The sequence below is a fragment of the Pedobacter xixiisoli genome (genome assembly GCF_900215335.1).
GTDB lineage: Bacteria > Bacteroidota > Bacteroidia > Sphingobacteriales > Sphingobacteriaceae > Pedobacter > Pedobacter xixiisoli.
Genome location: NZ_OCMT01000003.1, coordinates 749,729 through 807,399 on the forward strand (window position 1 = coordinate 749,729; position 57,671 = coordinate 807,399).

Sequence of the window (57,671 nt, forward strand, 5' to 3'; positions counted from 1 at the left end):
AGAGTATGATTTAACTAAGGGTAGCAAAGGTTCTAAGTCTTTATATTTCACGGCTAATCCAAACGGTGAAGCTGAGGTGATTTCTGTACAATTAAAGCCTCATTCAAAATTAAAGAAGCTAGCTATTGATATTGATTTCGCAAATATTGCCATTAAGGGACGTAGTTCTATGGGAAATATCGTTGTGAAATTCCCAATTAAAAAGGTGCTTTTAAAAACTAAAGGTATTTCTACTTTAGCTGGGATCAAAATTTGGTACGATGATATACTGAAACGTTTAAACGTAGATGGAAGAGGAAAATACCTTGGTGAGTTTGATGGCGACGATAAGATATTACAGGTTTATGAGAATGGAACTTATGAGTTAAGTACTTTCGAGTTGAGCAATCACTTTGACCCTGGTATTGTGTTGATGCAAAAGTTTAATCCTGAGCATGTGTACGGCGTAGTACATTATGATGGCAAAGCAAAAAATTACTTCGTTAAACGATTTGTGTTTGAGGTACAGCCTGTGGGGAAAGTGGTAAGCTTCATCAGTGAAGAAAATGGTTCTAAAATGGTTTTCATTACCGGTAAGCAAGATGCCAAACTAACAGTTGATGTAGAAAAAGGCAAGACCAAAACTCCAGAGACTTTAGAGCTTGAATTGTCAAGTTTGATTGATGTGAAAGGTTGGAAAGCTAATGGTAATAGAGTTACGCCACATGTAGTGAAACAAATTGCTATGGTAGATGCAGAACTGGAAATAGGTCTGGAAAACTTGGAAGAATCACACTTTGAAGTTACCGAGGTACATACAGACCCGTCAAGTGGAGATGAGGGAATAGAAAGTGACGATGACGCAGAAACTGTGAACCAAATTCAGGTAGGTGAGGTTTCGCCAGAGGCAAATGAAGAAAGCCCAACGTTCGAAGCGAAAAAAGTGGTAGAAGAACCTAAGAAAGCTAAACCTTCGTTTAAATCTTCAGCTAAGCCATTGGTTACAGAAGAGCCTACAAAAGAAGTTAAACAGGAAGAGCCATCATCTACAGAAGAAGGTGTGGTTTCTGAACCTCCTGTTCAAAAACGAAAGATATCATTTGAGATTACCAATCCTGGAGATGTGAAGATAGACGATAAAGGACAGGGTTCTTTGTTTTAAAATAAGGAAAGCCTTGCTATTTAGAATTTAGCAAGGCTTTTTCGTATCTATAAAGTTTTGTTTTTCATTTTCTTTAAGCTATCCTCAAATGCTTTGGTGCCCATTTTTTTTGTCTTAGCTATAGCAATTGCCTCTTCCTGAGTTTTAATTGCCTCTGCCTGATAGTTCATTTTGTATAACAGATGTGCTAAAGTATGATAATTGATTGGAGAGGGATTAAGTTCAATTGATCTCCTAGACCATATCATGGCCTTTGTAAGATAGTTGATGTTCGTTGTGCCAGTTCTATAAAACTCCCAAGCTCCGTAGTTTAAACTATTAGCATAATAATTAGTGGGGCTTACACTAGAACTAATCATTGAGAATTCCTTACTCTTTGTTATTTTGCCACCAGCGCTAATTAAACTATCTATTTTTTCTTTGGATACAAATTTTTTATCGCCAAATAATTTCTGTCTGTTGCTCTCGGAAAGATTTTTTCTATATTTTTCTTCTAGTTTTTTTACAGAATCAGCACTGATCGTCATAAACGTTTGGTCATAATATCCAACTGCATTTTTTAGATAATTTGAGGTGTCTTTTACTGCTTTGTAATACCTGAGCATGGTATGGTTATACATTTGATAAGATCTTGGGTAATTACTCTGAGCACTAGATCTAGCTGTGTTGGCAGCTGCCTGTGCCCTAGCAATATTTTTAGATTTGATAGCGCTCATCATGGTATTGTCTATGATAGCCCTGTTAATTTCCGATCTCAACTGGATTGGCTCTGATTTGTAAATGCTATCAATAATTTTCCTGTTGGTGTATGCCATTTTTAAAGCAGTGCCATCCGAATATGGTCCGGCTTGTAAAATAAAAAGCACTGTTTGATAATCGTTAAGATCACTCAGCTTTAGATTTTGTACATAGGTTTCAATTAAATCAGCATTATCCTTTAAACCATTTTTGATTTTAGCATCAATATATTCTTTCAACGTTTGCATATTCGTTTTATCTGCCAGATAAGACGCTTCGTACATAGCAATTGACTTATTTTTACTTAAGGCAATGGCCTTGTCTAGCATAGTAAAGTACTTATTGTTGGCAGAACTATAACCATAATCCTTAAAAAATAAATCGTCTTTGCCATGCATGAAAAGGAAGGAAGGAAAACTCGTAATTTTAAAAGTTGCCAGAATAGGCCGTATTTCATTGTTTGTTCTTAGTGTTTCGAACACAACGAAGTTTTCTTTCATTTTTTGTATTACAGTTGCATCTTTTATTTCATATTGAGCTGCCTTGCTATTCGGATTAGCAGGGAGTTTTACAATAAGTAATACCGGCTTGTTTCTTTTTTTGGCGATATCAAAAGCTTGTTCGATGGTGCTGGCTTCGGATAATTTCTGACTAAAAACAGAAATTGGAAAGATAAACAGGAAGAGAACGTATGTTAGTTTTTTCATTATCAAGATTAATTTTGATAAAAATAAAGATTCTCTGTTGTTTTTTTTTAACTGTTTCTTCTTTATTCTTACCTTTAGCGGACTCAAAGGGGTGCTTGTTAAATACCCAATATTTAGCAGGCTGAGATTATACCCATTTTGGAGGCGTAAGCTGCAAGGCTTAAGGCGTAGGGTTTTACCTTAAGCCTTATACCTAAAACCTTACACCTTGCAAAAGCACCTGATGCGGATAATACCGACGTAGGGATTTAATAAGAGGTTTAAGCCAATTACTGTTTCGCCCTGAAAACAGTTTTCAATTATTTTATTTATCGCCGTAATGGCTTAATGTATTTGAGAATGGAAATTCAGGATTACCTGCGTCTTTTTATAGAGCAAGTAAGGGAAACTACTTATTTAGAATGGCTTGCAGTAGCTTTTGGTGTAACCGAAGTGTTGTTGGCAAAACGCAACAACATCTGGCTCTATCCGGCAGGGATTATTGGTATTTTACTCTCGCTATATTTGAAGCTTAATGCCAGGTTATATGCCGAAAGTTTGTTGAGCATGTACTATTTGGTGATGAGCTTTTATGGTTGGATCATTTGGTCAAAGCGCAAGGCGAAAAACGAAACTTTACCGGTAAGCTGGACCACTAAAAATGAGCTCATAATTGCATTTGCCATTTCTATTGGAGGTTATTTTGTGTTGTATTTTGCCTTGGTTAACTTCACCAATTCAGACGTTCCAATTCTAGATGCTTTTGTTTCTTCGGTAGCTTGGGCTGGAATGTGGCTTTTAGCACGACGTAAAATAGAGAACTGGATTTTTCTTAATGTTTCAAACATTGTAGCCATCCCACTCATGTGGCATAAGAATTTTGTGATGTTTGCGCTACTCACCTTGTTTTTATTTATTGTAGCCATTTTTGGTTATTTCGATTGGAAAAAGATTTATAAAAAGCAATCGGCAGTTAATTAAAGCACAAAAGATACAAAGACACATACAACTGGTTTGAGTTTGGCAGTCTTACATCTCATATCTCGATACTCATATCTAATTAAACATGGAACAACTTACACAAACTTGGCAAGCAGCCATTTTGAATTTAGCACCGCAATCTGAGAAACTGGGAGAATTACATCCTGATATTTTGGAAATTGCTTATCAAGAAGAATGGTTTAAGCTTTATGTGCCTGTAGCTTATGGTGGTCCAGGTAAAAAGTTACCAGAGATTTTGCGAATAGAAGAAGATTTAGCCTACGTAGATGGTAGTACGGCTTGGACGGTTACGCTTTGCAGCGGTGCGGGTTGGTTTGCCGGTTTTTTAGACCCAGTATTAGCTAGCGAAATTTTTGCTGACAGAAAAGCTTGTTTTGCCGGTAGCGGTGCTGTAGGCGGAACAGCTCATAAAACAGCTAATGGATTTCGCATTAACGGACATTGGAAATATGCGAGTGGAGCACTACACGCTACTATTTTTACAGCAAATTGTGTGCTTCAGGATGAAAATGGAGAGGATCTTTTAGATGGTGAAGGAAATCAAGTCATCAGGTCCTTTATCCTTAAAAAAGAAGAAGTAGAAATTCAATCGGGCTGGTCATACTTTGGATTGGTAGCTACAGGTAGCCATGCATTTGATGTACACAACATAGAAGTTCCAGAAAATCGTTCTTTCAAAATCAATGAACCCGTGGTAGCCGATGAAGGTTTTGATTATCCGTTTTTGCAATTGGCAGAAACTACATTGGCCGTAAACAGTTTGGGGATGGCTAAACGTTTTCTAGATTTAGTGAACGATAGTTTCTTTGGCCGTTCTGGATTTAAAAGATATACAACAGAACAAGTTTCATTTTTTGAAGATGAACTGGCTAAATGCAAACATACACTAACTACTATTCGGGAACATTTTTATGAAGCTTTCGATACTTCTTGGCATCAATTAATTAATGATGGAACTATCAAAGAATCGGTATTGAAAGATGTGAGTAGATTAAGTAGAGCGTTAGCACATCAATCTATAAAAGTAGTAGATATCTTATATCCATATGCTGGTTTAGAAGCCGCCAAACAAGAAACAGAATTAAATAGAGTTTGGCGAGATTTACATACCGCTAGCCAACATGCTTTATTGACTTTTTAGCATCAGTGAAATTTATACAGACCTTTATGTCCGGCTGAGCGTGTCGAAGCCTCTTGATGATTGGTATGACACTTCGACGGGCTCAGTGTGACAACGTTAGTGGTATTATAAAAAAAAGGTGTCGGAAAATATTTTCCGACACCCTTTCCGTAAACAATTTCTACTGCTTATTGATATTGAATGTAGATTGGTCTTGGTTTTAACTTCACTAATTCTTCTGGTGTCATTAATCTGTTAGGCGCTTTTTTCAAATCATTTTTATAAAATAATTTAAATCCAGTGAACTGTACTGGTTCGCCGTAAATGAAGTGACGGTAAGTACCCAATTTCAAATCTGGTTCGCCCCATCCATCCATGTGCATTACTACTTGTACCTCTGGACGCAATTTGATATTCTGCGAATTGGTTACCATTTTCTTAGTGAAACGGTGTACAACAAATACTTTTGGAGGTAAATTGTGTTTCTTTACCAAGTCAGCTAAGTAACCAGAAACATAGTTGATTTCGCTAGCATCATAAGTTCCAATTTTTCTGCCTGGCAATACGCCACCTTTCATCGAAAACTCTGGGTCAATTCCTAAGTGAACATTAGGCATCATCAAATATTTTTCCAATAAAGGTAATTCTGCTTGTATAGTACTCAAAGCTACTTGGATATCTAAAAACACAATCATGTTTTTACGCATCTTAGCAATGTTTAAAACCGAGTCAATGTGTTTAAATGGCATACGGTTACGGTATTTTCCATCTTTACCAGGATCACCAGCAGCTACTACAGCAATGTAATGTAATGCAGGTTGTACTGGAGTAGTAGGATCGGCTTTGTTCCATTTGGCAACTTCCTTATCTAACATGCTAAGCATGGTTTTAGGTTCGTACTCACCTAAAGCGCCCATTTTTTTAGAATATAGATTTCCGTAATAACAAACAATACGTTTAAATGGTAGTATAGCACCATCGAGAGGAATTGGATGATTTTTTACGGGCCATTTTCCTGTAGTATCGCCATTTGCGTTGGCTTTTACTAGCTCATTGTATTTGGCAGTATCTACTGGAGTTCTCAGATTAACTTCTTCCTCTACTACTTTTTCGGTAGAGTCAGCATTTTTTGTTCCTTTTTCACCTTTTTTTTCCTTTGCGTCAGAGTTACAACTCGTAAGTGAACTGATAGAAATACCAGCCAACAAAGCTACTCTTACAATCTTCGTTAATCTCATATCGATGTTTTACAATTTAGTTTTTAGCAATATTTCAAAAATACATTATTTAAATGATGTGTCAAGTTGCCATTAATAATAAAGTTACCTGACGAAGAATTGTTTCGAAAATAGATGTTTTTCAGCGAATTAAAATAAGATGAGAAAAAATCTTTCTAATTATTTGTAATTAGTCTAAATAAATAGCTAATATTGCGATATTATTTGAAATCATTCTAAATAAGGTGAAAAAACAACTACTATCCATCCTAATATTTGTTCTAAGTATAAAAATTGCAGTAGCCCAAACTGGAACTGTTAACCTTCGTGGTAAAATTCTAACAGCCGATGGCCAGCCAGCTTGGGGCCTAACGCTATCTATAAAAAACAGTAAAAATGTAGCTTATACTGACCGCGAAGGAACTTTCAGGATTTCAGCACCGGCAGGTAATTCCGTTCTAGTAATTAAATCAGGAGTTTCGAGCCAAGGGAAAGAAGTTGCCATTAATGCTAATGCCGACAAAGAGTTGGAGGAAATCACCATTAAAGAGAAGTCTTACGAACTGAATGAGGTAGTAGTTACTGGACAGTATGGTCCGCAATCAATGAAAGATGCTGTTTACAAAGTAAGATCAATAAGCGCAGAAAAGATAAAACTTCGTGCTCCCACAAATATTCAGCAGATATTAAATACAGAGTTTGGTTTTAGGTTTACTAACGATTTAACGCTAGGAGTCTCTAATGTAGAAATGATGGGGATGTCTGGCAGAAATGTGAAAATATTATTGGACGGCGTGCCTTTAGTAGATAGATCTGATCTGAAAGAAGGATTAAACCAAATTGATATCAATACTGTAGAGCGAATAGAAATTGTAGAAGGTCCGATGTCCGTAGTTTACGGTACAGATGCGCTAGCAGGTGTGATTAACATCATTACCAAGGGAAAAACTGGCTATAAGTTTCGTGTTACTGCTCGCATGCAGGAAGAAACAGCAGGCGATGAATATGAAGCCTTAGACGGGTTGGGTAGCCATAATAAAAACATCAGTGTCAACTGGCAAAACAATGGATGGAGTGCCATGGCAGGTTTCTCGAACAATACTTTCGGTGGTTGGAATTTGCCTGATAAAACAGCAACTAGTGCCGAAGTAGGAAATCCTAATTACATTTTTTGGAAGCCTAAAGATCAATATTTGGGAAATGTTAGAGTAGGTTATGGAAATAACAAATTCAATATTTGGTATCGAGCAGATTATGTGAATGAAGATATCATCTCTCGAGGAGGCATTAATCCGAACTACACCGTTGTAACACAAAAGTATACTACCGATAGGCTGAATAACCAACTACATGCAGATTGGACTCTAAATAATAAGCTGAGCATAACAATGGTAGGTGGATATACTGATTTGCGTAGAAAGACTACTACTACTTTGTATGACTTTGCTACCGCTAAAGAGTCTTTAACTACTGGAGCTGGTGAGCAAGACATTGCTAAATTTAATGCAGCATTGTTCAGAGGAACACTACAATATAAATTATCTAATAAAGTATCAGTTCAGCCTGGTGTAGAAATTAATAGAGAAGGAGCTTCTGGTCAACGTATCAAAGGTTCGCCTGTAATTAATGATTACGCGGTTTTTGCATCAGCGGAGATTATACCTTTAAGTGGTTTGAAACTTCGTCCGGGTGTTAGGTTTATCAATAACTCTGTTTACGATGCTCCTGTTGCAGTTCCCTCGTTAAATGCAATGATCAATTTAGACAGTGATTTAGATTTGAGATTAGGTTACGGACGTGGATTTAGAGCGCCTGCATTAAGAGAGCTTTATTTTGATTTCTTTGATGCAAGTCACTCCATTATGGGGAACGAAAATTTGAAGGCTGAAAAGTCTAATAGTTTTGATGCATCATTAACTTGGAATGCAATACGAAGAGAAGGATTTCAGTTAAACTCAACATTATCAGGTTTCTATAATAGTTTTTTTGATAGAATTGAATACGGACAATATGCAGATGATGCATCTGTAACTACACTGATTAATGTGAGCAGATATAAAACAACTGGACTGTCATTGGACAATACATTAAACTATAAAAATTTACAAGTGAATTTTGGTCTTTCGTACATCGGAAGGTTCAATCAACTAACCGAAGACGAGTTTCAAGAACAAGTACCTGAGTTTTCTTGGACCCCTGAATTTTTTGGTAACCTAATTTATACCGTTACTAAGTTGAAAGGCTCCGTTAGCTTAGCGTTTAAGCATACTGGGAGTAGGCCAAGTTATCAATTAAGCTCTACTAACCCTCAGCCTCAGTTAGTAAAAATAGGCAGTTTTACTTGGACAGATTTGCTTTTCAATAAAACCATCAATAAATATTTAACCCTAAACGCAGGTGTTAAAAACCTGTTTGACGTAACGCAATTGACCAATACATCTGTGGCAAGTGGCGGGGCACACAGCTCCGGAGGTGGAACCGTTCCTTATAGCTATGGCCGCTCTTATGTATTGGGACTAGCTTTTAACTGGAATAAATTATAAGCACATTATATATTAACTAAAAATAACTTAAGAAGAAAAAGATGAATAAATTAAACTCAATGATGGCGATAGCCTTATTCGCATTGACATTTACCGCTTGTAAAAAAGATGATAAAGAGCCTGAAATCGTAGTGCCAGTTTCTGATGGTAGCACTTTGACGTTAGAAGGTAAAACAACAGAATCTAATTATGCAAATGTAGTATATGCAGATTTAAGCGCAGATAAGACAACAAAGTCTGATAGAAAAAGTTGGAATGTAGCGTTTGCATCTGATTCAAAATTTAGGGTTGTATTAAATCCTTCTTATCAAACGACAGCTGTTGCTACTAGTAAGACCGATATTGCTACTGTTACGGTTGCAGATCCTGGAACTACTACTAATTTAAATCACGATATCTTAGATCCTGCTACAATTAGTTTAGTAGATGCTTGGGATGGAGACATTACTAAAACTGCGTTTGCAGAAGTAAGCGCTACTGATAGCGAAAACAAAGTTTACCTTTTAAGTTATGAAGGTAATAAGGAAAAAGAAAAGTGGTTTAAAATAAAAGTAACTCGTTCAGGTAACGGTTATAAAGTTCAATATGCTAGGCTAAATGAAACTACTATCAAAACTTTAGATGTTCCGAAGTCTGCTTGCTTACAATTTGACTTTCGTTTCACTAGAAAATAGTAAAGTAATAACTGCTGAGCCAGAAAAAGCAAACTGGGATATTTCTTGGAGTTATACAACTTATAACTCGGGTTTAGGATCTCCTTACTGGGTTCAAGACTTTATTTCATTAAATACTTTAACAGGAGTATCGGCAGTTCAAGTTTCTACTTCTGTTAAATCATATGCAGCATTCGCAGAAGGCGATTTAACAGGCTTGAACTTTTCAGCGGCTAAAGATGTTATTGGTACAAAATGGAGAACTGCACCAAATACTTCAGGTGTTGGTGGTGGAGTTAAAACAGATTTATTCTACGTTATAAAAGATGGTTCAGGTAACGTTTACAAATTGAAGTTCAATAGTTACATCTCTGGAGATGGTGGAGAAAGAGGTAAACCAGTTATCGAATATAAATTAATTAAAAAAGGATAGTTAGTGTATCTCAATTATTAATAGTTTGTTTTGTTTAGGGAAGGCCTCCATGGATTTGGAGGCTTCTCTTTTTTATAGACTTTCGTCATTGCGAGGCACGAAGCAATCCTAAAGCGAATGATATAAATAAAAGTTATTGACACAAAGATTGCTTCGTGCCTCGCAATGACGTTACGGTGAAAAGACTAAGAAGTAGTTCTAAACTTCCCAAATACACCCAGCGGTAACTTAATACCTGAAGTAGCTTGTAAAAATAACTCTCCAGTTTCTAAGTTTTTTACCTTCGGAAAGGAAGTTGTAATCAAGTTCTCTACAATTACAGAAGAAAACCCCATTGAGTAAGTATTTAGAATTAAGAAATGCTCTTCTGGATCTAGTAACTGCACTACATCTTGCATCATTTCTTGGATATGGTCTTCTAGTTTCCATTTCTCACCGTTTGGCCCGTGACCATAAGCAGGTGGATCTAGAATAATACCATTGTATTTTTTACCGCGTTTCAACTCTCTTTTCACAAACTTCAAGGCATCTTCTACTACCCAACGCACATCTTTCAATTTAGAAAGCTCTTGGTTTTCGTTAGCCCAGTTGACCACTTGTTTAATCGAATCTACGTGAGTAGTGTCAGCACCTGCCGCTTTAGCAACTAAAGAAGCTGCGCCTGTGTAAGCGAAAAGGTTCAGCACTTTAGGTACTGGTGTTTTAAAACTTTTGACAGAAGAAGTAATATAATCCCAGTTTACAGCCTGCTCAGGGAAAACACCAACGTGCTTAAAAGAAGTTAAACCTAAACGTAGATTAATGCTCACCTCATCATTTTGGTAGTTTACATTCCAACGGTCGGGCACACTTTTGTTGTGTTTAACCCATTCGCCACTGGTAGCCGAACGACCTTTAAAAGTAATATGTGCTTTCTTTTTCCATTCCTCTGCAGACAATACTTTTTTCCAAACTGCCTGTGGTTCTGGTCTAGATAAAACTAAATTGCCGAAGCGCTCTAGTTTTTCGAAATCGCCGCAATCAATTAATTCGTAATCTTTCCAGTGGGTTGGTGTAAGCAGTTGTATCATGTACTATATTAACTTTAAATTTGGGTAATTCTTGATGAACTGGTCATCTGTTATTAATGTTAAGTCTTCGGTAATAGCTTGAGAAATAATCAGTCTATCGAAAGGATCTCTATGAATAAGCGATAGTTGCAGGTAGTGTTTAAGATGAATTTCAGCTATTTGTAAAATCGTGATATCATTATCTTTCAAAATACTGTAAATGTCTGAAATGCTATGCTTTAATTTTAATTTTCCAATATTAATTTTAATCACAATTTTCCAAATACTAACCACGCTAATGAACTTCTTAGATGTACGTGAATTTATTATAGTCCGCGTGTTTTCAGAAATAGATGAACTTCCGTTTATTAAAAAAAGAAATATATGGGTGTCTAATATAAAACGCATTACATATAGTCTTTCATTTCATCTAACGGTTCGTTAAAATCATCTGATATGTATAGGATTGTTCCTTTTGCAGCACCGTATAAACTTTTAGGTTCTTCTAGTTGATTTGTTTGCTCTGGAACCTTGGCATGTTTGGCTTGTAAAAAATCAATAAAATCTTCTACCTCTCCCAATAATTCTGTAGGAAGGTCTTGAAGTTTTTTAATGATATTTTTCTTGTCGTATGCCCCAATCATACACAAAGGTAAGAATTTTAAAACTTATCTTTCGCAGCCTTCATGAAACGGCTGGCAAAAACGAAATCGTTTAACTCTTGTATATCCGTTTTTGCAATCTCTTTATTAGAACCTTCCCAGAATTTTTTTCCTTCGTGTAAGAACATGATGTAATCGCCAATGCCCATTACCGAGTTCATATCGTGGGTTACCACCACTGTAGTCGTGTTATATTCTTCGGTAATTTCCTTAATTAGCTCATCAATAACGATAGACGTTTTTGGGTCCAAACCAGAGTTGGGTTCATCGCAGAATAGATATTTTGGATTCATTGCGATAGCACGGGCAATACCCACACGTTTTTTCATCCCACCAGAAAGCTCTGCAGGAAATAATTTGTTCTTGCCATCCAGATTTACCCTGTCTAAACAGAAATTAACGCGATCTAGTTTCTCACTTCTAGATTGGTCGGTAAACATATTTAAAGGAAACATAATATTTTCCTCTACAGTCATCGAATCGAATAACGCAGAACCTTGAAAAAGCATTCCAATTTCTTTTCTGATTTCGATACGCTCTTCGGTATTTAATTGCGTAAAATCTCTCCCATCGTATGCTACACTTCCCTTTTCAGGATGATGTAGACCAATCATACATTTTAAAAGCGTAGTTTTTCCAGAACCTGATCCACCAATAATTAAGTTAGTAATGCCGGGATTGAATTTACCAGAAATGCCTTTTAAAACGTCGTTATCTCCGAACGATTTGTGTATATCCTTGATCTCGATCATAACATTAATTGGGTTACAATGTAATCGCAAGCTAAAATGCTGATACAGCTTACTACTACCGCTCTGGTACTTGCTTGTGCTACTTCTAAAGCACCGCCTTTAACGTAGAAACCTTCGTAAGCCGGCACAGAGGTAATGATGAAACCAAAAACAAATGCCTTAACTAAAGCTACTGCAATGGTGAAAGGATTAAAATCGGTAGTGATACCTTGGATATATTCTGCAGGAGAAACAGCACCAGATAAGGTACCACCTAAATATCCGCCAGTAATACTTAATACCATAGAAATGATAACCAAAATTGGTACCATAGTAATACCTGCAATAATTTTCGGTAGAATTAAGTAGCCAGGTGCGTTGATACCCATGATTTCTAAAGCATCAATTTGTTCTGTTACTCTCATGGTACCAATTTCCGAAGAAATGGCCGAGCCAATTTTACCTGCCAATACGATGGCACTGATTGTTGGACTAAGCTCTAAAATGGAAGAGTCGCGGTTTACAGAACCGATAATAGTTTTAGGTATGAAATCGCTAACTAATTGAAAAGCAATTTGTAAAGTCATTACCGCTCCAATAAAAGTAGAAATGATGCTGATTAATCCGAGTGAGCCTACGCCAATGAAATCCATTTGTTGAAAAATGGCTTTGATGTAAATTTTCCATTTTTCGGGCCTTTTAAAAGCAGCTTTTAAAAGTAATATGTATCGGCCAAAATTGGTAAAGTTCATTTAATAAACAATTTGTTTAAGTTAACTCAATAATATACAAAGAAACAACAAAAATGTTCTGACAGGTTCTATTTATTGAAAAAATATTCGTGATTGAAATATTATTGCCTTTTTTGCATTCACAAAATTGATTGACATGAAAGCGGTTATTACAGGGGTTACCAAAGGAATAGGCAAAGCAACAGCAGTAGCATTGGCAAAAAGTGGTTATGATATTATCGGTTGTGCCAGAAATGAAGCTGAGTTGGCAAGTTTCGAATCAGAAATCAGCAGCTATGGCGTAAATGTAATGGCCATAAAGGCAGATTGTAGTAAAAAAGAAGAAGTTTTAACCTTCATAAAAAAAGCAATATCCTTCGCTACCGAAATCAATGTTTTGGTGAACAATGTGGGTGTATTTTATCCGGGTAGTTTGTTAGACGAAGAGGATGATGTTTTCGAAACACAGCAGCAAATTAATATAAATGCTACTTATTACATCGCTAAAAGGATTGGTAAATTAATGCGCACACAGGGTTTTGGGCATATTTTCAATGTCTGCTCTGTAGCAAGTAAAGCTCCTGTAGAAAATGCTGGAAGTTACAGTGTAACAAAAGCAGCGATGCTAAGTCTTAATTATGTATTGCGAAGGGAATTGACACCATACCACGTAAAGGTTACGGCAATTATTCCAGGTTCTACATTTACTGCTTCTTGGGAAGGAACAACGCTAGAGCAGACAAAATTTGTACAACCAGAAGATATAGCCAAATCTATTACAACCATACTTAGTTTAAGTGATGGCGCTAATGTGGATGAAGTAACCATTACCCCTTCCAATTTTTAAAAAAGGAGTACAAAATGGAAAAGAAATTATATAGAAACGAACACGATAAAACAGTAGCAGGAGTTGCATCTGGCTTAGCCGATTACATGCAAATTGATGTGACTATTGTGAGGTTATTGTTTGTGTTGGCTACCATCTTTTTAGCAGGTAGCGGTGTAATAGCCTATATTATTTTATGGATTGTGGCACCAGTAAACAACGACCCATCGGTGAAATACCAGAAGTTTAAAAACTACTATCAACAGTTTCCTCAAGGTGGTTCTGTGTTTAACTCGCCGGAAGCTGTGAGCGAAACAGCACAACAAACGCAACAAACCAAGTGGAATACGCAAAACACAGATAGTTTTACAAAGTTTAATGCGCCGCCAGTAAAAAATAATGATACAGGCAAGACCGTAGTGGGTTTGATATTATTGGTACTAGGTGTTTATTTCTTGCTAAGACAATTGGATTTAGTTCCTTATTGGTTCAATATCTTTAAAATATACAAATTATGGCCCTTAGCTATAGTAGCCTTGGGGGTGAGCCTGATTTTCAAAAATCGACGTAAGAGCGAGTGGGAGAACTTTAAGAAAACTACCGAAGAAGCCCAACGTAAAGCAGAAAGTACAGAAAGTTTCACTGAACCAACAAAGGAAACGCCTCCGTCATCTGCCGACACAGACGAAGAGAGGAACAGTTAGTCCTCTTTACCATTCAACAATTAATCATTTTTTAGAATTAACCTGACATGAAATACGAAAGAATAATATGGGGAGTAGTCCTGCTTTTTGTAGGTAGCGTACTTTTACTAGAGAACTTAAATGTAATAGAATTTTACTGGAGAAATGTTTGGGGTTTTTGGCCAATATTTTTGATAATCGGCGGTGTAAACCTACTTTTAAATAGAAATGGGTCGCAAACGGGCAGCATTGTTTCGCTAGCTATTCTCATCATCACCTTAGCATTCCTTTTTGTTAAGGGACAAGAAAAACCGCAAGGAAGAGGTTGGTTAGGCTTTTGGAAAGATAAAAATATCGATGTAGACTGGGACCACAAGGATATCGAGGATGGCAAGTTAGAAGGTGTACAATTTTCTGAAGCTTATAACTCTTTAGATTCTGCAAAGAAAACCGTCTTAAATTTATCTGGTGGAGGTACTTCTTTCAGATTGAATGAAGCAACAGATAGCTTGTTTGAAGCAAGTGTAAAACATAAGCGAGGAAATTTCTCACTAACTAAAACGGCCGGCGATACCACTAATACCTTAACGTTTAAAATGAGCGATAAACGTAGAAATGGTAAAAACAATTGGTCGTTTAATTCTGGCGGTAACGAAGTTGATGTTCGAATTAACAGCAGGCCTACTTGGACCATGAATTTAAGCATGGGTGCTGGCGAAATGGATTTCGATTTGACTAAGTTTAAAATTAGAGAATTGAATTTTGACGGTGGTGCTGCGGATTTGAAAATCAAAATTGGAGATTTGTTGCCTATTGCTGACGTGAATGTAAAAACAGGCGTAGCTAATGTAGAAATCAAAGTGCCACAAGAATCAGGTTGTAGAATTAAAACCCACACGGGGCTAGCTTCTAAGGATTTCAGAGGCTTCGTGAAAAAAGACGACGGTTATTACGAAACTCCTAATTACAATACTTCTAAAAATAAAGTATTCATCAAGTTAGACGGTGGGCTAAGTAATTTCGAAGTAGACACTTACTAAGTTAAAAATGTAAAGTAAAGAGTTTAAGGCCTCAATAGTATATACTGTTGGGGCTTTTGACTTTTTCAGTTAGAACATATCTTTTACTAAGAAATACAGCCTAATTGATGTTTTTAATTTTTAATTTTGACTTTTAACTTATCAAATTTTGTATACCATAGTCGTTAAAGGCAAACCTCAAGGTCCTTATACTTTAGAAGAACTAAAGAAAATGGAAATCTTTCCAGATACTTTCGTGAGAAAGCCTGGGATGGACGACTATAAAGAAGCGCATGAAATAGCAGAACTTCGTGAGCTTTTGGGATTTATTGCACCTAGACATACGCCTCAGTATTTTGCTAGTTTCGACCAACGTTTAATGGCTTGGGCAATAGATTATTTTATCATTACGGTAATTTATGCAGTAATTACCGCCGTTGCAATCCTCTTTGTAGAAGAGAAAGAGACAATCTTAAGTATAGTGGTAGTAGCCGCGTTCCTCATTCCTTTTACCAAATTTTTATACACGGTAATTGGCGATGCTTCTAAAACGCAAGGCACCATCGGTAAAAAATTAATGGATATCAAGGTGACTGATGAATACGGTGGTAAACTAACCTTCGGAACATCATTCATTAGAAATGCTTCTAAACTCATATCTAATATTGCCTTCGGGTTTGGATATCTTTACATGTTCCTCAACAAAAAACAACAATGCTTACATGATGCAATTGCTGGAACTCTGGTGATAAAAGATAGATTGCTTTAAGATACTGAACGATCGAATTTTAATCTTTGGTCTTTGCTCCTTAGTCTTTTTTACTTTTGACTTTCAACTTTTGACTTATCTTTGTGAACGATGCAAAAAGAAGCGATTTTGTTAGACGGAGGTTATTGTAACAACTTAACCCAATATTCTAGGTTTGTGACACGTGAAGTGCAAATAGGCGATATCCCAATGGGGGCACATCATCCTATTCGTATCCAATCAATGACTACAACTGATACGATGGATACCATTGGAACGGTAGAACAAACTATTCGAATGGTAGAAAGTGGTTGCGAATATGTTCGGATTACTGCGCCAAGCATTAAAGAAGCGGACAATTTGGCGAACATCAAAAAGGAATTGCGCTTGCGTGGTTATAATGTTCCTTTAGTTGCTGATATTCACTTTACGCCAAATGCTGCAGAGGTTGCCGCTCGTTTGATAGAAAAGGTGCGTGTTAATCCAGGTAACTACGCCGATAAAAAGAAATTTGAAAACATAGATTATACTGATGTTGCTTACCAAGCAGAGCTGAATCGTATTTACGACAAGTTTTCGCCTTTAGTGAAGATTTGCAAAGAGTACGGAACGGCAATGCGTATAGGCACAAATCATGGCTCGCTATCTGACCGTATCATGAGCCGTTATGGCGATACACCACATGGAATGGTAGAATCCGCAATGGAGTTTATCCGCATGTGCGAAGATTTGAATTACTACAACTTAGTAATTTCAATGAAAGCAAGTAATACTCAGGTGATGGTACAAGCTTACCGTTTGTTGGTTCAGACGATGGTAAAGGAAGGCATGAATTATCCACTGCATTTAGGCGTTACCGAAGCTGGTGATGGCGAAGATGGACGTATCAAATCGGCAGTAGGGATTGGTACTTTGTTAGCAGATGGCTTGGGCGATACCATTAGGGTTTCCTTAACTGAAGATCCTGAATTTGAAGCACCAGTGGCTAGGGCTTTGGCGAATCGTTTTGAGAAAAAGTCAGAAAGTCCGGAAGTCAGAACGTCAGGAAGTTTCTCCCCCGTAACCCGTAACTCGCAACTCGTAACCTATAGCCCTTTCCAATACAAACGTAGAAACACTGAAGAAGTAGAAAACTTAGGTGGACACCAAGTACCACGAGTAATCATCAATCTAGAAAAAGAAAACTTAAAAGATCCTGCAATTTTAAATGCCGTTGGCTTTAATTATTCAGCTTTGCTAGATAAATACAATTTGAGCGATCAAGCTTGTGATATCGTTTATCTTGGTAATCAATTGCCATCTTTTTCATTTCCTGGAGGATTAAAACAGCTTTATAATTATCAAACTTGGTTAGGTTTGGCAGAAAAGCAAAATTGCCATCCTTTGTTTAGCATAGCTGATTTTCTAAATGCTGATGTGAAAGATGAAAAGCTGAATTTTGTTAAAATATTAGCAGAAGATTTAGACATCAACCAAATTAAAGGCTTGGATAAAGTCATTCTTATACTAGCAACCAAAGCTGAAAATGCAATGCAAACTATCCGCCATGCATTTGTGAAATTGTTAGATGCAGGTTTAAGGCTTCCAGTAATTGTTGAGCGTAATTTTGATGGATTGAATGTAGAAGATTTTCAGTTGTACAGCTCTACCGATTTAGGTGGTCTGTTTATTGATGGATTTGGCGATGGGGTTTGGATTAACGCCGAAGGTATTCCTTTGTCGGTAATCAACTCTACTTCATTTGGTATTTTACAAGCTACGCGTACGCGGATTTCAAAAACAGAATATATCTCTTGCCCAAGTTGCGGAAGAACTTTGTTCGATTTGCAGGAAACTACTCAAGCTATCAGAGCAAGGACATCTCATCTCAAAGGAATCAAGATTGGCATTATGGGCTGTATTGTAAATGGCCCAGGTGAAATGGCTGATGCAGACTATGGTTACGTTGGTGCTGGTGTAGACAGGATTACGCTTTACCGCGGACAAGAAGTGGTAAAAAAGAACGTGAAAACTGCTAACGCTATCGACGAACTTATTGGTATAATTCAAGGTGATGGTAACTGGGTTGATGTTTTAGATGAAGGATAAAAGAACAAAGAACAATGATTTGGAGCTATAAAATGTTTTAGTTGTAAAATCCTTGTTCCTTACTCTTTGTTCCATTATGCTCCCCAAGCACTAATTACTACCTTTCTACTTCCGCCATGGTTACGGTGTTCGCACAGGTAAATGCCTTGCCAAGTTCCTAAATTCAATTTTCCGTTGGTGATAGGAATTAATACCGAAGCACCCATCAGCGAAGATTTGATGTGAGCTGGCATATCATCGTCACCTTCGTAATCATGTTCATAGTCGGGGTCACCTTCTGGCACAGCTTTGTTCATCCAAGTTTCAAAATCAATTCTCACCGTTGGATCAGCATTTTCATTAATAGTTAACGAAGCCGAAGTATGTTGAATGAATACTTGTAGCATTCCGGTTTTGATGTTTCTTATTTCAGGAACGGCTTGTAGTATTTCGTCAGTTACCAGATGAAAACCACGGCTGCGGGCTCTTAAACTCGTTTGGGATTGATAAAAGTGCATTTGCTTATTCAGTTATGCTATTTAAAAACTTCAAACTTTTTTCGCAAACCTCAAATAATTGTGGCGGTAAGGTTTCTCCCGGAAAAGGATGTACAGCTCCATAAACATGATTTGCTCCTTCAATCTTCACTAATCTGCTTGCAGCATTGGCGTTAGCCAATTTTTCTGCAGTTTCGAATGGCACATTTACATCATCATCGCCCTGCACAATTAACCAAGGTATATTGATGCGTTTTGCAGCAGAAAGGATATCTAATTTTGCTTTATTATCCTCAAAATCTTCTAACAAGGTAACATTTAACGGCATTTTCTCTTTGGTGCGAGCATTAACCACTTCAATTTTACCATCTTTCTTCCAATTGCTTTCTTGTTCTTTTTTCCATAAACTACTAAAATCAGCAATAGAACTCCAAGTAATCAATCCTTTTATGTACGGGTTGTTAGCTGCTTGTAAAATACTTAACCCACCACCACGACTATGCCCAATCAAATAAACTCCAGTTACGCCAAGAAATTTAATGGCGTGGTTAATTACGATATCAATATCCAGTAATTCCTTACTAAATGTATTTGATGCAAAACTCTCTATGTCCGAAACGTCATTTGTTTTTTCTCCGGTTACGCCACTATGCGATAGATTGAACTTCAAATAGCGATACCCATTTTGCACAAAATATCTAGCTGCTAAATGGTGAGCGCCCCAATCTTTAAAACCTTTGAAACCGTGTATAAAAATGATGAGTGGCGTATTGGTATTGTTCTCATCGTAAGTTAAATCTCCGTGTATGGGTTTGCCCGAAGCACCTATTAGTGAAAATTGTTCGTTGTGTATAATCATTGTTTGCAAGCTATCAATTAAGGTTAAAACTAATGTACAACAAAATAAAGGCATTTTTTGATTTTACAGATGACAGGTTTGCGCTAATAAATTGAAGCTTATTAATTTAAAACCGTTCTAAATTAGCCTAAATTACAGCTTAATGACAGATAAGCCCAATTGCCTTGTTACTTTTGTTGCGCTAAAATAAATAGGGCTAACCATTTTGGAATATTTAAAGATTATTGCATTTACACATAAGCACATTGACCTGAAAGCATTGGGGAAATTGGTTATCTGTGAGCAAACGTTGGATGATAGGTTGCGTAATATCCAGTCGGAGCTGAATATCAAAGAGATATTTTATGTAGGCACTTGTAATAGGGTCGAGTTTATTTTCACTTCTTCTTCAGAATTAGACAAATCATTTATTTCTAGGTTTCTACAGGTATTGGATATGGGGCTTCCAGAAGAATACATGGAGAAATTTATAGCCAATGTTTCTACCTACGAGCAGGTTGAAGCTTTTAATCATTTACTCCGTACTTCTTGTTCTTTAGAGAGTTTGGTAGTAGGCGAAAAAGAAATTTTAGCACAAGTACGCAAAGCTTACGAAGCTTGTAAAGTAGCTGGTTTTACTGGCGATTACATGCGTATGATCATGAACCGTGTGGTAAAAACAGCGAAAGAAGTTTATACCCATACCAATATTTCAAGAAATCCGGTTTCGGTAGTTTCTCTGGCTTACAGAAAACTGCGTGAACTAAATATGTGTGGTAATTCTCGTCTGTTAATTATTGGCGCAGGCGAAACCAACAATAATATTGCACAATATCTAAAAAAGCACAAATACTCTAACTTTTCTGTGTTTAACAGAACTATAGAAAAAGCAGAATCTTTAGCAAAAGAGTTAAACGGAAAAGCTTTTCCATTGGATGAATTAGCTAATTACAAAGAAGGATTTGATGTCATCATTACTTGTACTGGTGCAACAGAGCCTGTAATTACTGAAGAAATTTACATCAGCTTACTTAACGGCGAAACAGGCAGAAAAGTAATTGTAGATTTGGCAGTACCAAACGATACGGCTTTAGAAGTTAGAGAGAATTTTCCAATCCACTACATTGAAGTAGAATCTTTGAAAGAGGTTGCTCGTAAAAATATCCAAGAGCGTTACGACGAATTGGTAAGTGCAGAGCATATCATCGAAGAAAATATCAAAGAATTCGATGCTGTATTGCGTCAACGTCGCATAGAACTAGCAATGAGCGAAGTGCCTAAAAAAATCAAAGAGATTAAAGATAAGGCAGTAAATACTGTATTCGCAGATGAAATTAATTCTCTTGATGATGAAGCGAAAGCTGTTTTAGAGCAGGTAATTAGCTACATGGAGAAGAAATACATCAGCGTTCCAATGTTGATGGCTAAAGATATTCTGGTTAAGCATAGCTAATAGTCCGTAATTCTAAAAGTTTTGCAGTCCGATGATAAGTTGCTTATCAAATCATCGAATTATCACATTCTCAAACCCTCACATCATCAAATTTTCTTATTTTAGCGCAAAATCTTAATATATAGTGAAGAAAGTAATTATCGGAACCCGCGGTAGTGACCTAGCCCTTTGGCAAGCCAACTACACCAAAGACAGATTGGCCAGCATTGGCATTGAGGCAGAACTTAAAATCATTAAAACGCAGGGCGATAAAATCCTTAATCTTCGTTTAGATAAACTAGAAGGAAAGGGTTTCTTTACCAAAGAATTGGAAGAAGAGTTGATGAATGGCACTATTGATATTGCTGTGCACTCTCATAAAGATTTGCCAACTACCAACCCTCCAGGATTAATTATTGCCGCTGTACCAGAAAGAGAAGATCCTGCCGAATTATTGTTGATTTTAAAAGATTGTGTAGATGTAAGTCATAAACTTTCTTTGAAAAAAGGAGCCATGGTAGGTACTTCTTCTAATCGTCGTAAGGCACAATTGTTAGCATTAAGATCTGATTTAAATATTGAAGATTTACGCGGAAACGTTCCTACACGTATTCAAAAATTGCGTGACGAAGATTATGATGCGATTGTTTTGGCAAGAGCAGGTGTAAATCGTTTAGGTTTAGATTTAAGCGAGTTTCATGTAGAAGTGATTGACCCGACAGAGATTGTGCCAGCGCCAGCACAAGGAGCATTAGCCATCCAAATTAGAGAGAGTGATACGGAGCTTTTCAAGGAGCTTCAAAAAATAAATGACCCTGCAGTTGTAGAAGCTATCGAAGTAGAGCGTAAAGTACTCAACCTTTTTGAAGGTGGTTGTCACATGCCGCTAGGTTGTTTCTGTAAAAAAGAAGACGGTGAGTTTGAAATATGGACTTCTAAAGCAGAAACTGCTGATGATTTTCCTGACCGATTATTCTTAAGAGCAACTTCAACAGAAGGCTTGGCAGAACAAATTGTGGCTAAATTTGCGACAGAAAGAAAAAAGCCTGCTAAAGTTTTCATCTCTAGAGAAATTGGCGAAAACAGTTATTTCCGTAAAGCGCTAGCAAAACAAAATATAGAAATTGATGGTCGTTCGTTGATTCGCACTTTTCCAATTGTAAATGTATTGGATGATTTCTTCCTTAAAAATGCTGACTGGATTTTCTTCAGCAGCAGAAATGGCGTAGAATATTTCTTCAAATTGAACGCTGTATTGCCTAAGAAAGTAAAATTTGGTGTGGTTGGAAGAGGTTCTGAAGATTCGCTCCGTAAGTTCGGTCATTTGGCAGATTTTGTTGGTGAAGGTGGAGAAATTGAAGAAGTGGCAGAAGATTTTGCCAAAGCAGCAGATGGACAAACTGTAGTTTTCCCTCGTGCACAAGACTCGCTGTTAACGATGCAGAAATTCTTAACTCCAGAAACTAAAGTAATCGACTTACCAATCTATGAAACCGTAATGGAAGAAAATGTAGATGGTACTTCTGCTGATGTGTTGGTTTTTACCAGTCCGAGCAATGTAGATGCTTATTTTGTAGATAACTTGTTAGAACCAGAGCAAAAAGTAATCGCTATCGGTAATTCTACAGGTAAAAAATTCGATGAAATGGGCGTGAAATATACTTTACCATATTCACCAGATGAAATTGGTTTGGCAGAAGCTGTTTTCGGTATCGAATTAAGGTAAGGCGTGTTACATAGAAACGGAATGAGAATAAAAAAGGCGATACTTTTCGTTTTAGCATTGGTAGCAAATTTTGCGTTTGCGCAAGACGTTGTTAAAATGACCAGTAATTATGGTAGCGAAAACAGCGAAATTCAAGACTTGTTAGATTTTGAGAATATCTATATGGAGAGGCTCAATTTCAAAAGCGAGAAACTTAAAGGCAAGTTTTATGTGATTGGCATTGAAGAGTTTAAAAGTGGTAAGCTGGTAAACACCGCTGTGCTGTTTAATGGCACTGAAACAGATTATTTCAAAATAGGAACAGATGAAGAATCGCTTAAATTTTTCTTTAAACTGAGCAACGGGCAACTGAAAACCTACATTAGGGGTAAGAAGTTTGGAAGTAAAAAATCGTACTTTAAGTTAACTGGCGATGCTGATAAATACGCTTTAAAAGATTTTTTTGGTAGTAAGCAAGAGTTGAGTTTAGTATTGGATCAGAAAAATGCAGTATTTGCGCTTATCACGCCTACTATTCATGCAGATGGCTCTGGCTCGTATTGCGAAGTTGCGCAGTCTGATATTATGCCAGAAAAGCTGGGCGAACATTTTAAAATACCTCATTATTTTTTAGTGACAATTACTTTTAAATAATAGTTCTGCTGAAATATTTTAATAAAATTTAGGATTTGTTTCATTTTGATATGGGTAGATGGATAAATCCTGTAAATTGTTAACCCAACGTAAAGACTTTACAAATGACAGAAACATCAGAAAATAGTGTTTCTGTCTTTGCATTTTTGTACACCGTTAAATCATCATTGCGAGAGCTTGCTCCGAATTTATCGGAGAGAAACGACGAAGCAATCTCTAAATGAGATTTTTTATTTTGACTTTTAACTTTTGAATTAGAAACATGTTGCACAGACCACGTAGGCTAAGAAAGAATCCCATTGTAAGGGAAATGGTTGCCGAAACGAAATTATCTAAGGATATGTTTGTTTATCCCTATTTCGTGGTGCCAGGAAAAAATGTTGTTCATCCTATTGATGCCATGCCTGGGGTAAGCCATTTTTCTACAGATACTTTATTGAAAGACATAGAAAAAGGATTGAGTTTAGGTGTTAATAAAATCATGCTGTTTGGTGTAGGTGATGAGAAAAGTGCGGATGCAAAATCGGCTTATGACACTAATTCATTAGTGCCAGTGGCGGTTAGAGAACTGAAAAAGCAGTTCGGTGATGATTTGTATATCGTTACCGATGTTTGTGTTTGTTCTTACACTAATCACGGACACTGTGGTATCATGCACAACGATTATATTCAAAACGATTTAAGTGTAGAGTTGATCGCGAAAATGGCTTTAAATCATTCAGAGGCAGGTGCAGATATGTTAGCGCCTTCAGACATGATGGACGGTAGGGTAGCGGCAATTCGTGAAAAGTTAGATGGGAATGGTTTTGAGAACGTAGCGGTAATGAGCCATGCCACTAAATTTGCTTCTGCTTATTATGGTCCGTTCAGAGAAGCTGCAGATTGCGCACCAAGTAAGGGTGATAGAAAAGCTTATCAAATGGATTTCCGTAATCCGAACGAAGCAGTAAGAGAAGCTTTGTTGGACGAAGCAGAAGGTGCTGACGTACTAATGGTGAAACCAGGTTTGGCTTACTTAGATGTAATTGCAAAACTGAAACAAAATACCAAATTGCCTATTGCCGTTTACAATGTATCGGGAGAATACTCGATGATTAAAGCAGCAGCAGAAAAAGGCTGGATAGACGAACAAAAAGTAGTAATGGAAACGATGTATGCCTTTGCCAGAGCAGGAGCTAGTATCATCACCACTTACCACATTAGAGATATTGTAGAGAATAAATGGATTTAATTTAAGCTGAAAGCTTAAAGCAAAAAGACCAAAGTGGGCTAGTTCTCGCATAGGTTTCCAGCTTTTAGCTTTAGTCTTTCAGCTTTTAGCTAATAACAAATGCAAGACATATCAAGAGCCAAATCGGCAGAACTATACGAGAAATCGAAAACTTATTTTCCTGGTGGAGTTAACTCTCCCGTACGAGCTTTTAAATCGGTTTATGGCACACCATTGTTTATTCAAAAAGGTGATGGACCCTATATTTGGGATGCGGATGGTAATCAATTCATTGATTTTTGTGCGAGTTGGGGACCTTTAATTTTAGGACATAACAATGCTAAGATCAGAGAGAAAGTAACTGAGGTTATGCAAGACGGAATGAGCTTTGGTGCACCAACAGCTTTAGAGAATGAGTTGGCAGAGCTGATCATCAAGAACAATCGTTTTGTAGAGAAAATTCGTTTCACCAGTTCTGGAACTGAGGCGGTAATGTCGGCTATTCGTTTGGCTAGAGGTTACACGGGTAGAAATAAAATCATCAAGTTCGAAGGTTGTTACCACGGCCATAGCGATTCACTTCTAGTGAAAGCAGGTTCTGGCTTGGTAACTTTCGGAAAAACTTCTTCGGCGGGTGTGCCAAAAGCATTTGCTGATGAAACTATCGTGATTGCTTTAAACGATAAACAAGCCATTACCGAAGCTTTTGCTCAGTTTAAAGATGATGTTGCTGCGGTAATTATTGAAGGTATTCCAGCTAATAATGGCTTATTAATTCAAGATAAGGATTACGTAGAATTTTTAAGTGAGACTTGTACGGCTAATGGTGCTTTATTAATTTTTGATGAAGTAATTACTGGCTTTAGGGTAGGTTTAGAAGGTGCTGCGGCTCATTATGGCATCAAGCCTGATATCGTTACCTACGGAAAAATTATTGGTGGTGGTTTGCCAGTGGGAATGTATGGCGCTTCTAATGAGATTATGGCGCACATTTCTCCTGATGGCGGCGTTTACCAAGCGGGTACCTTGTCTGGTAACCCAGTGGCAATGGCAGCTGGAATTGCAACGTTGACTATTTTAAGCAGCGAAGGTTTTTACGAGGAATTAAATGTTAAAGCACAGGTTTTTGTGAATGATTTGAAAGCTCATATTGCTGTTAAAGGTTACGAGTTGAAGATCTTTACTGTAGGTTCGATCTTTTGGTTCGCGTTTACAACTAAAGACATTAAAACTGCCGAAGCTATTGATCCTGCAAGTATGGATAAATTCAAGATCATGCACCGTGAGTTGTTGAACAGAGGTATTTATTTTGGTCCATCTGGTTATGAGGTCGGTTTTGTAAGTGCGGCGCATACAGATGTAGAATTGGATAAAGCAAAGCAAGCGATATTTGAAGCTTTGGAAGTTGTGTACCCCTAAATCCCCTAAAGGGACTTTGGAAGTACTTGCTTAACAAGTTCGTCATTGCGAGGTACGAAGCAATCTCAAAGCGTTAGTTCTGTTTAGTACCGAAACCTTACAGGTTTTAAAAACCTGCAAGGTTTGACAAGAAGATAAAAGCTTCGCAAAGTTCGCAGTGACGATAATTTTATAATTCTCGTCCCTTTTAGGGGAGAGATGTCCAAAGGACAGAGAGGGGTTGTTCACCAAACCCGATTGAAGCGGATACGAAGCGAGAGCGTTAGCATAGCGAAGTAAAGCGAAAAGCGGGACTGAAATAACCGAAGCATTACAGGAAACTGCTTTTCAAAAAATAATAATTAAATTTAAAGGTCTCGTACACACGGGATAGGCGATATGAAAAAATCCATTATCATATTTTACGTTTTACTGTTCTACGCCTTAGGGCAGCTGATTAGCTGGGGTGCATTGGTGGTGAAAATTGATGCGAGCCGTATGCCAATGATCATGGGCGAAGGTGCAGTTTTCTTGTTTCTTTTGGGCATTGGGGCGTACTTTATCCATGCTTCTATTAAAAAGGAAGGTCGTTTAAAAGAGAACCAACAGAACTTTTTAATGTCGATTACTCACGAGTTAAAGTCACCTTTAGCGGCGATAAAACTTTCTTTACAGACGATTGTACGTAGAGAATTGGACAAGGAACAAAGAACAACTTTAATAAGAAATTCGCTGAAAGACGTGGAACGTTTGGATGATTTGGTGGAAAATATGTTGTTGGCTACTAAAATCGAAAGTAGAACTTACTCTTTTCCTAAAGAGAAATTTAATTTTTCAGAATTAGTTACCCGAATTTCAGACAGGTTGCAGGTTCATTCTTGTGGTTGCGAGCAAATCATTTCTACAAAAATTGAAGATAATATTGAGGTTGAAGGCGACCAATTTGCACTATCTTCGGTAGTGACTAACTTGGTAGAAAATGCAGTGAAATACTCGGGGCCGTGTGCCGAAATTACAGTTGAACTGTGCCAAAATGACGGAAAGCCTAAATTAGTGGTTTCGGACAAAGGATTGGGCATTCCTGATGCAGAAAAGATGCATATTTTTGATAAATTTTACCGTGTGGGCGATGAAAATGTGCGTAAAAGTAAAGGTACTGGACTTGGCTTATTTATTGTTAAGGAAGTATTACAAAACCACGACGCCGATATTAGCGTTAAAGATAACGTACCTCACGGTGCAATTTTTGAAGTAACATTTAATTAGATATGTCACAAAAATTAAGAGTATTATTGGTTGAAGACGAAGATCATTTGTTAGATGCCATCAAATTAAACCTTGAATTAGAAGGTTATAAAGTTCACGCCGTTAAAGACGGAAAAACAGCACTAAAAGTATTTAAGGAAGAACGTTTCAACTTAGTGATTTTAGATGTAATGTTACCAGAAATGGATGGTTTCCAAGTGTGTGAAACTATTCGTTTAGAGAATACAGAAGTGCCTATTTTGTTCTTAACCGCTAAAAATACTAGCGAAGACAGAGTAATGGGATTGAAAAAAGGAGCTGATGATTATTTGGTGAAACCTTTCAACCTTGAAGAGCTGATTTTACGTGTTGGTATTTTAGTGAAACGCAGTCTGAAATCTGATGATTTGAAAGAATTGAATTCTTACAAAATTGGTGAGAAAACGATTTATTTCAACTCTTTTGAGCTAAAACAAGATGATGGCGTGATTGTTCCTTTGACTAAAAAGGAAACTATGTTGTTGAAATTGTTGATTGAGCGTAAAAACGAAGCTGTTTCGCGTGAGCAAATCTTAGAAACTGTTTGGAATTACGACGTTTATCCATCTACGAGAACAATTGATAACTTTATTCTTACTTTCCGTAAGTATTTTGAACCAGACCAAAAAAATCCAGTTTATTTCCACTCAATTAGAGGAGTAGGTTATAAATTTACGGACATCCATTAATGTATAATAAGTTAGGTAGATATGTGCTGATGGCGATTTTCGTCTTTTCAGCATTGGTAAGTATTTATAACTATCAGTATCAGCTGGCCGCAATTTCGGGCCTGCTTTTCTGCTTTATACTATGGAGTCATTTTAAGCATAGTTCTGTGCTATTGGCTTCAAAGCATTTCAAGAATTCAGATTACGACAAGGCAGAGAAGTTTTTGAACGAAGTTGATAATCCCGACAGATTGGCGAAAGGCAGACGTGGGTTTTATGAGTTCATGAGAGCTAACATCGCACTAAAACGAAATGAACATGATGCGGCAGAGCATCATTTCCAAATTGCTAGTCGTTTCCCTTTGGGAGGAAAAAATGATAAGGCCTACGTATTAATTCATTTGGCTAACTTAGCGCTTCGAAAAAAAGATGGCGCTAGAGCATTGGCTTATGTAGAAAAAGCTAAGGAATTGGCCACATCATCGAGAGCATTAGAAATTATAACAAACATAGAGAAAGAGGCCAAGAAACTGGCAAATTAAGAAACATGGACAATAATTTATTTTTAGACGCAGCATTTTCAAAACAAACAGAAAGACCACCGGTATGGATGATGAGACAAGCCGGTCGTTTTATGCCACAATACTGGGAAATCAAAAACAAGTACTCTTTTTTAGAAATGTGCAAAACCCCAGAAATTGCTGCTGATGTAACCATGTTGCCGGTAGATTTGTTAGGTATTGATGCGGCGATTTTGTTCTCTGATATATTGGTAACTGGTGAAGCAATGGGTGGAGATTTAAGCTTTACTCAAGGTGTTGGTCCTAAATTCGCTAATCCGGTACGTAATGAAGCTGATATTGACGCTTTAGCTACGGATTGCTTAGATAAATTACAATACGTTGCTGATGCGATTAAAGTAATACAACAACGCTTAAATGGCAGCATTCCGTTAATTGGTTTTGCTGGGGCACCGTTTACCGTAATGAGCTATTTGGTAGAAGGTGGTTCTTCGAAAGACTTCAAATTAACCAAGCTTTTGATTCACAACCGTCCAGAATTAGCACACAAATTATTAGCTAAAATAGCGAAGGTAACTACCGATTATTTGAACCTACAGATTGAAGCTGGCGTGAATGCTTTGCAGTTGTTTGATAGTTGGGCTTTGGCTTTATCTTGGAACGATTATCAAGAGTTCTCTCATCAGTATAACCAACAAATTATCGCTGGTTTAAACAGGACAAACATTCCTGTAATTTCTTTCTGTAAAGGAAGTTCTGTTTTTGCGCCAATTATGGTAGAAGCAAAGCCAGATGTAGTTTCTATTGATTGGAATGCAGACTTGTTGAATATCAAGAAATCATTACCAGAGGGAATTGCAGTGCAAGGAAACTTAGATCCTCATATTTTATACGCAGATCAACCGGTAATCAAAGCTCAAATTCATAAATTATTTGAGCGCATGCGTGGCGAAAATGGATTTATTTTCAACTTAGGTCATGGTATCATGCCAGATATTCCTTTCGATAATGTAAAATATGCTATCGAAGTAGTTAAAGAGTTTAGATATTAAACCCCTAAATCTCCTAAAGTCCACTTTGGATGGAGATAGAATTTGAGTATATTTGGTTATTAACAGCTAGAACAGATGACAGTTAAATCACTAAAGGACGAGGATAAGTTGCCGTTAACGGAAATCGTGAAATTGGTTCATAAGAAAATGGACGATATCCTTCGAGTAGTTGACGCTTTGAATTTGGGTAGAACTGAAGTGAAGTCTGATGGCGTTTATCGTACCTTCAATAATGGTAATATGGTAAGAGTGGCTGTTGGTGATTTTAGAAGGAAACGTATTTCGAGCAAGAAAATTAAACTTTTCTAATGCCTTCTAGCCCAAAACTGAGAATTTTTGCTGGTCCTAACGGATCAGGGAAAACAACTTTGTTTGAATCTATCAAATCGGTTTATTTCTCTACACAATTGTTCATCAATGCAGATTTACTCGAAGAACAATTTAAAAAGACAAAATTTATCAATTTTTCAGAGTTTAATTTAGAAGTGAATGTCCAAGAGTTTGATGATTTTTGTTCGTCAAGCGGTCTTTATCTTAAAGCTGGTTTTAATACTCAAACTTGGGGGTTGTTTGTTAGAGAAAATGTATTAGTTGGACACTACGAAGACACACATACCGTTTATAATTCCTATCATTTTGCTATCCTTGCTGATTTTATAAGAACAGCACTAATTGAGAATAAACAATCATATTCTTTTGAGACAGTTTTCTCTCATCCTTCAAAATTAGATCTTATTGATTTTGCGCATCGCAATGGATATAAGGTTTATTTGTATTTTATTGGTACAGAGACACCAAAAATGAATTTGGAAAGGGTGAAGGATAGAGTGGTAAAAGGAGGTCACTTTGTGGACGACGCTAAAATTGAGCAGCGATATTTCTTGACAATGGATTTACTGTTAGCTATGATAAAAAAAGTTAATGAAACTTATCTTTGGGATAATTCAGGACAGAGACATCAATTTGTAGGAACCATAAAGAGCGGTACAGCAGAATTTAAGAATTTAACGGTTCCCGCTTGGATTGATACCTATATTCTGAAAAAGATAAATAATTAATGGAAGCATATTACAGATATATTTTAGCAGTACACATTATTTTTGTGGTAAGTTGGATGGCGGGTTTATTTTACGGCGTACGCTTATTTATTTATCATACAGAAGCAAATAGTAAGGCCGAGCCAGAAAAGAGCATTCTACAGAAGGAGTATGCTAAAATCACCGCTAGGTTATGGAGTATCATTACTACGCCAGCCATGGTGCTTACTGTTGTAGCTGGTGCTTTGATGATTTATATCGTTCCTGGATGGCTGTACCAACCTTGGATGCACGTAAAACTAGGTTTTGTGATTGCTTTATTGGCTTATCATTTTATTTGTCAGCGAGTGATGAAGCAATTGCGTAAAGGGAACTTTAGTTGGTCTTCTAACCAATTGCGATTGTGGAATGAAGTAGCGACGATTTTACTGGTTGCTATCGTATTTACGGTAATCCTTAAAAGTGCAATTGATTGGGTATATGGCCTCATTGGGTTAGTTATTTTCTCTGCCGTAATTATGATTGCCGTGAAACTGTATAAAAAATATAGAGAGAAAAAAGGTGAATAGCCTTTAAAAGATTGCCACGTCGTTCCTCCTCGCAATGACGATTAGCAGTAACAATGATTGCGAGGCACAGTTCATCCCGACTGTTTCGGGTAAGCAATCTTTTCAATGAAAAAATATATACTTCTGCTATTAGTTCTGGTATCGATTAATTCAGTAAATGCACAGCTAAATAATAATTACCTGTACAATCGTATTCGTCCCACAGATAGTTTAACTAATGAAGTACACCTTAACTTCTATAATTTTAACTACGTTAGAAATTACGAATACTCAAATAACTTTCATGATGGTTATACGCTTTATGGTACGCAGTTTGAACCTCAATTGGTTTACTATGCGCATCCTAATCTAGCTATTACTGCCGGTGCATATTTGAGGAAGGACTTTGGAAATGAGCGAGGTTTGTATGATGCCAAACCATTATTCAATGTTAAGTATAGCAAAAATGATTTGACTTTAGTTTTTGGAAGCCTAGAAGGAAATATCCAACACAACTATATTGAGCCTTTGTATAACTTCGAACGTAAAATTACTACGCCAATTGAATATGGTACACAGCTATTAATTGACAGAGAAAAATTCAGTTTAGATGCTTGGATAGCTTGGCAAAAGATGATTTATGCTGGTGATGCTGCTAAGGAGGAAATAGTTGGTGGTTTTACTAGCGATATAGCGTTGATTAAGAAGGAGGGGTGGAAATTAACTATTCCTGCGCAAATGTTGGTTTATCATCAAGGAGGACAAATTGATGCTTTGAGGGAAGTTTCATTATCAACTTTATTTAACGGAGCAATTGGTTTTACTTTGAGTAAAAACGTTGGTTACAATGTAAAACAGATTTATACTAACAACTATGTGGCCGCCTATAAAGATTTTTCTCCTACTAAAATAAGAGCTTACCAAGGAGGTTTTGGGTTGTGGCTAAATGCAGGTATAGATACCCGTTGGGGTAATTTGGCAGCATCTTATTGGAAAGGAAACCAGTTCATTACTATTAAAGGAATGCCGTTGTATCAATCTGTTTCTGAGAAGCTAAATAGTGTTGGTTACATTGAGAATAAGAGGAACATCTTGATGCTAAGGTATCAATATCAAAAGGAACTATTGCCAAATCTGTATTTGGATGTACGTTTTGAACCTCACTTCGATTTAAACAATGCTGAAAAAAACCTACAGTTCAACCATTCGTTTTTCTTGACTTATAAAGAAAGTTTTAAACTGTTTAAGGTAAAGAAATAGGCTAGAGTAGTTCTATACCAATTTTTTCAGCCAAGCTATTCAAATCATTAACCACGACATCAATTAATGGGATGCCAGCAGTTTTACGTTCGTTTTCAAATTGATATTCAGGTTCACCAGGAATGATAACTTTCTTGCTTTTATCAACGGTTTTAGCGCTTTTGAAGCGTTCTATCCAATTATCTAAATGGTCTTTAAAGTCTTGAGCAGGGCGGAAGCCATCGACACGCATTGCACCTAAGAAGTGTCCAATTCCTTCGCCTACTGGATTTGGGTCTGGTTCTAAGAAAGCCACAAATGGCGGCACCCAAGGTCCGTAGTTTGCACCCGAAAGTACTGCCGAAAGAATATCTACCGTAGCTCCCAAACCATAACCTTTATGACTGCCGTGGTCTTTATCACTACCTAATGGAAGTAGGGAACCGCCGGCTTTTAATTCATTCGGATTGATAGAAATCTTTCCGTCTTTATCTTGTACCCAGCCATCTGGAATTTCAGCATTTGCCCTTTGTGCAATTTCTAGTTTTCCGTTAGCGGCAGCGGCAGTGGCCATATCAACCACCACGGCTGGATATTTACCTGCCGGAAATGCATAACACATCGGGTTGGTACCTAACAAACGTTCGTTGGCGTAAGTAGGCGCAACCAGTGGACTGGCATTGGTCATGCTGATGCCAATCATATCTTTTTCTACAGCCATTAAAGCGTGATACCCAGCAATACCAAAGTGGTTTGAATTTTTGACAGACACCCAACCACTGCCATATTTTTCTGCTTTTTCAATAGCGATTTTCATAGCAAACGGTGCAACCACTAAACCTAAGCCAGCGTCACCATCTACCGTAGCTGTAGTCGGCGTTTCATGTACTACACGGATATTCGGTGTCGCATTAATTCTTTTTTTCTCCCAAAGGCGATAATAGCCGCTCAATCTAGCCACGCCATGAGAGTCTATTCCACGTAAATCAGAACGCACCAAAACATCGGTAGCTAATGTAGCGTGCTCATCAGAACAGCCCATCTTTTTAAAAACACTGTAGGTAAAGCTTCTTAGTTTTTCTTCGGAGAAAGTGATAAACATTTTATTAGTGGTTAGTGGTCAGGTATTAGGTGTCAGTTAATTTCGAGGCTCAGTTTTATTTAATCATTTACTCATTCAAAACTCAATCATTTTTATGCAAGTATTAAAGTGAAATCCCCACCTAACGGCTCAAAGTTTTCAATTAAGGATGAAATAAAATCGTCGCCATACTCTACATACATTGGCGCTAAGTTAGCTACACGTTCTTGTAAAGTACCGCTAGGGAATAATCTCTTTTTAAGGTTTTCGATTTGGGTAATAGACACTTCGTGATTTCTCTTTTCTGCTCTAAAAAACTTTTTTTCTAGTTTGTCTAGCAGTTTTTCTGTTTTGGTTAATACCGAATCAGCAGATACTTCTAAGGTTTTATCAATTTTAAAAGCATTCAATTTTATCTTATCAAATACTGCTCTGATATTCGCTTTTTCGTCAGTTAAACAGATCGCTGCATCACTATTTGCGTTAATCCATTTTTCTTGTAAAGCTTCAGTCGATAGGAATATGTCTTCAAAATTGAAACCTAATTTGTGAAGATTAGCAAAACTTCTTTTGTCGATTACCAGTGCAGAATTTCTTAACAACAAAACTGGAAAATCGACTTTGTAAAAATCGAAATTAGCCTTTAATTGCATCCAGTAGGAAACTTCGGCACCGCCACCGATATAGGCGATGTTGGGTAAAATCACCTCTTGGTACAACGGTCGCATAATCACATTTGGACTAAATCTTTCTGGGTTTGAATCTATCTCTGCAAGCAACTCCGTTTCTGTGAATTTAATTTCTGTGTGGTTAACGCTGTAAAAATCCCCTTCTTTAATAATCCTTTCACGAAGATTATCTTTTAAATAAAAGAAGTTAATATCTCTTACATTTACTTGGGTCTTATAACCAGTCTCTTCTAAAGTTTTGCTTGTTTCTTCGGTTAATCTTGCACTGTTTTGCTCGGTAATATCACTTTTAATAATAGCTGCAAACTGTGCTTTTAAAGAAGCATCATCTGCGTTGATAATCACTAAGCCATACTGCTCAAACAGACTGTTCACCAATACTCTGGTGGCATCTGCTAAATTTTCATTTTCTAAATAAGCTTTCTCAACTAGTTTGCCTAGTTTTTTACCATTCTTGCTGATGCCTAAATATCCTTTGTAAGCTTGTACTGCCGCTGCTACCGTTTTAGTGCTTAATCTTCCAGTAGCACCATTGGTTTGTTGTATCCAGCTGATGTTCTTTTCATCTACGTTAACATGATTGATTTCCTCAAAGTCATGGTCTTCGGTAGCCATCCAGTAAACAGGTACAAAATTTTGCTCTGGATAGGCAATTTTCATCTCCAAAGCCAAATTAATAGTGGTTACAATTTTGTAGATGAAATAAAGAGGGCCTGTAAAAAGATTAAGCTGGTGCCCTGTAGTAATGGTGTAAGTATTGTTTTTAGCAAGTAAATCAATATTTGCATTTACCGCTTGATTAACCTTTATAGATTGATATTGTTGTTGTAGTGCTTTAACTAAAACGGCTCTATCTCCAGTAAATTGATGTGCATCTACTGCCTGTTTCAACCCTTGGATATCGGGTCTGTAGCTATAGAAAGATTTTAGAAATTCAACATCGTTCACATAGTCTAAAACTAGTTTAGAAAATGAATGTGTGTCCTGATAAGAAATGTATTTAGCCTTCACATTTCGAAATTAAATTAAATTTTGAAACAAGTATAGCCATTCGCTTTATTTTACACTTTATCAATGTTTCGGTTTATTAAAAATGCATAAAAAAACCTCGTAGGTTTTTAAAACTTACGAGGTCTATTATAATTTGATAGCTTGTAGATTTCTCCACTCGCTACGCTGCGGTCGAAATGACGAGAGAAACTATTTTACAATCTGTCCGTAAAGGTCAAAATCTTCCGCTCTATCTACTTTTACATTTACAAAGCTACCGATAGCTGCATAACCAGAATTTGCATCAATTAAAACTTCGTTATCTACCTCTGGTGAGTCGAACTCTGTACGGCCGATAAAGAAATCACCTTCTTTTCTGTCAACCAATACTTTGTAAGTGTTACCTACTTTTTCTTGATTGATTTCGTAGGAGATGCCTTGCTGCAATTCCATAATTGCATCTACACGTTCTTGCTTGATTTCTTCAGGTACGTCATCCACTAAATCATAAGCATGCGTTTTTTCTTCATGCGAATAAGTGAAACAACCTAAACGGTCGAAACGAGTATCTGCAACCCATTGGTACATTTCTTCGAAGTCACGTTCTGTTTCGCCTGGATAACCACAAATTAGTGTGGTACGCATGGCGATGTTTGGAACTTTAGCTCTAATTTCGTTAACAATATCAATGGTTTTCTGCTTTGTAGTGCCTCGACGCATTGATTTCAGCATGTTGTCTGTGATGTGCTGCAAAGGCATATCTAAATACTTACAGATATTTTCACGCTCGTTCATCGCATCTAAAATTTCCATCGGAAATCCAGCAGGATAGGCATATTGTAATCTGATCCACTCAATTCCGTTGACATCAGATAAGCGACGCAAAAGTTCATCTAAGTTTCTCTTGCCATACAAATCTAAACCATAGTAGGTTAGGTCTTGAGCAATTAAAATGAGTTCTTTAGTTCCGTTGGAAGCTAATATTTTAGCTTCGTTTACTAACTCGTTCATGTCTCTTGAAACGTGTTTTCCACGCATCAGCGGAATAGCACAGAAAGAACAAGGGCGGTTACAGCCTTCCGCAATTTTAAAGTAAGCGAAGTGTGAAGGAGTGGTTAACAAACGCTCACCAATTAGCTCGTGTTTGTAGTTAGCACCTAAAGAATGTAATATATTTTGAAGGTCGTTAGTGCCAAAAAATGCATCAACGTTAGTAATTTCAGCTTCTAAGTCTGGTTTGTAACGTTCAGAAAGACAGCCGGTAACAATCACTTTTCCAACTTTACCTTCTTCTTTTAGCTGACTGTATTGTAAAATGGTGTCGATAGACTCTTGTTTCGCGTTATCGATGAAACCACAGGTATTAATTACTACAATATCATCTTTCCCTAGTCTATTCGATTCGTGCTCAACATTAAGATTGTTGCCCTTCAATTGTCCCATTAACACCTCGCTATCGTAAGTGTTTTTAGAGCAACCAAGTGTAATTACGTTAATCTTAGGTTGAGTTATTTTTGTAGTAGTTTTGTTTTTTGTAATCATTTTTTTCTGAATGGATAGCTAAGGGAATAATTTGTAAATCTCTTTGCGATGAAGTACTCTTTCAAAAGTGAGTGACTCATTTTCAAGTTTTATGCCTATTCGGAAATTCCCAAATCTAATCTTATAATAATGCTGGTAGCCAGATAGTTTTTCCAGTTTGTTTATTTCGGAGGAGCTGTTGTATTGGTTGATTTCGTCAAATACAAAATTTTCAATCTTATCTCTATCTTTCTTTGGCAGAGAAGATAGGTCTTTAAGAAATTTCTTGTTGTATTGAACAACCATTATTTCTTTTTTATTGCACTATAATATGCTAAAGCATCTTCTTTTAATAGATTATCTTCCGTATTATTTTGCTTCATTAATTCAGCAAAGTTTACATCTTCTTTTTCTTCTTTGCTTAGAATGTGCGAAGACAAGCCCATTTTCTCTGCCAATTCTTTTAGCAGTGATATGTCTTTTTTATTATCAGTATGTATAATAATGCTTGCCATAATCTAAAATTAACTATTTAAACAACGAATTCACAAACTCTTTCTTATCGAACAATTGTAAATCGTCCATTTTTTCTCCTACGCCGATGTATTTAACTGGAATTTTAAATTGATCTGAAATGCCAATAACTACACCACCTTTGGCTGTGCCATCTAATTTTGTAATTGCTAATGCATTTACGTCTGTTGCTTCGGTAAATTGTTTGCACTGCTCAAAAGCATTTTGTCCGGTAGAACCATCTAGCACTAGTAAAATCTCATGTGGCGCATTGGGAATTACTTTTTGCATTACATTCTTGATTTTACCAAGCTCGTTCATTAATCCAACTTTGTTGTGCAAACGACCAGCAGTGTCGATAATGACTACATCTTCTTTGTTAGCTACGGCTGATTGTAAAGTATCGAAAGCTACTGAAGCAGGGTCTGAACCCATCGCTTGTGCAACTACACGTACACCAACGCGTTCGCCCCAAAGTTTAATTTGGTCTACAGCAGCAGCACGGAAAGTATCGGCAGCGCCAAGCACCACATTTAATCCTTCTGCTTTTAGTTTATGAGCTAATTTGCCAATAGTGGTAGTTTTGCCAACACCGTTCACACCAACAACCATAATTACGTAAGGTTTATGGTCGCCGTATTCAAAATTTCGGAAATCATTGCTATTGTTTTCTGCAAGTAATAACTGGATCTCATCTCTCAATAAACCATTAAGTTCAGACGTAGATAGGTACTTGTCTTTAGCAACACGTTCCTGAATTCTCTCGATAATTTTTAATGTAGTAGTTACACCTACGTCGGAAGTTACCAGCACTTCTTCCAAGTTATCTAATACATCATCGTCTACGGTAGATTTTCCGGCAACAGCTTTAGTTAACTTACTAAAAAAACCTTCTTTAGTTTTTTCCAGTCCTTTATCTAGCGCTTCCTGAGCTTCAGGTGCGGTTTCTTTCTTCTTGAAAAAATCGAATAAACCCATAAATTGATAAAATAAAAAAAGCCCTTCCGCTTATACGGAACGGCTCTTAAGCTGTTCTTAAATATTCTTATTTGCTGTTTGCAGTAGCAATAGCATCTTTAACGTGATCATTGTGAACAATTGATTCTTTGAATGAATAAGCACCAGTTTTTGGAGACTTAGTCATTACGATCACTTTTGAATATTCTTTACCTGTACCTGTTTTAAGGGTTGCAACTACTTTCTTTGCCATGTTTTTTAAATCTAATGATTGAGTGAGTGAATTTCGGATGACTGAACTTAATTGTGTAAGTCAATCATCTACTCATTCAAAATTACTTAATTTCTTTGTGTACAGTTACTTTTCTCAAAACCGGATTGAATTTTTTCAACTCTAAACGCTCAGTAGTGTTTTTACGGTTTTTAGTAGAGATGTATCTAGACATACCAGGCATACCACTTGTTTTATGCTCTGTGCATTCTAAAATAACTTGAACTCTGTTACCTTTTTTTGCCATTTCTTTATTAGTTTATGCCGTAACTACGGCAAATGTTATTACAAATATCCTTTTTTCATGAAACGATTAATCGCTTCAGAAACACCAATTTTATTGATGGTTTTAATAGCCGAAGTAGATACTTTTAGCGTTATCCAACGATCTTCTTCAGGGATATAAAATTTCTGAAGTTGTAGGTTAGGATAAAACTTGCGCTTAGTTTTAACGTTCGAGTGAGAAACGTTATGTCCTTTCATCGCGGTTTTTCCTGTTAAATCACAAACTCTTGACATGACTTTATTTTGTTATTTGTTATTCGTCGCTTAATTCTTTTTAAGAGCCTGCAAATATCTGAATAATTTTTCTAACCATCAAGTGTGTTGCGAAAATATTTTGAGATATTTTATTTGGGTGTAAAATGAGTTAAACAGCTAGCTATTAACGCAGAAAGCACAAATGTTATTTATCTCTTTTAAAGAGACGCTAAATTAATTGTTTTAGTATGTAAAATACCAATTTCTAAGTATTGCAACTGGTTGTGAAACAGTGTACTTTTATTTTTTTAATGTGCATCGCTGTAAAGTGATCAAGGATATATAACTAAGTTGCTAGCTCCAATTTTAGCCTCTGCCTAAAAGCAGAGGCTTTTTAAATTTAACGATTTCTCATTTTCTAAAATTGGAATAAAAGACATTATTTTTTGATAGGATGTTTGTAAAATTGAGACGATTTTGATGTTTTTATAGTATTTAATTACTTAATTTAGCAATCGAACAAATCCAAAACCTATTATAGATATACTATGCAAATCAAATCTTTTGAGCAGTATGAAGAAAGCTACAAAAAAAGTATTGAAAACCCAGAGCAGTTTTGGGGCGAAGTAGCCCAAAACTTTCAATGGAGAAAACCTTGGTACAAAGTTCTCTCGTGGAATTTTGAGGAACCGGAAATCAAATGGTTCGAAGGAGCTAAGCTTAATATCACAGAAAACTGTTTAGACCGACATTTAGAACATAATGCAGATAAGCCTGCGATTATCTTTGAACCAAATAATCCAGAACAAGATAGCATAACCTTAACTTATAAAATGTTGCACGAAGCGGTTTGTCGCTTTGCGAATGTTTTAAAAAGAAATGGTGCACAAAAAGGAGATCGTATCTGTATTTACATGCCAATGGTGCCAGAATTGGCTATTGCAGTTTTGGCATGTGCCCGTATTGGTGCCGTACATTCGGTTATTTTTGGTGGTTTTTCTGCTAAATCTATTGCTGATAGAATTAATGACTCGCAATGTAAATTGGTAGTTACTGCCGATGGTGTATATCGTGGAGCGAAGCCTATTCCGTTGAAAGAAGTAATTGATGATGCTCTAATTGGCTGCCCTACAGTTGAAAAAGTGATTGTACTTACTCATGCAAGAACGCCAGTAAGTATGCTTAAGGGGAGAGATGTTTGGTGGGAAGATGAAGTAAAACACGTAAATGCTGTGTGCGAAGCCGAAGAGATGGATGCCGAAGATTTACTTTTCATCCTTTATACCTCAGGTTCTACGGGCAAACCTAAAGGTGTAGTACACACTTGTGGTGGTTACATGGTTTACGCAGGCTATACATTTAGTAACGTATTTAACTATCAGCCAGATGAAGTATATTTCTGTACAGCAGATATTGGTTGGATTACCGGACATTCATACATCGTTTATGGACCACTTTCTCAAGGAGCGACAACGTTAATTTTTGAAGGTGTACCTACTTATCCAACACCGTCTCGTTTTTGGGATATCGTTGAAAAACATAAAGTAAATATATTATATACCGCACCTACGGCCATTAGATCATTAATGGGCTATGGTGATGAGCCTTTGAAAGGAAAAGATTTAAGTTCTTTAAGAGTTTTAGGCTCGGTTGGAGAGCCAATTAATGAAGAAGCGTGGCATTGGTTTGATGAAAAGATTGGACATGGAAATGCACCAATTGTAGATACTTGGTGGCAAACAGAAACAGGCGGCATCATGATTTCACCAATTGCGAATGTAACCAAAACTAAGCCTAGTTTCGCTACTTTACCTTTGCCTGGTATACAGCCAGTATTGGTAGATGAGAACGGTCTGGAGATCGAAGGAAATGGTGTAAGCGGTAACTTGTGTATCAAGTTTCCTTGGCCAGGCATGTTGCGTACTACGTATGGAGATCATGAACGTTGTAAACAAACTTATTTTTCTACCTACCCAGGGATGTATTTTACTGGCGACGGCTGTTTAAGGGATGAGGACGGTTATTACAGAATTACTGGTAGAGTAGATGACGTACTGAACGTTTCTGGACATAGAATTGGCACGGCTGAAGTAGAAAATGCGATTAATATGCATGCCGGCGTGGTAGAAAGTGCTGTAGTAGGTTATCCTCACGATGTAAAGGGACAGGGTATATATGCTTTTATCATTTGCCCTAATCATCATCAAGATGCAGAGTTGACCAAAAAAGATATTTTACAAACCGTAACTAGAGTAATTGGTGCTATTGCAAAACCTGATAAAATGTTATTTGTAACAGGCTTACCGAAAACTAGGTCTGGTAAAATTATGCGTAGAATTTTAAGGAAAATTGCTGAAGGTGAAACTTCGAATTTAGGTGATATTTCAACTTTGTTGGATCCTGCTGTGGTAGAAGAAATTATTGAAGCTGCAAAAGGTTAAGATTTAATAAAATATATAGATAAGGGCAGGTTTTAATTAATCTGCCCTTTTTGTTTTACTTCAAATTTTTGCTCTGTATAAATCACATCGTCTTTGGTAATACCTTGTATAATTACCTTAAACATTCCCGTGATATCACTTGTATAGAAAGTTAATGCCGTTTCTTTTTTAGGTTGAAGAATTGTACCATGATTCCAATAGATAGTTGAGAAAAAAGCAGGCTCTAGCGGATCCTTATAGTCGTGTAAATAAAATTCTTTATGGTAGCGAATGCCTGAAAACGCTACGAATGACTTATCTTCCTCTGTATAAGTTTTGCATTCTTGGTAAGGACCGTTGCTTCCTTTATAGGTAACCCCAGCTATAGGTTGTGAATTTCCTGGGTCATTAGCGTGGTTTGTACAATTTAAAATATCATACATACATACGTAGTCGCCGCAAGAATTGGCTCCAAAGCCGCCTTTTGCGTAGTGGAAGCGTGGTCTATCAACAGTTTTTTTAATGGTTACTTCTTTTAGTTGAATAGCCTTTTCATTATTTTTTAGTACTAAATCCGAATTGTTGGTAAGGTTTAAAGGTACTGTTGGAATAAGAGAAGCTTCTGTTTTACTAAGGTCTTTGCTGGCTTTTTCAAATGCATCATTGATTTCAATATTGTAACTTTCTTTGTTAGTTGCATTCACAAACAAGTGCATTTTCTTTCCGTATTCGGTAATTAAATCAGGAGTGCTAAAATCAAATTTTCCCTCCATGGAGGTTTCGATTACTCTGATATTGCTGTCTCCAAATGTGGCGAGATTTATAGCAGCGGTGAGCGGCTTTTTATTCTTCTTTACAATGCCTGTAATTTGTAAACTGTCGATATTCTTTAAAGTATCTGATGGTTTAATGTCCTGCGTTTGTTGCCATGTGTATCTTCGCCAGCCTTTTACGCTTAAGATTTGCTCCAAATAATCTCTGTCTTTGTAAATGGACGTTTTACCATTAGACGGCATATTTTCTAGTTGGTTTCTGATGTAGGTATAACTCTCAATATCATTGCTGTTTCTTAGCGTCAGCCTGTTTTCTTGAACAACTGCAATAGAAACGATTGCAGTTTCGGGAAGTTCTTTGCTATCTAATGTTAGCGATACTTGTTCCCTTTGGTGGTACGTATTTTTATCAGTGTTTGTGTATATAAGATCCTTGTTATTGTAATGTGCAAAGAATAATCGTTCTGCCAAAGGTCTATCTAAGCTATCGGTGATTGTGATGGTATTAAGCCCTTTGGGTATCTCTGCTAAAGGTATTTTAAGTTTTCTGATTTTCATCTCCATATCAAATGGGATGTCTAAAAAGCACTGCTTGAAATTGTGAATACGAATGAAAAATTTTTGACTTTTATGATTTCTCAAGATTAAACTTAAAGTATCTTCTACAACGGCATTTTCAATGTTAATGACCAAGCCACTACTAAGTACTTTAGGTAGTTTATAAACCGTATCCGCTAAGCTGTTGTTTGCTAATTTAACTGTATAAACAGCATTTTCATCTGCAAGTAACTTAAACTTTCCGATGCCATAACTGTTAGTTTCTATCGTATCAATTGGGAAATTATTCTTGAACAAAAATGCTTTTAACGCAATTGGTCTTTTTTGTAAATCGGTAACCTCCCATGCTACCGTAGAAATAATGTTCGTTACTAAGTTACCACCTTCTGGAAAGAACTTTACGTTTGCTGTGATTTTTCCAGTAGGTAAAGGCATACTCAAAAAACTACTGTCTTTTTGATATTTGAGCTTCACACTAATATTGGGATCTACCAAGTTTTGTTGCTTAGGGATAGTCAAAAGCAGTTGCCCAGCTGCATCTGTTTTTGCTGTTTTCTGTACTGTACCGTATTTATAGTTGACTGATACAGGCTTAGACAGAAATTTGTAATCATTGGTTGTTACCGAAATCAAAACCTGATTTTCTTTGTTGGAAATACTTGGGTTTTCAACCAGCTTGATATTCGCTCTGAAAGGCAATTCGATATTGGTTTTAATAGTAATTGGTTGTTTAAAGATAAGCTCCGGTTTGCCATTAACCAGTTTGTCTGTATAAGCTAAAAGTTGATAATTTCCAGTTACTACAGAATCTGGAATAAGCATGTTTCCAAAAGCCAAACCATTTTGAATTAGAAATTTATCTGATTTGACTAAAGCAGAGTCTACATCTCTAACTAATGCTACAGCTAAAATTTTATGAGCGTTTAAATGAAATTTTTCAGTCTTTAAAATATAAGCGGTGAAATAAACAGTTTCATTATTTGAGTAGATATTCTTGTCGAAATGGACAAATAGATTCGTAGTTGGGTTTGCCAAATGATTGAAAGCAATTTTTTGAGCAATATTACTTTGTCCAGATCCTTTAACGGAGATTAAGCATATAATGAGAGTGAAGAATAACCAGCGCATCCTTAAAAATAGAATTTTACAAGATAAATGCAATGCTTGTCTCGTAATTGTTTCATTTTAGGTTAATGCTCTTTTTTCAAACATTGTTAAAGGCAACTTGTTCTTCTATCAAACAGAAACTAATTTAAAAAACACATTATGGATAAGTTAGAATTAAAAGGAAAATGGAACGAGTTGAAGGGTAAAGTTAAACAAGCCTATGCAGATTTAACTGATGACGATTTGAAACATGAGGAGGGAAAAGATGAAGAATTGTTGGGGAAATTGCAACAAAAAACCGGAAAAGGTAGAGAAGAGTTGGTGAAGTGGATTAACTCATTATAAGAAAAAACTCACTTGAGTTATAATTGGTCGGAAGGTTAATCTTCCGACTTTTTATTTTTAAAGCTCTTTGGTAAATAAAAAGGCCAGTGAAAAAATCACTGACCTCATTGTTATTGTGTGTTGGAGTATTAATGTACATCCACAGGGATGTTGGTATTCTTTTTGAATTTCTGTAAGTATAAAAGTGGTATTGAACAAAGCATTACGCCACCAGCCACCCAATAAGCATCGCTATAAGTAAGTAATAAGCTTTGCTTGATTACTGCACCTTCGATAGCTTTCATCGCCATTAATTTAGCATCTAAAAAGGTAGAACCTTTAGCAATGAAATTTTGCATCAAGCCATTTAAACGTTCGGTAAATGCTGGGTTATATTCGTTGATGTTGACGAGTAAATTACTTCGGTGGAAACCTTGACGAACATGTATCAATGTAGTTAATGCTGCAATACCAAAAGAACCACCTAATTGGCGCATCATGTTATTTAAACCAGAACCTTGGCCAATTTCTGCACCTTTTAAATCTTGCATGGCAAGTGTTGTTAGTGGTACGAACAGTAGTGCCATACCGAATCCTCTAATTACCAATGGCCAGAAAAATTGCTCTGTTCCAGATGATAATGTAGACTTGCTTAACATGTGACAGAAGATGAAAAATAGCAGCATTCCGCCGGTAGCCATAAACTGTGCTGGTACGCCTTTCTTTAACATAATACCAATAAAGGGCATCATGGCAATGGTACAAAGTCCGCCAGCAATAAAAACTTCGCCAGTTTGTAGTGGTGAGAAACCCAACAATGTTTGACAAAAAATTGGGAATACGAACACCGAACCGTACAAGCCAAAACCTAAAACAAAGGAAGTAATCATCCCGATGGAGAAACTTCTGTGCCTCATGATTTTGAAATTCACGATAGGATATTCTGTAGATAATTGTCGCCAGATAAATAGCAATAAGCCAAAAACAGAGGTTACTGCCAATACCGTAATGTATGGCGTTGAAAACCAATCTTCGCTTTCGCCTTTTTCTAACAAAGTTTGTAAACTACCTACTGCAGTAGCTAGTAAGGCAATCCCGATCCAGTCTACAGGCATACCTTTGCCGTCTTTTGGCGTTTCCCTCACGAAAGTATAGGTGAGGTAGGCGGCGAGAATTCCTACGGGAATGTTTACGTAAAAAATCCAAGGCCAATTGGTGATTTCCAAAATATAACCACCAATGGTAGGGCCAACGGTTGGTCCAACTACAGCACCTAATCCAAATAGAGCAGTAGCAATACCTACATCTTCACGAGGCCAAGTTTCAATCAAGATGGCTTGTGCAGTTGCAATTAATCCGCCACCGGCTAAACCTTGTAAAATACGGAAACCAACAAGCTCCCAAAGTGATGTGGCATTACCGCATAAAAATGAGGCAATGGTAAAGAGTACGATAGAAAATAAGAAGTAATTTTTACGTCCAAATCTGCTGCCTAACCAGCCCGACATGGGTAAAATAATCACGTTGGCTACAGCGTAGCCTGTAGATAACCAGGCTACATCTTCTAGCGTAGCACCCAAGTTACCTTGTATCTGTGGTAATGCAACGTTTACAATGGTAGTATCAATGAGCTCCAATAAAGCTGCGGTGATTACCGTAATCGTGATTATCCATTTTTTTAAACCTACTTCGGCCATTATTTTAATTTTTGGTTATGAGTTACAGGTTGTGGGTTACGAGATATAGCAAGTGATTAATTTGACTGTTTGCAAAGTAAACTCACAACTCGTAACAGGCAACTCGAACCTTATATAGCGACAGATACTTTCACGCTCATTCCTGGACGTAATTTTTCTAATACAGCTTTATCTTTGTTAACGATTTTGATTTTTACTGGTACACGTTGTATCACTTTTACGAAGTTACCAGTAGCGTTATCTGGAGGTAGTAACGAGCCTTTTGCACCTGTAATAGGAGAGAAGTTGTACACTTCACCTTCAATGTCTTGGTCTGGGTAAGCGTCTACATCAATTTTTACTTTTTGCCCAGAGTGGATTTTTTCTAGTTGTGTTTCTTTAAAATTCGCAGTTACGTAGATACTGTTATCGTTTACAATCGAAAATAAAGATTGTCCAGCTTGTACCAACTGACCTTTTTGCACACTTTTCTTACCAACAGTACCAGTAGTTGGTGCTTTTATTTGTGTATAAGAAAGCTGTAGTTTGGCAAAATCAACATCAGCTTGACGTTGCGTAACACCAGAATTGCTTACGCTTAATTGCGATTGTGTGGTGCCCACTTGTTTTACAGCAGCATGATATTGGTCTACGGCTGCATCGTAACTAGCTTGGGCAGTTTCCTTTTGTGCTTTCGCTTGGTCAAATGCTTGTCTGGTGATTGAACCATCTTTCACCAAGTTCTCATATCTATCGAAGTCTTTTTTCGCTAAATCCAATTTCACTCTAGCAGCTTCAATGTTTGCTTTTGCAGTGGCTGTGTTAGCAGAAGTAGCAACAATTTGTGCTTGAGAAACGCTAACTCCTGCGTTAGCACCAACCTGTCCTGCTTGTGCTTGCTCTAACTTGATTTTGTAGTCGCTGTCATCCAATGTTACCAAAACTTGGTCTTGGTTTACTTTAGAATTTTCTTCAAAGTTGATGTCTTTCACGTAACCGCTTACTCTGGCAATTACCGGACTGATATCTCCGTCAATTTGAGCATCGTCGGTATCTACGTGCTTGCTGTAATAATTATATTCGGTGATGCCAAAAAAGGCGCCTATCAAAATAAGTACACCTAATATGATAGGAATTACTTTATTTTTCTTTTTTGCTGGCTGTGTCATTTTATGCTTAGTTATATTGTGATATTTTTCCTGTTGATTTTAATAAAGTGTAGTAAGCTAGTTTGGCTTCGGCTTTTGCCAATTCCAAGTTAATTTTAGCTTGATACAATAGCGTTTCTGCATCTATCCTGTCGGTAGCAGAGGCAATGTTGTTTTGATATTTCGATTCTAATAACCTATCGTTTTCTGTGGCTTGCGCAATAGAAGTTTCTAGTACATTAATTTTTTGTACCGCCAGCTGATAGTTTTGATAGTTTCTATTCAACTCTGTTTTTACGTTATCAGTGAAGATGTCTTTCTGCGTATCTATTTCTAGCTGCTGTACTTTAGCTTCGGCTACTTTGTTTTTATTAGTCCATAGCGAACCGATGTTCCAAGAAACCGTAGCGCCTAAAGTTATTGGCATTACAAATTGTTGGTTGCTAGGAATAAAATTGCCACTCGGATTAATGTAGTACAAGTTCGCACCTAAATCCACAGTTGGTAAAGTGTTAGCTTTAATAGTTTTGATGTTGTAATCAGCTGCTTTATGTTGCAAGCCAAACTGTTGTAATTCTTGTCTAGTAGTTAAAGCAGTGCTTAAATAATCAGAGAAAGTAGTTAATTGTGGCAAGGCAGCCTCCGTATCTTTAATTTCGATGTCCGTGTTTTCGGCCAAACCCAAAAGTATATCTAGGTTATAATTGATAACTTTCCTGTTGCTCTCAATCTCCAAATCAGTTAAAGAAACATTCGCTTGTTGCAATTGAAATCTCAATACATCATTTTTGGTTACTAAACCTTGCTCGTAAAAACGTTGTGCTTGTTTTAATTGCTTGGCAATAGCTGCTAGATTTTGCGCCACCACTTTTTTGCTTTGCAACAGTTTGTATAATGAGAAATATCCGTTTACCACCGCGTAACTCACTTCTTCCTTGTTTTTGTCGGCATCTAATACGGCAATCTCCTTTAAAAGTTTGGTAGATTCCTGTGCGTATTTCAGCTTTCCACCGCCGTAAACTAATTCTTGTACTGCAGCAGTTCCAACAAATGCATCTGCTCTTTTAGGTAAATGTATTGGATTTCCTTCGCCAATTTTCAAGGTGTTTGTAGGGATTTCGGCGTGGTTATACATGAAGCTCGCAGTAGCGCTAGGTAAGGCATTATCCTTAACCACAGCTAATTTTGCAACGGCTTCATCTATTTTTTGTTGAGATAGTTTTAGGTTTTTGCTATTGGCAAGACCTAAATCTACCGCTTCTTGAAGGCTTAATTGCTTTACATTTTGCGCCTGCAATATTGCGGGGATAGCTAGGCTAACGAAAAGCAATTTCATTTTTATTGGTATCATTGTTTGGGTGTTAAATGCGTAAGTATCATGTCTTGCAGGTGGGCAATCAAACGTTTTTTGATTACTTCTCTGTCTTTTTCATTATTGAGATCGTAATTGCTATCCGGAGCGATTTTGTTGGGAGAGGTGGTAACCATAGAAATAGTTCCCATCACACTTACAATGGTCATTCTAATATCCACATCTCTAAAATCTCCGCTCGAAATTCCATCTTTGATGATGTCTTCAATCACAATTAAATTTTGCCCCATTGCTTCTTTAATTTGGTCGAAAACTTCTGGACGAAGAGAAAGTGATAGCTCTCTGTGCATCATTTTATGGAAGTTTGCATTGCTCAAAATACGGGTAGCATATTTGTCAATTACCTTCATCAGTTTTTCCTTAGCAGGGATATTTTCATCCTTAATCTGGTTCAATTGTGATTTGAAACTCAAAACCCTTTCTTCCATAATCTCCTTGAAAACGCCCATCTTGCTTCCAAAATAGTAGTTAATCATAGCCATATTAGCACCAGATTCGGCGGCAATTTGACGGGTAGAAGTTCCTTCGAAGCCATATTCGCAGAAAAGCTTTTCAGCTGCTACGAGAATGTCGGTCTTTTTATCGGTTTTTTCCATCGTTATTTTTTTGACGATGCAAATTTAATCAATCGATTGATTAAATTGCAATAGTGATGATATCAGTTTGACAAATGGATGATAAATGGATTGTAGAGGAAAGGAGGTTGTTAGTGATGAAATTTATCTTTTTGCGAGTTTAAAGGGTTGTTTTCAATGTAATTCGAGATATTTTGGTACGCATTTTCATCACGAATGATATGTTCATAATAATTTCGTTGCCAAATATTTTTGATGTTATAATTTGTGATAAACCATTTGGTAACCCCAATTTTAAAACCCCGCACCATCGAACCAATCGTTTGTGATGTACCGTGACGTAGGGGCAAATCATGATTTGCCCTTATGCCGTTTGATAAATTGATATCGTATAAGGGCAAATGATGATTTGCCCCTACAGCAGGTGCGTTAATTTCAATAATTCCATGAACATGATTGGGCATTACAACAAATTCATGCAAAACGACATTAGTAAAGTGTTCTGGTATCGCCAACCAGCAAATCTGTGCCTGTCTTCCCGCATCGTTTAACAACATCTGTCCGTTAACGATTTTTCCGAAACGATGAGCTCTATCCTGACAATTGATTGTAATGAAATATAAACCTTCCTGCGAATAGTCATATCCCCGCAATCTGATAGAATGCCTGTTGAATGATTGATGCATTTGTTTTTCTAATAGGTGATGATTAAAAATACCAAAAACCTCTAAAAACAAAAAACGCCACTGGAAAGCAGTGGCGTTTTAAATGTCATTGTCAATCTATTTAGATAATTCAGACAAATATTCTTGTGTTTGTTTTTCTACCGCCAGCGTAGCTACTTTAATACTAGAACCAACACGAGTTGTTTTCGGGTCAACCGCTAGTTTACCAATGGTTGCCAAAGCATCTACATACCATTTCCCCCAAACTTCGATGATATGTTTTTCGTCTTTTGCAGATTTACCTTCAGCAATAGCTTTTTTACTCAATTCAAACTCAGTTTTTAAACGAACTAATGCATCTTCCTTAATCTGGGTTACCGTAACAGATGCTGTATTTTCATCGGCTGTAATTAAAGTATAAGCTGCGGTTAGTGCACTTATGCCCACGTTTTTCATCGTTTTGGCAGAAACTTTATCAATTCTATCGTTATCCGTATGGTAAAAAACATCAGTAAAGTGCCACATCAACAAACCTGGAATTTTATTCTGCAAAAATGGGGTATGGTCGCTACCACCTTCAAAAGGATTAAACTTCACGGTCCAGTTGGCAAATTTGCCTTGTTCTTTACAGATATCGAATACGAAATCGTTGAAATAATGTGGGAACAAATCTTTCTCCTTCACATCGCCAGCACCCCATTCCGAGTGTTTGTCTTCACCTCTGGTCCAAATGGCTGAAGGGTCTGGCATTTTCTCTAGCAAGAAAGTACCACCAGTTTTCTCAGTGTCTTCGCCCACCATATCTAAGCTCATTCCCCATAAAATACCTTTGGCTCTGGTATTATCTTCAACAATATAACGTTTGGTTGAAGTAATCTCATCGCCCCATAAAAAGGTTAAACTACGTTGAGGTTTCAACTTTCCACCTTTTACCAATTGTGCCGTTAAGCGAGCCATTTCTGCCAAAGTACCAACACCCGAAGCATTATCGTTAGCACCTGGTTCTTGTACGTGGGCACTATAAACGAAACGTTCTTGCGGTTTTACACTGCCACGAACGTTAGCTACAATCGTCAATTCTTCGGCAGGATAAGTTTTTGTAGTGATATTTATTTTCAATTCTACTTTACCTTTTTGGCAAGCTTCTTTCAGCCTTTCTTTAGATGCATACGATAAAAACAAAGCCCAAATACCTGCGTTAGCTTGCATCGGACTAAACTGTATAGAAGTAGTATGTTTGGTAGGCTGGTTATATTCTGGAAGTGCAAAACCCAAAGCACCAACAGCGCCAGCTTTCGCTGCCAAGCTTACTAAACGCTGTGCTGGCATATCGCCAAAAACAATTTTACCTTTCAAATCTTTGCCTTCTAAATCTTCTTTGCTGGCTTTGTTTACAAAAACCACTTCCGCGGTAAGGCCTTCTGCAGGTGTAGAAGCACAGTTAATGGGTATCATGTTGCGGTTAGTCTTAAACGATTGTAAAGACGAACTTTCTCCAACAATGCTGATATTCGCATCCACAGGTTCCCAAGCATCACGTTTCATCGGTCGTTTTTCGATGCGATAGGTTAGGGGAGCTTCAAATTCATCCTTTTTTTGCAGTACGTAGCCCGCTTTTTTCAAGATTTCTTCTACTCGGTAAATACTGGCATCGAAACCTTTATTGCCCGGTAAACGGAAAAATTGCTCCACAAAAGCAGTAGTAGCGTAAGCGTTTTTCTCGTTAAAACCAGCTCTGGTTAATTTAAAATATTGTTCCTTTTGGGTTTGAGCAGTTGCATTGAAAGTCAGTGCAGTCAAGGCAATAAAAAGTAGTTTTTGCATGTTTAATGTTGTAGAAGGCAAAAGTAGTATAATCGGGCTTAAAAATAATCAAACTCCAATAATCAATCATCAAAACGTTTATCGATGTTGGTTAAAAAGATTTGAAAAGCAGGATAATTGCTACTATTTAGGTTTGGTCCCGCTATCCGCTTTATCCCGATAAAATCGGGATGCTCGCTGCTATCGGGTTTAATGAAGAAAAATCCGTTCAACTATTAACCAATGTGGCTAAAGCCAAAACAAATTGCATAAAACCGTTGGCTAAAGCCAACGGCAATGATTGGCAAATGCTCTATATGATTTGTAGGATGTACATTTTGGTATTCTTTGCCGTTGGTTTCAACCAACGAATAAAAAGATTAAATAACTAAAAGTCTGCGCCGAAAAGATTAGCACAGGAGGTGAATTGGCAGGTGTTTTGCACAGGTTTATGTTTTGTAAACCCGATTGGAGCGGATTCCGATTTTTCGTCGGAACAGCGTAAAGCGGGATTGTAGTAGCCATGAAATACTAAAAGAAGGTTTTCAAAGAAAATATCTAATAATCAAACTTCAAATTCCAAAAAACTAAATAACGAACAAACCAAACAACCAGCTAAAATCATATTTTTGTTTCACAAATTACACACCATGAAGAAAGTCTTAATTACCATCGCCATTGTTTTCGTTGTTTTATTGATTTCTGCGGCGGCTGTACCTTATATTTTTAAAGACCAGATTGTTGCTAAAGTAAAATCGGTGATTAACGAAAAAGTAAATGCAAAAGTAGATTTTAAAGAATTTGATTTGACCTTAATCCGTTCGTTCCCAAAAATGGGCATTCGCTTAAACGACTTATCGGTAATTGGTGTAGATAGTTTTGCTCAAGATACCCTAGCCAACATTAAACAATTACAGCTCGATTTGAATTTGATGAGCGTAATTAAAGGCGAAACGTATGAAATTAATGCAGTAAGTCTGCAAGAGCCAACCATTTTGGCGAAAGTTTTAAAAAGCGGTAAAGCCAATTGGGATATTATGAAACCTGATAGTGCTGCAAAACCTAGCGATACAGCGAGTACGGCTTTTAAAGCTGCTTTAGAAAAATATTCCATTGAGAAAGGGAAAATTACTTATGACGACGCTTCGTTGAATTTCTTTTTACAGGCAGAAAACTTAAATCATAGTGGTACAGGAAATTTTACTCAAGATATTTTTACGCTAACCACATTATCTGATATCGAAAAACTGACGGTAAAATACGGTGGTATTCCATATTTAAATGGTGTGGTTTTGGATGCTAGCTTGCCATTGGAAATGGATATGAAGCAGATGAAATTCACTTTTGGAGAGAATAAAATTAAGCTGAACGAATTGGTACTTTCGGCAGTGGGTTATTTGGCCATGCCTAACCAAACCGATATGGTAATGGATTTAAAGTTTGATGCGCAACAATCGGATTTGAAAAACTTCTTGTCGTTAATTCCTGCTATTTATACAGCCAACTTTAAGAATATGGAAGCTACGGGTAAATTTGGTGTAGATGGTGTGGTGAAAGGAACTTACAACGAAAAAACCATCCCAACCTTTAATTTGAACTTGGGCATTGTAGATGGAAGAATTAAATATCCTTCGTTGCCGTCTGCTATTAATAACATTCAGGTAAAGGCAAATATTGCTAACCCAGATGGTGTTTTAGACCATACGGTGGTGAATATTCCAGCTTTCCATTTAGAGTTTGGCAAGGCGCCGTTGGATGGTCGTTTGTTGGTTAAAAACCCAGTGAGTGACCCTTTTGTAGACATGGCTTTGAAAGGAAATTTAGATTTAAAGCAACTGACTACCATTTTTCCTTTGAAAGATATGACTATTTCTGGTGTGCTTTTAGCGGATGTTCAGGCTGCGGGTAGAAAATCATCTATAGACAAAGGGCAGTATCAAGACTTTAAAGCATCTGGGCAAATGCAGGCAACAAACTTTGTTTATGCTGGTAAAAATGTACCTATGCCAGTAAGTATTACTTCCGCTAAAATGACTTTCAGTCCGAAGAACATTACCTTGAGTAACTTGGTAGCAAAACTGGGGAAAAGTGATTTTGCTGCTAGTGGTTCTATAAATAACTACTTGAATTATGTGTTTAAAAAGAACCAATTGTTGGAAGGTAATTTCAATTTGGCTTCTAACTATATTGATGTAAATGAGTTGATGGGGCCAAAAGCTACTGAAGAAACGAAAAAAGACGAAGTGCCATTAACGGTTTTTGAAGTGCCAGCAAATATCAATTTCAATATGGCTTTAAAAGCTAATCAATTAAAGTATGATAAATACGACGTCAAAAATGCAAAAGGTGCTTTGCAGGTAAAAGATAGAACGGTTTACTTTAAAAACTTAGGTTTGGATATGGTTGGCGGAACTATCAAAATGAATGGTTCTTATGCAACTATTAATCCTAAAAAACCAAAGGTAGATGTAGATTTTGGAATGGAGAAAATCGATATTCAACAAGCGTTTAATGCCTTTAATACGGTTAAACTACTAGCACCAATTGCACAATATGCCAAAGGAAGTTTCTCCACCAATTTGAAATTTAATTCTGATTTGGATGAGAAAATGATGCCAATTTACTCGTCAATTAATGCAGAAGGTTTGGCAAATATTATCCAAGCGGTGGTAGATGGTTTTGAGCCTGTAACCAAATTGGCGAATACTTTAGGAGCGACAGAGTTGAAGAAATTGGAAGTAAATGATTTGAAGACGAAGTTTAAAATTGACAATGGTCGTTTGATTGTTGCCCCTTTTGATATTAAGGTAAAAGGTGTGAGCATGAATGTACAAGGTTCTAATGGCATTGACCAATCGATGGATTACGCTTTGATTTTGAATGTGCCAAGGGCGATGTTGGGAACCAAAGCTAACGAAGCTGCAAATTCTGCAATGGCGGCTTTAAATAGCAAGTTAGGAACAAATGTGTCTATGGGCGAAACGATTAAAATTAACGCAGATTTGTTGGGTACTTTCTTGAAACCGAACATCAAACTTAAATATGGTGCAGGAGAAGGAAGTGCGGGTAGTGCTGCAAAAGCGGTGGTTAATCAGGTGGTAGCAGAGAAAAAAGCAGAGCTAGAAGCTAAAGTTAAAGAGCAGGTAGATACTTTGAAGAAAAAGGCGGTTGATAAAGCAACAACTGAAATTGGAAATAAGTTGAAAGGCTTGTTTAATAAAAAGAAAAAGGATACGCTGTAGCGAAAGTGACATTGTAAAGCTATATACTAAACCTCATATGTTTTAGAAACCTATGAGGTTTTATGCTCCCGTCATTTCGAAAGCAGAGAGAAATCTGACGGATTGTTTTCTATTTTTAAGATCTATTGACCAAGCTAGATTTCTCCTATCGTCGAAATGATGTACTTAGAATAATGTTATTATTGTAAATTCCCTTTGGCTCGTTCTTCTCGTAACAATGCCGCCAAATCTATTTTTGGTTGCTCAAGCAAAATTAACCTAGTACCACTTTCTCTAGCAAACGGATTTTCTAATTTACTAACGGTAGTAATTTTATTAAATAGGCTTAAATCGCGGGTTGAACTTAGGTTTTTTGCTGTCTTAATTCTAATCACAGTATTGATTTGCCTATCCAGATTTACCCATTTATCGTAGTCTGTATTAAAAGCATCTGCTTGTAGTCCATCAACTTTTGTGTAATAATTAATAGCACCAGCTTGACCATAATTATCGCACAAAATTAAAATACTCTCTTTGTTGGGCAGACTTAAATAAATAGAATCCACTTTGTGGGCTAACTCTTTCCATCCTAACATATCTGCAAAATCCTGAGAAATTGGATATTTCTTTCCGTCTTCCCAAGTGTGCTCACTAAATGAAAGTTTTTGTTCTGCATTTTTTACATATTTTTCTGGCGTGTAAATTGGTAGGGTGATTTCCAACATCAGATAGAAGAAAAATAATATCATAGCAACTAAAGCATATCTGAGATAAAACTTCCATCCATTACTTAAAAGTTGGGAGATGTAGATTGAGCCAAAAGCAAAAAAGATAGGGTAAAGTCCGATGGCATAGTATGCTTTTGCTTTTAGGAAAACGAAAATACTGATGGTAAACACAAAAGCCCAGAACAGAAAGCGGTAAGGCTTAAATGGAGCGTAAGTAAAAAAGGAAACAAATCCTGCAAATAGTATAACGATAGAACCAATGAAAAAGAACAACTGTTCTTTAAAAAAGCTAATTCTACTCACATGTACTAGTTGCGTTTCGGCCAATTCTTTCATGTGGGCAAATACAGGAAATCCATTTTGGTATTGCCATACGAGGTTAGGACTGATTAGTAATAAAGCCAGCAAACCTGCAAAGTAAAAATGCTTGTTCAAATATAATCTCTTATGAACACTTAGAGCTAATGCAGGTAAGATGCCAACTATACAAAATGCGATATTGTACTTGTTCAGAAAGCCGATTGCAACACCTACAGCCAACCAATACAGCCATTTTTTATCATCTGTTTGGATAAACCTAATGATGGCATAGTATAAAAATGTCCAACAAAGAATATCTAAAGAATTAGGTTGGTAAAGAATATTGATCCTTATCAAAACAGAAAATAGCAGTGCTGTAGCGGCAAGTGTACGAGCAAACAAGTTCCCTTTTAAGCTTTCGATGGTTTTCCATACAATGAGGATGGTTAAAGCTCCAAAGAGGGAAGGGAAGAATTTGACCCAAAAGTGGCTGTTGCCCAGTTGTAGTATCATCCATGAAATCCAAGAGGTAACTGGTGGCACTGAATGATAACCCCAAGCAAGATGTTTAGCTTGGTCTAAGTGCAGATATTCATCACGTTGTAGCTCGTAAACCGGATTTACTACTAGATACTGAATGATTATTTTAAAAAAAAGGAATGAAAACAGCAGTAATTGATTTAATCGTTTCTGAGTTTCCATTCCTTTGATAGCCATAACATTTAATGCTTTATGAGGCAAAATAGTTTTTTATTTTTTCATTGGTGCTCTTTTGTTAAGTTCTTCTATCGGCATGTTCATCATTCTTCCAATAGGTTTTTTACCACGGTAAGTAATTACCCTTAACATATTTGCATCTATCGGAACCACCAAAGGCTCGGTGTATTTCGGGTAAAAATGGTCTGGAAAAGAATTGTCGAAACTGTAATAGATATCCAAATCTTCAACTTCTTTATCAAGTGTCACCAGCAGCTTTCCATCCGCTGTGCGTTTCACGGTAAAAATTGGGTCGTAAACACTTGGTGCGTATTTTGTCTCAGCAATAGCTAAACGCTCGAAATGCTGTTCGGTACGAGCGAAAAAGTTATTCCAATTTTTCTTTTCTTTAGGGCTCCAAACACTTTCTGCCAGTGCAAAACCACGTGGCCAAGTTTGGTATTCTGCTTGTCGGATGTTATAAACCTGCTCGGTCCATAAGTTACCTTGACCACCCTTGATATATTTAGGGTCTACACCATCTGGAACCGGATCAAACTGGTAAGTTTTGCTGAGCCTTAAACCTTTGTAAACTTTTGGTTCGGTGATTTCATCGGCTTGCATGTAATCTAGATAAGCGTATTGTGTAGGGCTCATCACTACTTCATGCTTATTTTTTGCAGCTTGTACACCGTATTTCATATCTCTCCAGCTCATTACAGCAGTGCTTTGAGATACACCACCTTCTAGCACTTCGTCCCAAGCCATAAAACGTTTACCGTGTTTAGCTACAATTTTCTCCAACCTGCGCTCGAAATAACTTTGTACTTGGTGCATGTTTTTCAAATTCTCACGTTTCATCAACTCCAGAATCTGTGGTGTTTTCTCCCAAAAATTATGAGGAGCTTCATCGCCACCCATGTGCATGTATTCGAAAGGGAAAATCTTTGCCACCTGCGAAACTACAGTATCTAAAAACTCATACACTTTCTCATTAGCTGGGCAAAGTGTATTGTCTACCATTGCCAATGGTGGGACTCCACGGCTCCAATCCATGATACGTTCGCCACTACGAACTTTATAATTTACAGCATCTGGCGTACAAGAAAGCTCTGGGTAGGAAGCTACAGCAGCTAAGCTATGTCCAGGAACGTCTACCTCTGGTAGTATATTTACGAATCTTTCTTTAGCATAAGCTACCAGTTCTTTCAAATCTTCTTGGGTGTAAAAACCACCATAGTTGCGAGGTTCTTCTGGTTTTGTAGGAATGAAATTGCCAAATGAACCTACACGTTTTACGTTCCAAGCGCCTACTTCTGTTAGTTTTGGGTAACCTTTAATTTCAATTCTCCAACCTTCATCATCAGTTAAGTGTAGGTGAAGGATGTTGTATTTGTAACGTACCATCGCATCGATGTACTGCTTTACTTCGTCTTTCGTAAAGAAATGTCTAGCCACATCAAACATCAAACCTCTCCAGCCTAAACGAGGGTAATCGGTAATGTTAACGCAAGGAACTTTCCACGTTACATCTTTAACTTCTTCCTTACTTTCTATCTCTTTTGGCAATAACTGCATCAGCGTTTGTACGCCGTAAAAAATACCTGCAGGTTTATTTGCGGTGATGGTGATTTGCTGCGGTGTAACTTGTAAATGATAACCTTCTGCACC

General features: G+C 37.0%; 54 protein-coding genes (2 of these 54 running past the window's edge). 27 read left to right on the forward strand and 27 right to left on the reverse strand.

All coding sequences use genetic code 11. The features are described 5' to 3' along the window. Positions 1-1,141, forward strand: the end of a protein-coding gene (locus tag CRO54_RS15425) for a DNA gyrase/topoisomerase IV subunit A (RefSeq protein WP_097132961.1). The gene continues 1,799 nt to the left of window position 1, outside the view; the window shows 1,141 of its 2,940 coding nt (coding positions 1,800-2,940); the start codon falls outside the window, past its left edge; it ends in the stop codon at positions 1,139-1,141. Between the two features lie 47 nt (positions 1,142-1,188). Here CRO54_RS15425 and CRO54_RS15430 read toward each other — a convergent pair whose 3' ends face one another. Then, entirely contained in the window at positions 1,189-2,586 is a 1,398-nt protein-coding gene (locus tag CRO54_RS15430; RefSeq protein ID WP_097132962.1) for a thioredoxin domain-containing protein, read from the reverse strand. A gap of 339 nt (positions 2,587-2,925) precedes the next feature. Between CRO54_RS15430 and pnuC the strand changes: the two genes are divergently transcribed. Together pnuC and CRO54_RS15440 are read left to right on the forward strand one after the other, a co-directional pair. Beyond that, positions 2,926-3,546, forward strand: a complete 621-nt coding sequence (gene pnuC, locus CRO54_RS15435; RefSeq protein WP_097132963.1) for a nicotinamide riboside transporter PnuC — start codon at positions 2,926-2,928, stop codon at positions 3,544-3,546. Positions 3,547-3,631: 85 nt separating this feature from the next. Next, positions 3,632-4,708, forward strand: coding sequence for an acyl-CoA dehydrogenase family protein (locus CRO54_RS15440; protein WP_097132964.1), 1,077 nt, complete (start codon positions 3,632-3,634; stop codon positions 4,706-4,708). 167 nt (positions 4,709-4,875) lie between these two features. On the opposite strand, the gene CRO54_RS15445 is transcribed toward CRO54_RS15440, so the two are convergent. Further along, positions 4,876-5,925: a hypothetical protein gene (locus tag CRO54_RS15445; RefSeq protein ID WP_097132965.1), complete on the reverse strand. Its 1,050-nt coding sequence runs from the start codon at positions 5,923-5,925 to the stop codon at positions 4,876-4,878. A gap of 224 nt (positions 5,926-6,149) precedes the next feature. Here CRO54_RS15445 and CRO54_RS15450 point away from each other — a divergent pair, with 224 nt between their 5' ends. The 3 genes from CRO54_RS15450 to CRO54_RS15460 are packed head-to-tail and all read left to right on the forward strand — an operon-like array spanning position 6,150 to position 9,533. After that, the gene (locus tag CRO54_RS15450) at positions 6,150-8,447 is read left to right on the forward strand and encodes a TonB-dependent receptor (protein WP_171047924.1); all 2,298 of its coding nucleotides are present in this window, start codon (positions 6,150-6,152) and stop codon (positions 8,445-8,447) included. A 41-nt stretch (positions 8,448-8,488) separates the two neighbouring features. Further along, positions 8,489-9,121 carry an HmuY family protein gene (locus CRO54_RS15455; RefSeq protein ID WP_097132967.1) on the forward strand — a complete coding sequence of 211 codons (633 nt, stop codon included), beginning with the start codon at positions 8,489-8,491 and terminating at the stop codon, positions 9,119-9,121. Further along, positions 9,096-9,533 carry an HmuY family protein gene (locus CRO54_RS15460; RefSeq protein ID WP_171047925.1) on the forward strand — a complete coding sequence of 146 codons (438 nt, stop codon included), beginning with the start codon at positions 9,096-9,098 and terminating at the stop codon, positions 9,531-9,533. Before CRO54_RS15455 ends, CRO54_RS15460 begins: the two co-directional genes overlap by 26 nt. A 185-nt stretch (positions 9,534-9,718) precedes the next feature. Here the strand turns inward: CRO54_RS15460 and CRO54_RS15465 are convergent, their stop codons facing one another. From CRO54_RS15465 to CRO54_RS15485, 5 genes are read right to left on the reverse strand one after another with little or no spacing between them, the layout of a single operon-like run. Further along, positions 9,719-10,603, reverse strand: coding sequence for an RsmD family RNA methyltransferase (locus CRO54_RS15465; protein ID WP_097132969.1), 885 nt, complete (start codon positions 10,601-10,603; stop codon positions 9,719-9,721). 3 nt (positions 10,604-10,606) lie between these two features. Next, entirely contained in the window at positions 10,607-10,990 is a 384-nt protein-coding gene (locus tag CRO54_RS21745; RefSeq protein WP_097132970.1) for a type II toxin-antitoxin system VapC family toxin, read from the reverse strand. Next, positions 10,990-11,226 carry a type II toxin-antitoxin system VapB family antitoxin gene (gene vapB, locus CRO54_RS15475; protein ID WP_097132971.1) on the reverse strand — a complete coding sequence of 79 codons (237 nt, stop codon included), beginning with the start codon at positions 11,224-11,226 and terminating at the stop codon, positions 10,990-10,992. The genes CRO54_RS21745 and vapB overlap by 1 nt, the downstream gene beginning before the upstream one ends. Before the next feature lie 17 nt (positions 11,227-11,243). After that, on the reverse strand, positions 11,244-11,996 hold the full coding sequence (locus CRO54_RS15480; RefSeq protein WP_097132972.1) for an ABC transporter ATP-binding protein: 753 nt from the start codon (positions 11,994-11,996) through the stop codon (positions 11,244-11,246). Beyond that, positions 11,993-12,727, reverse strand: coding sequence for an MlaE family ABC transporter permease (locus CRO54_RS15485; RefSeq protein ID WP_097132973.1), 735 nt, complete (start codon positions 12,725-12,727; stop codon positions 11,993-11,995). Before CRO54_RS15485 ends, CRO54_RS15480 begins: the two co-directional genes overlap by 4 nt. Positions 12,728-12,863: 136 nt before the next feature. Here CRO54_RS15485 and CRO54_RS15490 point away from each other — a divergent pair, with 136 nt between their 5' ends. The 5 genes from CRO54_RS15490 to ispG all read left to right on the forward strand — a co-directional run bounded on the left by CRO54_RS15490 (position 12,864) and on the right by ispG (position 18,070). Further along, positions 12,864-13,553 carry an SDR family oxidoreductase gene (locus CRO54_RS15490; RefSeq protein ID WP_097132974.1) on the forward strand — a complete coding sequence of 230 codons (690 nt, stop codon included), beginning with the start codon at positions 12,864-12,866 and terminating at the stop codon, positions 13,551-13,553. Between the two features lie 14 nt (positions 13,554-13,567). Then, complete coding sequence (locus CRO54_RS15495) at positions 13,568-14,236, forward strand: PspC domain-containing protein (RefSeq protein ID WP_097132975.1); 669 nt, start codon at positions 13,568-13,570, stop codon at positions 14,234-14,236. A gap of 47 nt (positions 14,237-14,283) precedes the next feature. Further along, on the forward strand, positions 14,284-15,255 hold the full coding sequence (locus CRO54_RS15500; protein WP_097132976.1) for a LiaF transmembrane domain-containing protein: 972 nt from the start codon (positions 14,284-14,286) through the stop codon (positions 15,253-15,255). Positions 15,256-15,403: 148 nt separating this feature from the next. Next, on the forward strand, positions 15,404-16,003 hold the full coding sequence (locus tag CRO54_RS15505) for an RDD family protein (protein ID WP_240775127.1): 600 nt from the start codon (positions 15,404-15,406) through the stop codon (positions 16,001-16,003). Positions 16,004-16,093: 90 nt separating this feature from the next. Continuing rightward, positions 16,094-18,070 carry a (E)-4-hydroxy-3-methylbut-2-enyl-diphosphate synthase gene (gene ispG, locus CRO54_RS15510; RefSeq protein ID WP_097132977.1) on the forward strand — a complete coding sequence of 659 codons (1,977 nt, stop codon included), beginning with the start codon at positions 16,094-16,096 and terminating at the stop codon, positions 18,068-18,070. A gap of 74 nt (positions 18,071-18,144) precedes the next feature. On the opposite strand, the gene CRO54_RS15515 is transcribed toward ispG, so the two are convergent. Then, complete coding sequence (locus tag CRO54_RS15515; RefSeq protein ID WP_097132978.1) at positions 18,145-18,567, reverse strand: secondary thiamine-phosphate synthase enzyme YjbQ; 423 nt, start codon at positions 18,565-18,567, stop codon at positions 18,145-18,147. A 4-nt stretch (positions 18,568-18,571) separates the two neighbouring features. Then, positions 18,572-19,405 carry an alpha/beta hydrolase family protein gene (locus tag CRO54_RS15520; protein ID WP_097133114.1) on the reverse strand — a complete coding sequence of 278 codons (834 nt, stop codon included), beginning with the start codon at positions 19,403-19,405 and terminating at the stop codon, positions 18,572-18,574. A 205-nt stretch (positions 19,406-19,610) separates the two neighbouring features. On the opposite strand from CRO54_RS15520, the gene hemA reads away from it, so the two are divergent. From hemA to CRO54_RS15585, 13 genes are all read left to right on the forward strand, one after another. After that, positions 19,611-20,837, forward strand: a complete 1,227-nt coding sequence (hemA, locus tag CRO54_RS15525; RefSeq protein ID WP_097132979.1) for a glutamyl-tRNA reductase — start codon at positions 19,611-19,613, stop codon at positions 20,835-20,837. A gap of 124 nt (positions 20,838-20,961) precedes the next feature. Further along, on the forward strand, positions 20,962-22,542 hold the full coding sequence (gene hemC / locus CRO54_RS15530; RefSeq protein ID WP_171047926.1) for a hydroxymethylbilane synthase: 1,581 nt from the start codon (positions 20,962-20,964) through the stop codon (positions 22,540-22,542). Positions 22,543-22,563: 21 nt separating this feature from the next. Then, positions 22,564-23,175 (forward strand): hypothetical protein, encoded by a 612-nt coding sequence (locus CRO54_RS15535; RefSeq protein ID WP_097132981.1) that lies wholly within the window; start codon positions 22,564-22,566, stop codon positions 23,173-23,175. A 262-nt stretch (positions 23,176-23,437) separates the two neighbouring features. Continuing rightward, positions 23,438-24,406, forward strand: coding sequence for a porphobilinogen synthase (hemB, locus tag CRO54_RS15540; protein WP_097132982.1), 969 nt, complete (start codon positions 23,438-23,440; stop codon positions 24,404-24,406). 99 nt (positions 24,407-24,505) lie between these two features. Then, the gene (gene hemL, locus CRO54_RS15545) at positions 24,506-25,804 is read left to right on the forward strand and encodes a glutamate-1-semialdehyde 2,1-aminomutase (RefSeq protein ID WP_097132983.1); all 1,299 of its coding nucleotides are present in this window, start codon (positions 24,506-24,508) and stop codon (positions 25,802-25,804) included. Positions 25,805-26,182: 378 nt separating this feature from the next. Continuing rightward, the gene (locus CRO54_RS15550; RefSeq protein ID WP_097132984.1) at positions 26,183-27,049 is read left to right on the forward strand and encodes a sensor histidine kinase; all 867 of its coding nucleotides are present in this window, start codon (positions 26,183-26,185) and stop codon (positions 27,047-27,049) included. A 2-nt stretch (positions 27,050-27,051) separates the two neighbouring features. Beyond that, positions 27,052-27,756 (forward strand): response regulator transcription factor, encoded by a 705-nt coding sequence (locus CRO54_RS15555; RefSeq protein WP_097132985.1) that lies wholly within the window; start codon positions 27,052-27,054, stop codon positions 27,754-27,756. Continuing rightward, on the forward strand, positions 27,756-28,277 hold the full coding sequence (locus CRO54_RS15560) for a hypothetical protein (protein ID WP_097132986.1): 522 nt from the start codon (positions 27,756-27,758) through the stop codon (positions 28,275-28,277). Before CRO54_RS15555 ends, CRO54_RS15560 begins: the two co-directional genes overlap by 1 nt. 5 nt (positions 28,278-28,282) lie before the next feature. Beyond that, positions 28,283-29,308 carry a uroporphyrinogen decarboxylase gene (hemE, locus tag CRO54_RS15565; RefSeq protein WP_097132987.1) on the forward strand — a complete coding sequence of 342 codons (1,026 nt, stop codon included), beginning with the start codon at positions 28,283-28,285 and terminating at the stop codon, positions 29,306-29,308. Positions 29,309-29,383: 75 nt separating this feature from the next. Beyond that, positions 29,384-29,617, forward strand: coding sequence for a hypothetical protein (locus tag CRO54_RS15570; protein WP_097132988.1), 234 nt, complete (start codon positions 29,384-29,386; stop codon positions 29,615-29,617). After that, on the forward strand, positions 29,617-30,366 hold the full coding sequence (locus CRO54_RS15575) for an ATPase (protein ID WP_097132989.1): 750 nt from the start codon (positions 29,617-29,619) through the stop codon (positions 30,364-30,366). The genes CRO54_RS15570 and CRO54_RS15575 overlap by 1 nt, the downstream gene beginning before the upstream one ends. Continuing rightward, complete coding sequence (gene hemJ / locus CRO54_RS15580) at positions 30,366-30,914, forward strand: protoporphyrinogen oxidase HemJ (protein ID WP_097132990.1); 549 nt, start codon at positions 30,366-30,368, stop codon at positions 30,912-30,914. Before CRO54_RS15575 ends, hemJ begins: the two co-directional genes overlap by 1 nt. A gap of 105 nt (positions 30,915-31,019) precedes the next feature. Further along, a complete protein-coding gene (locus CRO54_RS15585) occupies positions 31,020-32,153 on the forward strand; it encodes a hypothetical protein (RefSeq protein ID WP_097132991.1) in 1,134 nt (377 codons plus the stop codon). Between the two features lies 1 nt (position 32,154). On the opposite strand, the gene CRO54_RS15590 is transcribed toward CRO54_RS15585, so the two are convergent. The 9 genes from CRO54_RS15590 to rpmB all read right to left on the reverse strand — a co-directional run bounded on the left by CRO54_RS15590 (position 32,155) and on the right by rpmB (position 38,673). Then, positions 32,155-33,234, reverse strand: a complete 1,080-nt coding sequence (locus CRO54_RS15590; RefSeq protein WP_097132992.1) for an Ldh family oxidoreductase — start codon at positions 33,232-33,234, stop codon at positions 32,155-32,157. Positions 33,235-33,326: 92 nt separating this feature from the next. Continuing rightward, the gene (gene bshC, locus CRO54_RS15595; protein WP_097132993.1) at positions 33,327-34,913 is read right to left on the reverse strand and encodes a bacillithiol biosynthesis cysteine-adding enzyme BshC; all 1,587 of its coding nucleotides are present in this window, start codon (positions 34,911-34,913) and stop codon (positions 33,327-33,329) included. Positions 34,914-35,102: 189 nt separating this feature from the next. Beyond that, positions 35,103-36,434 carry a 30S ribosomal protein S12 methylthiotransferase RimO gene (rimO, locus tag CRO54_RS15600; protein WP_097132994.1) on the reverse strand — a complete coding sequence of 444 codons (1,332 nt, stop codon included), beginning with the start codon at positions 36,432-36,434 and terminating at the stop codon, positions 35,103-35,105. Positions 36,435-36,452: 18 nt separating this feature from the next. Beyond that, positions 36,453-36,719, reverse strand: coding sequence for a type II toxin-antitoxin system RelE family toxin (locus CRO54_RS15605; RefSeq protein WP_097132995.1), 267 nt, complete (start codon positions 36,717-36,719; stop codon positions 36,453-36,455). Then, complete coding sequence (locus CRO54_RS15610) at positions 36,719-36,928, reverse strand: hypothetical protein (protein ID WP_097132996.1); 210 nt, start codon at positions 36,926-36,928, stop codon at positions 36,719-36,721. The genes CRO54_RS15605 and CRO54_RS15610 overlap by 1 nt, the downstream gene beginning before the upstream one ends. Positions 36,929-36,941: 13 nt before the next feature. Further along, positions 36,942-37,904 carry a signal recognition particle-docking protein FtsY gene (gene ftsY, locus CRO54_RS15615; RefSeq protein WP_097132997.1) on the reverse strand — a complete coding sequence of 321 codons (963 nt, stop codon included), beginning with the start codon at positions 37,902-37,904 and terminating at the stop codon, positions 36,942-36,944. Between the two features lie 67 nt (positions 37,905-37,971). Next, the gene (locus CRO54_RS15620; RefSeq protein WP_097132998.1) at positions 37,972-38,136 is read right to left on the reverse strand and encodes a DUF4295 domain-containing protein; all 165 of its coding nucleotides are present in this window, start codon (positions 38,134-38,136) and stop codon (positions 37,972-37,974) included. 82 nt (positions 38,137-38,218) lie between these two features. After that, positions 38,219-38,401: a 50S ribosomal protein L33 gene (rpmG, locus tag CRO54_RS15625; RefSeq protein WP_015809322.1), complete on the reverse strand. Its 183-nt coding sequence runs from the start codon at positions 38,399-38,401 to the stop codon at positions 38,219-38,221. A 38-nt stretch (positions 38,402-38,439) separates the two neighbouring features. Further along, positions 38,440-38,673, reverse strand: coding sequence for a 50S ribosomal protein L28 (gene rpmB / locus CRO54_RS15630; RefSeq protein WP_097132999.1), 234 nt, complete (start codon positions 38,671-38,673; stop codon positions 38,440-38,442). A gap of 509 nt (positions 38,674-39,182) precedes the next feature. Here rpmB and acs point away from each other — a divergent pair. Further along, on the forward strand, positions 39,183-41,075 hold the full coding sequence (acs, locus tag CRO54_RS15635; RefSeq protein WP_097133000.1) for an acetate--CoA ligase: 1,893 nt from the start codon (positions 39,183-39,185) through the stop codon (positions 41,073-41,075). Between the two features lie 32 nt (positions 41,076-41,107). Here the strand turns inward: acs and CRO54_RS15640 are convergent, their stop codons facing one another. Continuing rightward, entirely contained in the window at positions 41,108-43,513 is a 2,406-nt protein-coding gene (locus tag CRO54_RS15640; protein WP_097133001.1) for a hypothetical protein, read from the reverse strand. A gap of 138 nt (positions 43,514-43,651) precedes the next feature. Here CRO54_RS15640 and CRO54_RS15645 point away from each other — a divergent pair, with 138 nt between their 5' ends. Continuing rightward, positions 43,652-43,837 (forward strand): CsbD family protein, encoded by a 186-nt coding sequence (locus CRO54_RS15645; RefSeq protein ID WP_097133002.1) that lies wholly within the window; start codon positions 43,652-43,654, stop codon positions 43,835-43,837. 128 nt (positions 43,838-43,965) lie between these two features. Here CRO54_RS15645 and CRO54_RS15650 read toward each other — a convergent pair whose 3' ends face one another. The 6 genes from CRO54_RS15650 to CRO54_RS15675 all read right to left on the reverse strand — a co-directional run bounded on the left by CRO54_RS15650 (position 43,966) and on the right by CRO54_RS15675 (position 51,076). Beyond that, on the reverse strand, positions 43,966-45,513 hold the full coding sequence (locus tag CRO54_RS15650) for a DHA2 family efflux MFS transporter permease subunit (protein ID WP_097133003.1): 1,548 nt from the start codon (positions 45,511-45,513) through the stop codon (positions 43,966-43,968). Between the two features lie 110 nt (positions 45,514-45,623). Continuing rightward, positions 45,624-46,661 carry an HlyD family secretion protein gene (locus CRO54_RS15655; RefSeq protein WP_097133004.1) on the reverse strand — a complete coding sequence of 346 codons (1,038 nt, stop codon included), beginning with the start codon at positions 46,659-46,661 and terminating at the stop codon, positions 45,624-45,626. 7 nt (positions 46,662-46,668) lie between these two features. After that, entirely contained in the window at positions 46,669-47,991 is a 1,323-nt protein-coding gene (locus CRO54_RS15660) for a TolC family protein (RefSeq protein ID WP_097133005.1), read from the reverse strand. Further along, positions 47,988-48,608 carry a TetR/AcrR family transcriptional regulator gene (locus tag CRO54_RS15665; RefSeq protein ID WP_097133006.1) on the reverse strand — a complete coding sequence of 207 codons (621 nt, stop codon included), beginning with the start codon at positions 48,606-48,608 and terminating at the stop codon, positions 47,988-47,990. Before CRO54_RS15665 ends, CRO54_RS15660 begins: the two co-directional genes overlap by 4 nt. A 110-nt stretch (positions 48,609-48,718) precedes the next feature. Next, on the reverse strand, positions 48,719-49,273 hold the full coding sequence (locus CRO54_RS15670; RefSeq protein ID WP_097133115.1) for a transposase: 555 nt from the start codon (positions 49,271-49,273) through the stop codon (positions 48,719-48,721). A 96-nt stretch (positions 49,274-49,369) separates the two neighbouring features. Beyond that, positions 49,370-51,076 carry a M28 family peptidase gene (locus tag CRO54_RS15675; RefSeq protein ID WP_097133007.1) on the reverse strand — a complete coding sequence of 569 codons (1,707 nt, stop codon included), beginning with the start codon at positions 51,074-51,076 and terminating at the stop codon, positions 49,370-49,372. Positions 51,077-51,705: 629 nt separating this feature from the next. On the opposite strand from CRO54_RS15675, the gene CRO54_RS15685 reads away from it, so the two are divergent. Further along, positions 51,706-54,297 (forward strand): AsmA-like C-terminal region-containing protein, encoded by a 2,592-nt coding sequence (locus CRO54_RS15685; RefSeq protein WP_097133009.1) that lies wholly within the window; start codon positions 51,706-51,708, stop codon positions 54,295-54,297. A 179-nt stretch (positions 54,298-54,476) separates the two neighbouring features. Here CRO54_RS15685 and CRO54_RS15690 read toward each other — a convergent pair whose 3' ends face one another. Together CRO54_RS15690 and CRO54_RS15695 are read right to left on the reverse strand one after the other, a co-directional pair. Then, the gene (locus tag CRO54_RS15690) at positions 54,477-56,021 is read right to left on the reverse strand and encodes a glycosyltransferase family 39 protein (protein WP_097133010.1); all 1,545 of its coding nucleotides are present in this window, start codon (positions 56,019-56,021) and stop codon (positions 54,477-54,479) included. Between the two features lie 33 nt (positions 56,022-56,054). Further along, a protein-coding gene (locus CRO54_RS15695) for a beta-N-acetylhexosaminidase (protein WP_097133011.1) crosses the window boundary here: on the reverse strand, positions 56,055-57,671 show its 3' portion. The gene runs 348 nt beyond the window's last position; 1,617 of the gene's 1,965 nt are visible here — the last part of the coding sequence; its start codon lies beyond the right edge, outside the window; it ends in the stop codon at positions 56,055-56,057.

Bases quoted from the DNA above. Each gene is read 5' to 3' on its own strand.
- CRO54_RS15430 (WP_097132962.1), bottom strand. From the start codon at position 2,586: ATGAAAAAACTAACATACGTTCTCTTCCTGTTTATCTTTCCAATTTCT.
- pnuC (WP_097132963.1), top strand. From the start codon at position 2,926: ATGGAAATTCAGGATTACCTGCGTCTTTTTATAGAGCAAGTAAGGGAA.
- CRO54_RS15440 (WP_097132964.1), top strand. From the start codon at position 3,632: ATGGAACAACTTACACAAACTTGGCAAGCAGCCATTTTGAATTTAGCA.
- CRO54_RS15445 (WP_097132965.1), bottom strand. From the start codon at position 5,925: ATGAGATTAACGAAGATTGTAAGAGTAGCTTTGTTGGCTGGTATTTCT.
- CRO54_RS15455 (WP_097132967.1), top strand. From the start codon at position 8,489: ATGAATAAATTAAACTCAATGATGGCGATAGCCTTATTCGCATTGACA.
- CRO54_RS15465 (WP_097132969.1), bottom strand. From the start codon at position 10,603: ATGATACAACTGCTTACACCAACCCACTGGAAAGATTACGAATTAATT.
- CRO54_RS21745 (WP_097132970.1), bottom strand. From the start codon at position 10,990: ATGCGTTTTATATTAGACACCCATATATTTCTTTTTTTAATAAACGGA.
- vapB (WP_097132971.1), bottom strand. From the start codon at position 11,226: ATGATTGGGGCATACGACAAGAAAAATATCATTAAAAAACTTCAAGAC.
- CRO54_RS15480 (WP_097132972.1), bottom strand. From the start codon at position 11,996: ATGATCGAGATCAAGGATATACACAAATCGTTCGGAGATAACGACGTT.
- CRO54_RS15485 (WP_097132973.1), bottom strand. From the start codon at position 12,727: ATGAACTTTACCAATTTTGGCCGATACATATTACTTTTAAAAGCTGCT.
- CRO54_RS15490 (WP_097132974.1), top strand. From the start codon at position 12,864: ATGAAAGCGGTTATTACAGGGGTTACCAAAGGAATAGGCAAAGCAACA.
- CRO54_RS15495 (WP_097132975.1), top strand. From the start codon at position 13,568: ATGGAAAAGAAATTATATAGAAACGAACACGATAAAACAGTAGCAGGA.
- CRO54_RS15500 (WP_097132976.1), top strand. From the start codon at position 14,284: ATGAAATACGAAAGAATAATATGGGGAGTAGTCCTGCTTTTTGTAGGT.
- ispG (WP_097132977.1), top strand. From the start codon at position 16,094: ATGCAAAAAGAAGCGATTTTGTTAGACGGAGGTTATTGTAACAACTTA.
- CRO54_RS15515 (WP_097132978.1), bottom strand. From the start codon at position 18,567: ATGCACTTTTATCAATCCCAAACGAGTTTAAGAGCCCGCAGCCGTGGT.
- CRO54_RS15520 (WP_097133114.1), bottom strand. From the start codon at position 19,405: ATGATTATACACAACGAACAATTTTCACTAATAGGTGCTTCGGGCAAA.
- CRO54_RS15535 (WP_097132981.1), top strand. From the start codon at position 22,564: ATGAGAATAAAAAAGGCGATACTTTTCGTTTTAGCATTGGTAGCAAAT.
- hemB (WP_097132982.1), top strand. From the start codon at position 23,438: ATGTTGCACAGACCACGTAGGCTAAGAAAGAATCCCATTGTAAGGGAA.
- hemL (WP_097132983.1), top strand. From the start codon at position 24,506: ATGCAAGACATATCAAGAGCCAAATCGGCAGAACTATACGAGAAATCG.
- CRO54_RS15550 (WP_097132984.1), top strand. From the start codon at position 26,183: ATGAAAAAATCCATTATCATATTTTACGTTTTACTGTTCTACGCCTTA.
- CRO54_RS15555 (WP_097132985.1), top strand. From the start codon at position 27,052: ATGTCACAAAAATTAAGAGTATTATTGGTTGAAGACGAAGATCATTTG.
- CRO54_RS15560 (WP_097132986.1), top strand. From the start codon at position 27,756: ATGTATAATAAGTTAGGTAGATATGTGCTGATGGCGATTTTCGTCTTT.
- hemE (WP_097132987.1), top strand. From the start codon at position 28,283: ATGGACAATAATTTATTTTTAGACGCAGCATTTTCAAAACAAACAGAA.
- CRO54_RS15570 (WP_097132988.1), top strand. From the start codon at position 29,384: ATGACAGTTAAATCACTAAAGGACGAGGATAAGTTGCCGTTAACGGAA.
- CRO54_RS15575 (WP_097132989.1), top strand. From the start codon at position 29,617: ATGCCTTCTAGCCCAAAACTGAGAATTTTTGCTGGTCCTAACGGATCA.
- hemJ (WP_097132990.1), top strand. From the start codon at position 30,366: ATGGAAGCATATTACAGATATATTTTAGCAGTACACATTATTTTTGTG.
- CRO54_RS15585 (WP_097132991.1), top strand. From the start codon at position 31,020: ATGAAAAAATATATACTTCTGCTATTAGTTCTGGTATCGATTAATTCA.
- CRO54_RS15590 (WP_097132992.1), bottom strand. From the start codon at position 33,234: ATGTTTATCACTTTCTCCGAAGAAAAACTAAGAAGCTTTACCTACAGT.
- rimO (WP_097132994.1), bottom strand. From the start codon at position 36,434: ATGATTACAAAAAACAAAACTACTACAAAAATAACTCAACCTAAGATT.
- CRO54_RS15605 (WP_097132995.1), bottom strand. From the start codon at position 36,719: ATGGTTGTTCAATACAACAAGAAATTTCTTAAAGACCTATCTTCTCTG.
- CRO54_RS15610 (WP_097132996.1), bottom strand. From the start codon at position 36,928: ATGGCAAGCATTATTATACATACTGATAATAAAAAAGACATATCACTG.
- ftsY (WP_097132997.1), bottom strand. From the start codon at position 37,904: ATGGGTTTATTCGATTTTTTCAAGAAGAAAGAAACCGCACCTGAAGCT.
- CRO54_RS15620 (WP_097132998.1), bottom strand. From the start codon at position 38,136: ATGGCAAAGAAAGTAGTTGCAACCCTTAAAACAGGTACAGGTAAAGAA.
- rpmG (WP_015809322.1), bottom strand. From the start codon at position 38,401: ATGGCAAAAAAAGGTAACAGAGTTCAAGTTATTTTAGAATGCACAGAG.
- rpmB (WP_097132999.1), bottom strand. From the start codon at position 38,673: ATGTCAAGAGTTTGTGATTTAACAGGAAAAACCGCGATGAAAGGACAT.
- acs (WP_097133000.1), top strand. From the start codon at position 39,183: ATGCAAATCAAATCTTTTGAGCAGTATGAAGAAAGCTACAAAAAAAGT.
- CRO54_RS15640 (WP_097133001.1), bottom strand. From the start codon at position 43,513: ATGCGCTGGTTATTCTTCACTCTCATTATATGCTTAATCTCCGTTAAA.
- CRO54_RS15645 (WP_097133002.1), top strand. From the start codon at position 43,652: ATGGATAAGTTAGAATTAAAAGGAAAATGGAACGAGTTGAAGGGTAAA.
- CRO54_RS15650 (WP_097133003.1), bottom strand. From the start codon at position 45,513: ATGGCCGAAGTAGGTTTAAAAAAATGGATAATCACGATTACGGTAATC.
- CRO54_RS15655 (WP_097133004.1), bottom strand. From the start codon at position 46,661: ATGACACAGCCAGCAAAAAAGAAAAATAAAGTAATTCCTATCATATTA.
- CRO54_RS15660 (WP_097133005.1), bottom strand. From the start codon at position 47,991: ATGATACCAATAAAAATGAAATTGCTTTTCGTTAGCCTAGCTATCCCC.
- CRO54_RS15665 (WP_097133006.1), bottom strand. From the start codon at position 48,608: ATGGAAAAAACCGATAAAAAGACCGACATTCTCGTAGCAGCTGAAAAG.
- CRO54_RS15670 (WP_097133115.1), bottom strand. From the start codon at position 49,273: ATGCATCAATCATTCAACAGGCATTCTATCAGATTGCGGGGATATGAC.
- CRO54_RS15675 (WP_097133007.1), bottom strand. From the start codon at position 51,076: ATGCAAAAACTACTTTTTATTGCCTTGACTGCACTGACTTTCAATGCA.
- CRO54_RS15685 (WP_097133009.1), top strand. From the start codon at position 51,706: ATGAAGAAAGTCTTAATTACCATCGCCATTGTTTTCGTTGTTTTATTG.
- CRO54_RS15690 (WP_097133010.1), bottom strand. From the start codon at position 56,021: ATGGCTATCAAAGGAATGGAAACTCAGAAACGATTAAATCAATTACTG.